Here is a 57,671-nt window from a genome sequence, read left to right on the forward strand (position 1 = left end):
CGCTGTATCGGAGATAAAAGTAAATAATGTCATCCGGGTGACCATCTTGCATCATTTTGAAAATAATATTTAAGTAATCATCCATAACTGTTTTTCGTTTTTTATAGTTTCTCGGCTGACCCATCTGACAGAGGTCTTCTTCTGTCATTTGAAGATATTTCTTTAGTGTGATTGGATGAATGTTAAATTGATGGGCTAAATGAAAAGGATCCTTTTTCTCTGTTTCTGCCCAATACGTTTGAATGGTACGAATCAACTGTTGTTTTTCTCGGCGACTTTCCGCCTGTTTTTGGTACTGCGGGCTACTTAGATCGCGTTTTTTATTATCAAAAACGATCTCTGAACCATCTGAATTTCTTGGAACAGAATTATCGTAAGACAACTTGGCTAAGTAGACTGAATCCGGTGTTCTTTCAACGTAAACCTTCTTGGGTTCTTGATCTAATAAGCGACCTTCATGGAAGAAAAGTGTCTGGGGGAGCTGGGAGGAAAAAATTTCTTTTAGATGCGTGATCAAATTTTGAAGTAAATGAAAGCGATCAGCCACTTGTACACAATCGGGAAGGATGTCAGTAATGGCTTTAGCGTAGACGTTGGCGCGATCGCGGGCTACGAATTGAATTTTTTTATGGTGGACTAACCATTCTTTTAATGTAGCGGCTGTTCGTCCCTCAAGGAGGGCAAGCAGCTGATGGTCTTGCATATCGTAGATAGCTGTGGCATAGGTCTGCCCTTTTCTTATGGCTACATCATCGATCCCTATTGCTTCGACATTTGGTCGATCTTCGAATATCAATCGATCATACAGTCGTTGAATGGTATCATTGCTCACTGAGACACCTAAGAGAGCCAATACTTTACTAGCACATTCATTGCTCAAAAAGATTGCCACACCTAAAATAAAGGTATTGAGGGCATCGGTTCGAACTTGAGAAGAACGGGCAAAAGGAAGAGCTTCAGTAAAGACCTGTCTGGAGCAGTCGGGATTTGAGCAACTATATTTGTAAAGGTTGGCGTGAAGAAATGTTTGTTTACCATGGATTGGCGTATCTTGAAGTGTTCGTTGATATGTCGCAGTTAAGGTTCGACACAACGTGCCACAAGTAGGACAGGAACATTCATGAGGTTTTGACTTAATGAACAAATGGACTGTTTCAGAATCTTCCGAGGTATCATAGATAAAATGGTCTTCATCCAACAAAAAAGAGCACTGGGTTAATTCGGTGTAGTTCATTCTAAAGCCCCTCTTTCTAACTATAGTATAAGACGGGAAATATCAAAATAGTACAAATAGCCACAAAAAAGCAGGTACGAATGTACTTGCTTTTTTGTGGCTATAACCAAACCTGAGAAAGAACCAAAAATCCTGTCGCAGCTCCGTTTTCTATCCATTTACTTCCACGTACCAATTTCTTCTCCATCGACTACCTCGATGCCCGTTTGAAAATCAAACTGATAGTCCTTTGGATTCGTAACGATCAGCATCACTACATCATCCAATCCCGCAGAAGAGATCACCTTTCGATCAAAGCGCATCAGCAGTTCGCCAGCCTTCACCTTTTGACCTTCAGTTACGAGTAATTCAAAGCCTTCATTTGCGAGACTGACTGTATCCAGCCCTACATGGATCAATAATTCAATCCCCTCTTGTGTTTCCAGTCCAATAGCGTGCTGCATTTGCGGATTCGCCGCCTTTATTACTCCATCAACAGGCGAAACGATCCGTCCAGCAGCTGGGTAAATAGCCAGGCCCTCACCCATCATTCCCGTTGAAAAAACCTCATCCTTTACTTCAGTTAAAGGGGCAACCTTACCAGTTACAAAAGCATCTAGCTTTTTCTTCTTCTTAAAAAACATCACTACACTTCCTTATACGAAATCAGTTCAATCTTTAATTGCTCTAAACGATCCTTAACCGCTGGATCAGTGAGAAACGCCACCTCGGCAGTTCGTGGAATCAATAATGAAGAATTCTTTAGAATATAATCATCTAAATAGCCTGGATGGAAAATCATCATATCCACACCATCGTCATGTAAATTGGCAAGCAGCTTTTCCAATGTACGATAAGGATCATAATCAGCCTGCATCGATTCCATATACAGATAGACCTTCGTTCCATTCACATCGATAAAGGCATCCTCCGTCAAAGAATTCGGCCCTTGACCTTGAGGCAATCCAGAATATTTCAATCCATGCTCCGCCGCGAATTGCTCCATCGCTTTAAAATAATTGGCACTGGTTACCGCATGCCCTTCAAAATAATCCGGTTTTCTGCCAAACAGCTCTAAAAATCGTTGATATTGTGCTTCAATCTCTAACATGACCTCCGAAAAAACAACGAAATCTTCAGTCGCCTCTCGATACATTTTAGAGGATTTAAAATTGCCTTCCTCATCAACCAAAGAAGGGATCTGTTCAGGATCAGCCAATGGTTTTCCAACACAGATATTGGTGTGTTGGCTAAAGGCGATCGGTTCATTTTTCAGCAAATCAACTCCATGAGCTGTGGTCGGCATGTTTACCATGACCCCCACGCTCCGGATCAAGCCTTCCTTTACCGCTTTTTCAATCCCATAATTGACCGCTTCCGAATAACCGAGGTCATCGGCTCTAAACAAGACTTTCTTCGAGTACTTCGTCATTTTCTTTTACGTCCTCCTTGATACTTAAAACATAAGTCACTGCCGCAGATACGATAAAGCCGATCCCGCAAGCAATGAAGCCGTTGATCATATTGGCATTGGTCCCGCCTACAAATGAAATCAAACAGGCGAAATTCGCCACTGGAATTAATGTATAGGCAGTCACCCCTGTCAATCCAGCATAAAGACCACCAGCTAGACCTCCTGCCATCAGTCCAATGAATGGTTTTCTGTAACGCACACCTAAGCCATAAACACCTGGCTCAGTCACACCGCCAACTAAACAAGCAGCTAGAAAACTAAAGGCCAGCGCCTTTTCATTTTTATTGCGTAAGCGTAAGAAGGAGCCTAGACACATTCCCGCCACACACATGCTGGAAATGATCGCCGCAGGTGTTACCAGTGAATCCTGTCCGTTTTGGGCAAAGAGTGTAATCATCGTTGAGATCATCAGCAAGTGCATGCCTGTCATTACCAAGAATTGCCATAACGCCGCAATCACTGCTACAGCCTAGAATCCACCAATCGCATCTAGTGACAATAAGAATTTACTAATGTGTTCCCCCGCAACAAATCCAGCAGGTCCTAAGACAATTAACGTGATTGGCAGCATGACCACCATCGTCAATGTTGGCGTAAAGATTGTTCCTAAAGTAGACGGAATCACCTTCTTAAAGAATTTTTCTACATACGACATGATCCAAATCGAGAGAATCATTGGAAGCACTGTGCTGGCATAATTCTGTGTAGCAACGGGAATCCCGAGAATATCAAAAGCTGCTCCATCTGCCGTGATTTGCGTAAACGTCGGATGAAGCAGAACGCCCCCTAAAAACATCCCTAAAACTGGCGTAACGCCAAATTTTTTCGCAGCAGTATACCCCAAGAAAACCGGGAAGAAATAAAATCCCGCATCGCCGACAAATGTCAATAACGTAGCTAAAGAGCTGCCTTCATGAATCCAGTTCAACATGGATGGTCCGAAAACGGCCATGACCATTTTGAACATTGAGGCCGCAATCAGCACAGGAATTAACGGTGTTAGACTTCCTGCCAAATAATCCAAAACCTTATTTCCTAATCCCTTTAAAGTAAAGGGCTCTTTTTCTTCCTTCGCTTCTACTTCTTCCTGCTCCTGTGCTCTGTCAGTCAGATCCAGCAAAACATTGTAGACCTTATTTACGGTTTGTCCAATGATGATCTGATATTGTCCGCCAGATTGGACAACGCCTAAGACACCAGTCGTTGACTTTAAGCTCTCTTCATTTACTTTGCTTTGATCCTTCAGATTAAAACGCAGACGCGTCATGCAGTGGGTCATATTTGAAATGTTCTCTTTGCCGCCAACATTTTCTAAGATCGTTTGTGCTAATTCATTAAATTTAGTCATCTTTTTTTCTCCTTACATTTTTTTCGTATAATCGGTTCATATGAATCATTAAATAGACCAGTTCATCTTCATTTGATTCAATGCCATAAAATTGCGCAATCAATGTGCCAACCTTTTGTGCCAGCTGATAGATCTCCGGATGCTGCTCCTTGATCGAATCCAGCATCTCCATTCCAGGACCAATCAGCTCTTCACCGCTGCGCATCCGCTTCAAGTAATAAAACATGTGCATACAAAAACGATTGTAGTTAAACTCATCACGATCGATCACAATGTGCAGATCCTGCTCGATTAAATAAGTTGTCTGCTGAATAATTTCTTCAATCAATACTTCTTCCTGGGAAATTTTATATTCCGATTGACTATTAACAAAGTGCATGGTGATACTCGTCAATTCCCCTTTCGGCAAGACGATATGTGTCTGCTCCTGAATCATTTTGACGGCCTTTTCCGCCAGAAAGCTCTCCTTTGGATACATCTGCGCAATCTCATAGGAATAATTCATTCGAACATTTTTATAGGTCGTCAAACGCTGAATGGAAAACTGAATGTGATCAGCCAAACTAAAGACCAACGTCGGATTCAGCTGCCCATTCAATTCCTCTTGTGCCATGCTGACAATCTCCGCACTCAAATTCAAAATCTCCTCCGGTATTTCCTTCAATAGTCCTTCAAAATATTCGCTTAGCTTGTAAAATGTCATGGTAATCTTGTTCAAATCCGTTAACTCATAAGGCGTTTTGGGAAATCCTAATCCTTTGCCAAAAGCAATCAAATGGTTGCCATTGCCATCAATCGCTTCAGCGACATTATTATTAATTTTCTTAATAATCTTCATTAACTCTTCCGCCTTTCCAATAAAAAAACTCTTTGAGCGCGCACTACACCCTCCTTTTTCAAAGAGAATGGTAATGCCTCAAAGAGTAACAATCCATTTTTATTTAATTTTCACTATAAATCATAGTTGATTAGTAAAACGTTGTCAATATATGACTCAATTTTATTTATTCAAAATCTTTACGTGTTCTAAAAAAAGAGAACAGGTTATAGTTCCTCATGCGCCGCAAGCCACTGCTTTACTTCAGCTACTAGCTCATCAGGGTAAGGATAGTGATAATGCTCCGCCAACTTACGTGATAGCCCTTCATACAGCATAATCGTTTTCTGCAACGCACGCCAGCTGTCTGCCGCATCAAAATGACCAAATACACCATTCAACTGCTGGAAGATCTCTTCATCTACCCATTCGTAGATAAAGCGACCAGCATGCCATGTATCATAATTTTCGCCATGGACCATTTTCTCGTACCATTCGATCGTCTGCAGCAGCACCTGTTTACATTCGGTATCCCGCAGCTTAACAGTCCATAATTCATTCCGTAAAATCTGTTTGCCCAAATACAAGGCAAGAAACCAAAAAGTGTTCACTGTATAATCGAAGGCCTCTGCCGTGATTGGCGAAGCTTTTGGCCATTCAAATTTTTCAGGAATCAGCCGTTGAGCCTCTCCTGTCTTATCCAGCAGCACTCGTGCGCCACGACGAAACCAGTCAAACGGCTCATTCTTAGCTAACTCGGCTTGATAGTTCGCGTACGAGGTAATCACAAAATCCACTTGAAAGCCGCCTTCAAATAAGGACAGCCACTCCAAACCAGCACCACTTTCGAATGGGATTGCTATGTTCAACTTACCAAGATTTCCGATCCAATCCTTCGAATTAAGATACCGCTTCGGATCATCCACATACATTTGGATATCCATATCGGAATACTCATCGGCCCCATGATCAATCCGTGCTCTCGAACCGGCCACATAAGCTACACGAACATCCGACTGCTCTTGCGCCCATTTGACAAAACGCTGTTCGACTTTCTTATAGAACGCTGCACTTTCCATCCCACACCCTCTTTTCTATCGATCATTTTTCGTTAAATCCAGCCAAACTTCAGACAAGCATTATAGATTCCATCGTCAACATTGCGATCGGTCACATAATCCGCCTGCACTTTCAGTTCATCCACTGCATTGCCCATCGCAATACTCGTCCAGCGCTTATCAAACATCACCAGATCATTCACGTCATCGCCAAAGACCACCACATCCTGCACTGGTCTGTCAAAATAATCCAAGACATCGAGAATGCCCTGCTTTTTGTTATCATGCTGACACATCGTATATTCCGGCACGAAACGCAGCTTCGAAAAATTTATCGGTTCAGGAATTAAGTGATCCTGCTCCATCGGTAACGCCAAATAGAACTTAAAAATATCCGCCGCTTCATCCACGTTGAAGGCTGGATCAATAAAATAGTCTGTCGGCTCCTGTCTTGGCCCCACCTGTTCTCTAAAAAGATCATTTTTCGCATAGACCTTCTCCGAGTCATCCGTCGCGATCAATACACCGATGCCTTGTTCCTCTGCCTGGTGAATCACTGCCAACGCTTCTTTTTTATCTAACGGTGTATTCTTCACCAATTTATTTTTAATCACCACACCCATGCCGCCTGAGCACACCATGTTTTCCAGGCCTAGCTCCTCCAATAAGCCGCGACACTTATAGTGCGCGCGTCCAGTGGCGATCGAAACAAAATGCCCATTTTCCTCTAAAAGCTCCAGTGCCCGCTTCGCACTAGGCACCACCTGTCCTGTACTACGGTCCGTCAATGTCCCATCAATATCAAAGAAAAACAACTTCTTTTCCATTCCTTCACCCGCTCCTTCAGCTTCATTCCATTCGGTTTCAATTGTATCATAGAGAGTGAGGAAATCGCTTAAATTCTCAAATAGCCAAGAAGGATGTTTCTGTTCTGTCCAACTAAAATTTGTTGTTCACAACCAATCAAAATTTTTATCCTATGTACTCCTTTTAAAAATAAAGCTAGTCGTGACTAATTTTTTTCAAAGTATCCCTCGACTTTATTATTTTGATTTTTCTATGGTAAATCGCAAACGAGCTAAGAGACCTACCAATCACATCGGTTATCTAAAGAATTTTTAATCCACGAAATCCCGCAAATATGTTAAACTCAGACAAAAGCAAAAAAAAGAGGAGAATTCTTGTGACTGAATATACTGGCTTCGACAAAATTTACCGCGACATCGTCATGGATATTATTGAAAACGGCACGGATCAAGACCCTGCCTTGGTTCGGGCAAAATATGCCGATGGCAGCCCTGCTCCTACTCGTTTTATTCAAGGCGTCAACTTTAAGATCACCCCAGCAGATGGCATTCCGATCTTAAAATCAAAACGTGTCTTCCAAAAAACACCCTTGATTGAATTGGAATGGATCTGGCAAGAATTATCCAACGACGTAACTTGGCTGCAGGAGCATAACTGTAAAGTCTGGAATGAATGGGTTGACGACAACAATACCATCGGCAAAGCATACGGCTACCAATTAGCCAAAAAATGCCGCAAGCTGCCAGACCATGAAGAAAAGCTTAATCAGGTCGAATACGTGTTGCATCAATTAGAAAACAATCCCGGCTCTCGACGTATTATGACTAGCCTGTGGGATGTCGATGATCTAGACGAAATGACCCTAGAACCCTGTGTCTGGGCAACCAATTGGAAGGTCAATAATGGTGTTCTTGATCTGCATGTCAAACAGCGCTCCGCTGACATGGCATTAGGCCAACCCTTCAACACCTACCAATACGCGGTCCTGCATCGCCTAATTGCTGACCAGCTCGGCTTTGAGCTTGGTACGATGCACTGGTGTATCGATGATGCTCACGTTTACGATCGCCATATCGATGCTTTGAAGGAACAATTGTCTCAGCCAATCCCTGATAGCGAACCAACACTTGTCTTACCAGATAAGTTCGATGAGAATGGCAACCAACGCTCCTTCTTTGAACGCCGCTTATCTGATGTGAAGCTGGAAGACTACGAGCATAACGGCGTGATTAAATATGAAATAGCGGAATAGAAAATAGAGCAGCAGACGATTATCGGTCGTTTGCTGCTCTATTTGTATTGCTCTACATTTTGTTTTTTTAGCTAATCCCGACTGCTCGACCGTCCCATTCCTTCGCAAAATCGGTAATCGAGACCCAAGCCATCGCACCGCGATCATAGGTTTTATTCGGACCGCCTGATCCGGCCTTTGCGCTTGAGCTATAGTACAACGGATCATACACTAAGAATTTATTATCCTTATATCCGGCAATGACCTTGCAATGGTTGCGAATCGTATTTGTTTGGTAAGAAGAATAGCCATAATACAAAACAGGATTTCCATTGATAATCCGATCAACAATGTTTTGTGTACTAACGTTACTGATGTTTGAAACATTTTTATACCACTTCTTCGCATAATTCGCTAACGACCCTGGGGTAATTACCCAACCGAAACCAGCACCGGTATACACATCTCCCTTTTGACCACCTTTATCATTAGGATACATCGGCAAATGATCTTGAACATATTTCAGATCAACATTCTTCCCTTTATATCTCAACAGCATCGTCATGGATGCGCCAGCACAGCCCCAAGGACTGAATACAGGAACATATTGGCTCACATAAGGCACGTTCAAGGTTCGCTGAACAGGTGCAATCGGTTGTGCACCACCTAGTGTGTACCACGAGATCCCTTCGTTTCTCCAGCCAGCCTTCAGCAGCATGTTACGCTCACTCAGCAGCATCGTGTAATGATGAGAGCCTGCACCTCTTGAATTTGGATTGAATACGCGATACATCGGCATGCCAGCCCAAGGTGTGTGCCACGCAATTCCTTCGTAGCGCCAGCCAGCTCGTTTTAAATTGTCTCTTTCCTTACCATCAAGGGTATAAAAATGCTCACCAGAATTTGGATTATAAATTCTAAACAGTTGTCGACCTGTCAAAGGGACCCGCATGCTGATTCCTTCATAACGCCAGCCTAATTTGACTAAGTAATTTTTCTCATGCAAATTCATGGTGTGAAGATGTTCCCCAGAATTCGGGTTGTATACTCGATAAATCGCAATCGTAGCAACAGGAGCAGCTTTCGTTTGGGCTTTTGGCGCAGCAGCAGCTGTGTCTTTAGCCGCTTGCGTTGTTGTCGCTACTGGCTTTTTTTTCGCCGGCTCCTCTTTCAGTATTTCTTGTTTCTGAGTGTTATCTAAAACCGGTGCTTCAACTGTTTCAGTAGAATCAGGAACCGTTGTTTCCTCTGTTTGCTCATCATCGACTTTAGCAGGATCAGTTGCTTCTTCCTCATCAGTTGGTTTCGTCTCTTCCTGATCTTCAGTCGGAGTTTCTTGTTCAATCGTATCCTTCGTTCCTTCCGATTCAGTAGGATTACTTGGTTCTGCAGGTTCTCTGGCATCTGTTGAAGGTGTTGTTTCAACGATTTCATCTTGCATATCATTTGCTTGATTCTCAGTTGTCGGAGCGCTGTCTCCTGCCGCAATCGGCTGCTCGGGTTCGACCACTTGAACAATTTGCTCCTTGTTCACCTCATCTGCATAAGCAACCTGATCATTTGTCGCAAATGCAGAAGCACCTAATAATCCCAAAAAGATAATTGGTGCAACAACCCATGTTTTTTTCTTCTTATACATTTTGAATCGCTTCTTTTCCATTTTTTCCCTCCTATAAAATAATAATTATCATTATTATTAAAACACGAATTATTTATTAATGAAAGCCTTTCCAGGATTTTTCGTTACTTTCGCTGTGTTTTATCAATCCAAATCAATATAAAATGATATTTACATTGGCTTCAAAAAGAAGCAGACGAATTTTCAGATCGTTTGCTGCTCTCCTCTTAAGATTCCCTAATCCTTCACCTTATTCAAGCAACATAGTAAGCCTTTCCGACAATCGATTGTACAATTAACTTTTATACAAAAAATCAGAAAGGTTTGATTTCCCTCATGCCCAAAATAAAACGCAAGGCCCATGAAGTAGAAGCCACTCTTGAAGAAGATATTGAAATACAAGGAAGACGTTTCCGTGTCTACTTTCAAAATAGATATACGATTCTCTCACTCGCTGTTGATTTGCTGACAGGTTTCTTTTACATCCTCGGCAGTGTAGCCGCCCTGACCCCCATCCCCGATCGAATCGGCATGTACTTTTACCTCGCAGGCTCGATCTTTCTAACCATCCGTCCTATTTTACGAATTATCAAAAATATTTTTATCTACGACGATCTGAAGGTAGAAAAAAAGAAGAAAAAATAGTACGATCACTCTATTTTGCAGAATGAGAATATTATGCTTCTAAGTAAAAGCTGAAGAACTAGCGCACTACTTTGAAGAACGGTTTCTGTGATGAACAGATCGCCAAATGTCGACATTCCCATATTTATTTGCTAAAAACTTGCGGGAGACAATCACAAAATAAAAAATGGCTACAGCGAAATTCACTAAGCCGCTGTAGCCTATTTTCTAGTTTGGAACGTACATATGATAAACGATCGTTTGATTTTCCTCGGTATAGTTCAAAGGTACCTGTTCGTTGAAGGAAACTCTAGTACCTGGAATCTCTGCTACTTGCTTCACTCCCTCTGAATCAAGATAAACAATGCCCAATGGATGATATTCAGAAACTTCCAGATTTAATCCACTTGGACCTACCACTTTGGTACCCACTTCTCCATCAAGTTCAAGCTTTCCATTATCTGGTATAGAGTAATTCGTGTCATAAAGGAAGAATCCTTCCGCCTTCACGCTGGTCCATATAGGTACCCCCTCTTCGTCTATATAGACATAGAAGTTTCTACCAATATTTGAAGTTATTTCGCTGAAATCAACGATTACGCGTCCTAACTGTTTTTCTTTTTCATACACATAGGTGACTTCCTGTTGCTGCTCAGTAAATTTGCCGGTTGCGTTTCCTTGAACTTCTTTGAAAAGGTAGCCTTCGATTGCTTTTTCCTCTGACGTATATTGTTCGCCGATACTTCCTGTTAACATCACATCTGGAGCGATTATGTTGCCTTCTTCGTCAACATAATGAACAATAACATCTGCTCCTTTGACGGGTTCCTTAGCATACACATAAGTGACTTCTTGTTGTTGATCAGTGAATTTTCCGGTTGCGTTTCCTTGAACTTCTTTTAAAATATAGCCGGTAATCGTCTTTGCTTCTGACTTATATTGCTCGCCAACATTTCCTGTTAACGTCTCAGCTTGGGCGAGTGTGTTGCCCTCTTCGTCCACAAAATGTACCAACACTGTGCCTTCTTTTTTCTCAGGAATAACTGATGAATTGTGATCATTGGTTGAGTGAATATATCCTAGATAATCATAACCTGAAACGGAAGTATCGGGTTTAAACGCACTGCCCTTGTCTAGTTTTTCTGTTTTCGCTGCGGGTAATTCAAGGGTTGCTGCTGCCGAAATACTTGTAAACCCGGTTCCTCCAACAAGCACTAATACTAGCAGTGCTTTTTTAGCTTGACGGCGTTTCCAAATCAAGAGCAGGCTACCCGCAGCTAGAAAAATTATTCCGAAATAGGTAATCATGTTATTTTGCATCTGCTCCCCTGTTTTCGGCAGTGTTTTATAGGTACTTTGCAGGACCTGATGTGTACTTGTTTGCCGGGTGGTTTGCTGCAAGGTTGCTTCAGTAGTTTTATTCGCTTGATTTACTGGCTCTGCGGCTTTTTTCTGATAAATTAAGCGGAAGTTTTCCTCGTCATGCGTAATTGTTGCTTCTGGCTGCTCAGTAATCAGATTCTTTTGTTCTGCCGGCGACAAGGAATCATATAAAGCGTATTCTGTCGTAACCGTTGCCGATAATTCCTCCGCATAACCTTCTGCTGCCCCAAATTGACACACCCCAACAATCATTGAAAGTACTGCCAAACAGCGAATATAATGCCTTTTCATTCCATTCTCTCCTTCACCTATGTTTTTTAATTACAGAAGCTGCTTATGCAGTCTGTATGGTGCCCTTATTTTTTCTTTTTCTGCTTTTTCTTACGGAAAGCTACCCAACGAGTATAATAAAGAACCCACAACCCTAACGCTACTACGACAATAGCCAATCCAATGATTTCTAAAAATTTCAAAGTGACCTCTCCTATTTGCAGCATGTAATGATTGGTAGATGAATCGATTCTCATTTCCTTTGTATTTCGGATAGAACCGATTTTCTACACTTTTGGGATGAAAAGACTTGCGTTGTTGTTTACTCGTTCGTTCTAGTTTCTAAATATCCATAAACTGTTTCATGTGAACCCTAGTTCTTTGCAATAGTACAATGAACGCAACCTGTCTGCTTCGATAGATTATTTCCGCATGAATAAAGGAAAAACAGACAAATAAAAAGCCCACTCGCTCCACTGAGTAACCCTTTTATTATCTGAAAAGAAGCATTCTTAATTCGAACGATCTTCATCAACTCGAAGCTTTTAGTGAAGCCATTGTGTAGCAAAAAATAAATTTACTTATCTTAAGAACGATTAATTTTATCTTTAATTTACGAGAGTATAAGTTTACAAATAACGCTGGTTTTCATTAGATTCTTAGATTATACCAAAATTAACTTAAAAATACATCATTATTTATTAATAATAATTATTTATTGAAAAGAGCACTTGTTGAGTGACAGACAGCGCTAATTTCAAACTGTTAATTGCTTATTTCCAGTGTTCCATTTCTTTCCTCATGCTATACTGAACACATCGAAAAAAGGAAAGCGCCTACTATTGGAGGGATGATGAATGAAAACCAAGAAGCAAAAAGAGCTGATCGATTCATTTTTACTCACACTAACGAATGAAGACAGATCAGTGTACCGAGACATTGTTCTTTACCTATCTGAACTCGGTTATAACCCGAAAAAAGAACGTTCGCATATCTCATTCAAGCATAGCTTGCACAATAAGCAGATCGCGAAAATTGGCATTCGAAAGAAAAAAGAAGCCTCACCCTTTTTCGCACTACGATATTCAGCTTGCAACAACTACTCAGAGAAATTCGCTGAAATCGTTCGTGCCAACATTGAAAAATATCCCAGCAAAACCCCTGGCTGTATCGAAAATACTTGCGACTATTGCGCCGGTGAACCCGAGACACATATTTACAGCTATATCTACCCAGGCGGAGAGAAAAAAGCCCATTGCGGAGCCACTGCACTGGAAATACCGAATATTTGCGCCGACGATTCCAATGAGATCAAACAGCTGATTAAAGAAGAACATGAGTATTTGTTGAAGTATGAGGCGACGCTATAAATGAAATAAACAAGAGGGGCAAACGATTTAATTCGCTTGCGATTCTTGTTTCTGATGGTCAAAAATTTGAAGTTTCGTGCAAATTTTGACAAAAACGGGTTTGTCAACTAAACTGTGGAAGTTAAATAGTTAAGAGTTTTTAACAACCTAAATTCTCTTGGCTATTTTTAAAGTCAGATGAATTTTGATTGGACACATAGTTAAATAAACCTATCGTTGTTATGGAAGGTAAATCGCATATTTTTCAATTCTAGAGGAGAAGGTCTCGTTGATCATTAACTGATTAAGCACCATAGCCCAGTTTTGAATTTGACCACCCGACCACTTCGCGTGTAATTCTTTCGTGCGTAAATAAAGTAGTTTTAGGAGTGCATTCTCATTAGAGAATGCTCCTTTTTTCGTGACTTTTCTGAAGCTAGAGTGAACACTTTCAACCGCATTGGTAGTGGACATAATTTTTCGAATGGCACTACCATAATCAAATAATTGTTCAATATGTGCAAAATTCCGTTTCCAGACATCTACAGCACCAGAATAATGGGACCACCGATTTTGAAAACTGTCAAAAGCAGCATGTGCAGTGTTTAGAGACGAAGTACCGTAGAACTTTTTCATATCTCGGCAGACTTCCTTATAGTCCCTACTTGGAATATAACGCAATGCATTTCGAACAAGATGAACAATACAACGCTGAACAATTACCGATGGAAAGATCGCTTTTGCGCCTTCTTCAAGACTAGAAACCCCATCCATAGAAATGAAAAGGACCTCTTCGACATCACCTGCTTTCAATTCATCGAACACTTGCATCCAGCGATTTTTAGATTCTGTTTGATTTAACCATAAACTTAAAATTTCCTTATTTCCTTTGAGATCATAGTCAAGAATGGTGAATACAGCATATTCTTTGGCTTCATAAAATTCTTGTAAAGTAACATGCATACAATCAATGAATAGAAAGGCATAGCATTTGGCTAGGGGGCGGCGGGCTTGCCATTCTTCCAATTCAGGAAGAATAGCGTCAGTGATATCTGAAATCATTTCATGGGAAATATCAAAGTCATAAATATCTTCGACGGTTGCGGCAATATCTCGTTGACTCATTCCTCGTGCATGCATGGAAAGAACCTTCCCTTCGATGTCGGAAACATCTCGTTTTCGCTTATGAATTAACTCTGATTCAAAGGAAGCCATCAATAGCTACTTCACTAAAACTGGTTTTAAGCGTTTTATTTCCATAGCCATTTCGACGGTTATCGTGTTCCTTAGGCTCTTTAGAATGGGCATCATAACCTAAATGGTTATTCAATTCTCCTTGAAGCTTTTTTTCAAATAAGGGACCAAAACACATCTTTCAAAGCATCTTGCATGTCATCGACAGATTCAGGTTGATAGGCATTCAGAATGGATTCAGCTAACTTTTCGGCATCAATATTTCTTTTCTTTCTAGCCATCGTGTACTCACCTCTTGATCTTATTGTAGAAAAAGAAAAACCGCGAAGCAACCACCTGCCTAGGATTAATGGTTACTTACACGGTTTATATTACATTCTCCAAAGATCTACATTGATTTAATTTTATTATCAATGTGTTTGGCTTCATCCTTATCTATTCCATACTTTTTAACAAGTTGGGCATCTAAATCTGACACAGGTTTAGTCCAATCAATATCTGATTTAATAGAAAAATCTTGAAGAGGAACGAAGCGATAAGTTTTGGCTGTTGCGTCCTGACTTCCTTTCGATAGACCATGTAAATAACGGACAAACTTAGTTTTTAGATACTTTGTCAAATTAGTAGCCGATCCTTCGTCTAACTTGAGCTCTGCCCCAAGTACGATATAGGTTTCGGTACATATCGAGCTTGGTTCTCCAACAAATGAATTTAAATTATCGTCGTTAAGCTCTGTTCCAATATTGTTTGCCCGAGCGGTGTATACCTTCCAATCATTAATCCACTCTTGTCGAGTTGTTATTTCATCCCGCTCAACATAACCAATCACACCTTTACCATAGCATTTTATTGGTTCATTTAGCCCGTCTACGTCAGCATGAAACCTAGGATCTTTAATAAAGTATCCGCGGAAACCAAATGGCTTCAATGGCGAAGTAAATTTAGAAAGCCAATTATCATTTAACAATTCTCCGTTTAAAGTAATTATTTTCTTTAAAATACTCACTGCCTTACTGTCGCGGACAAATACATCCACTCCTTCAATCTTCATAGATCTCATTACATCTTCAATTACTTTGTTATCCTCATACGTTACTACACGTGTCAGATTTTTTGTATTGTCATACTTTTTGTCCCATAAGAAATAGCATATTCCTCCACGGATATTTGTTTTAGGAAAAATATCCTCTGGAGTCAACCAGTCGTGTAACTCACGTAAATGTGGATCATTTAACATCTCATCACGATAATCATCCAGACCTTTCCCACCCACATACCAACGACTAGGTGTGATTTGAGTCATATAACTTGGATTTAATTCTTTTCCTGCCTTAACAAAATTTTGGTAAATAGGACTTGCACTTGCTTGTGCGCCCCCATCCATCTCCTGATAAGGTGGATTTGAAATTATTACATCGAATTTCACTCCGTGAAACGCCTCCTTGATCAAATTAACTCCTTCATCAACTGAATCTTTCAGTTGTTTTGTTAAGTCTTCCACATATTCGATATTTGTAGAATAATCTTTGAATCCTGCTAAAGTTCGTTTAGTAATAGTTTTTGCCATCGGTGTTTTAGCAACAGCATAAACATTATTTTTCAAAACTTTTTTCCATAATTCTACAAGCTCAACTCCATTAACTCGTCCAGCTTTTTGATTATTAATTTCCTCAAATAGTTTTTGGTATAAACTAGTTGCAACAAATAATGGATACAGGCCAGTTTTAGAATTCATATCAAGGAAAGTGGTTTCTTCGGTATAAATTTTCTTTGTATTAAAATTGTTAACCCATCTATAAACTAATTGACCATCAATTGTATTGTTTTGGAAGTCATTATCAAAGAAAGACAAGCCACCAAGTGTGTTAATGCTGTGCATATTCACAACACGCCAAGGAGTTAGTACTGTTTCTTTATCCGGATTTTTAAATGAACTGAATAATTTAGCAATCTTTTCCGTACGGGGAATAACATCTAACTCATCATATGACTTTGCCTTCTGACGAATAATACGCCCCGCCTCTACAAAGACTTCACCATCGTAATACTTGGTAAAGTCTTTGAATTTTTCTTTAGTCAGACCCATAGGCATAAATTCATTCCAAGATTTTTCATCTACCAAATTTATGAACATATCTAATGTGATTTCATCTTTTATATCGACATCCATCCCGTAAATCATCATTGGAATTCGGATAGATACTCCTCGAAGTACCGAAATCATCTTCGTACGTTGCTCTCTTAACTTTTTAATCTTTTCAACTGCAGCTTGTTCCTCTGGTGTACGATCTTTTTTCTCTTTTCGTTCTCCTTTAGAACCCTTTTCGTATTCTTCAATATCCATACCATTTTCAGAAACTATGAAGTCTTTGTGTTTTGTTGGTTTACTTGAACCAACAATTTTCTTCAACTCTTCAAATTTTGTAAGATCAACTTGATCAAGATTCAAAAGGTTATCGTTATAAAGTGAAGTGTCCTCAAAACCAGTATTGACTGCCTTTTCTGCGTAAGCTTTCTTTAAAGCAGTGAGCATTCTATCAACACTAAACTCCTTCATTGTATTACCTTGCTGTCCCAATATAGGGAAGAAATTGAGCATGTTTTCAAGTTTTTTCTTTTGCTCTAAACTATTAACTTTACCTTTCTTACTAGTAAGCCCAACACTTTCACTCATAATCTTTAAAGCACGGTCTGGTGCAAAATCAAAAATATAACAATTTTTCTTCACTCCGAGCTCAGCATGATTAAATGGGGTCTGTGCACGGAATGCAGCTTGCAAGTATGAGGTTGGACTTTCTGTATTGGAAAGAAAAAATACACCTGTCCACTCTGGCACATTTACTCCTGTGGTAAGTTTACGTACTGTTAACGTAATTGTTTTAGACTTAGCAGGATTCTCGCCAATTGCATTGCGCACTAACTGCAAATCTGAATCACTAGCATGTTCGCTATCACCAGTTTTTACCACGTTTGCAATGTTGTATTCCTTAAATACAGGGTGAGTGGCAAGTACACGTTCAAAAGCATTTGCTTCTTTAACCCCTGGCATTAACCACAATGTATGACGAAGATTTTCTCTAAATTCTTGTTTGGAAAAAGGAAAATTGGTTTTAGCATCGTTTGTTGTAATATAATCAAGAAATTTGCGAACATCATCTTCATGAATGAGCTTTGTTTCATCATCTTCTTTAACCCTAAAGAACTCACGAAAGTTAAAAGCCTTATTTTCATCAAAATAATCAAACTTATTAGGAATTTCAAAGGTGTACATCGATACTTTAGGTAACCCTTCATACGGATTTGGTTCATTAGGATGCTCTACAGACCACCGTTCTTTTGCTTCTTGCTCCATTGTATAATCCCAAGTGAAGATATTATCATCATCGTATTTATCAAAAAGATTAAAAGGAGTTCCTGAAAGTTCTAACACCTTGGTATGTTCCTCACGCAACTTAGCTTTTACATTATTTGCCAATTCCGTTTCGTTGCCTTCATGAGCCTCATCAATAATAATAAGATCCCAACCTATTGCAAGAAACTCATGGTTTTTATCACCTTGTTTTCCACCTGCCCATTCAGAACCACGTAGGTCTTGAATACTAGCGAAGTAAACAAAGGGTTTGTCAGTATCTACAAGATTTTTAATCCTTTCGCCTTGCTGTCTTGAACCATAAATATACGAATCGTCAGTAAATATTTTCTTGAAATCATTGAACCAACCATCGCTAACCACTGGTCTATGAGTCATAATCAAAACTTTCTTGTATCCGCTCTCTTTGATTACTTGCAAAGCAGATAAAGTCTTGCCAAAACGCATTTTTGCATTCCAAAGCATTTCATCCTTAGTTTTGAAAACTTTCTTTGTTTGATTAATCGCATCTTTTTGTTCTGGTCTAAAATTAATTTGAAATTCATCAAAATCATCTGTTTTTGATTTGAGACTGCCCTTGCCATCTTTCACCGCTTGAATAGCTTCTTTAGCAATATCAACCGTGACATTAAACCACTCATTCGGCTTACCTACATCATCTTCTCCAATGGTCTGAGGGTTGTACCCTGAACGTTTTAAAACTTCATGAACATCATGATCTCGGAAAAATTGATTTTTGTTATTTACTGCTAACTGAGCCCAGTGAACGACAAAAGGTACTCCAGCAGTAGTCATATATTGCTTAATTCGTTTAGTAGCATGTTTTCGAAGATACTCACTGTTAGGAGTAAAGTCCGCCTCGTAATCTTCTGGGACTGATGCATCTCCAATCTTTTCCAGTCCTTGATACATTTTCCATGTACCATCAGTATCTCTCGCGCTTTGTATATAGATAAGTTTACGATCAAAGGTATTATAAGTAACCACAAACATTTCATCATTAATTTCAACCCCTGGGTCGAATGACTTATTACTTGATAGATTATATGCAAATACCCTAAGTAATTTATCAAGAGTAATTAACGATTCTACCGCCTCAGAAACAGGAATGATTCCATTTTCATGAGCAGCAATGTTACCATTTTTTCGTAACTTATGAAATAAATCAGCTATAGTCGTTGTGATACTATCTCTTCTTTTGAGTTCTCTAAGTACATTTACATAATTCATATTAGACTGATTAATCCCGACATTTAAAGCAATTTTTCTTGCTGCAATTTCAGAATAACGCCTTGTTCCAATAGCAACTTCATTAGGAATTTGATTAACCATCGCACGATACGTGTTTATCGCATCAACTAAATTGGGAATACCAAGAAAACTTTCTAGCTTAGCTCCATATTTTGGTAGAAAATCGAAGTATTTTGCTTTAGATTTAGTTACTGTTGTCATCAACTTCCTCCATCTCTTCCTTATAAACTTCTGTAATAGGAACTGCCACGTAACGTAACACAGGAACACTTATCTTCTCTTCAATGATATCATCGTCGAATGAGAACAAATTTAATTGTTCCGCAATGACAGGAGTAGAGTAGGCTTCTCCAGGATCACGTTTCAGACCTATATAAATATCATCCAATGAATACTCCGTCCGATTAATAGTGATTTTCTTTTGACCTTTTCTCAAAAATTTAGGTGTCCATTCACTAAAAACTATTGGCTTGCCATCTGGTGTTTTTCTTGTTAAAAAATCACCCTGATTAATATTTTTTGAAATCAAAGTCTTCGCACTATCTTGAACTTTCTTCTTTATTGGCTCACCATGCTTTCGAGCTTGCTCAAGATAAAAGTCGTTAAATACTTGGAACATATTCATTACGCAAGTTTGAGCGTTATCTTCTAGTAACTCTACTCCATATAAAGTAGAAAGTGCCAACAAAGAAAAATTTTCATATTGTTCCATTGATTTACTGTATTCATGAGCAACCATAGCCATTTTCCTAGCCAAAACTTCTACTAAGAAAGCACCTTCACCCGCTGAAGGCTCAAAAAAAGTTTTTTGTAGCTCTTCGCAAGCCTCTTTTACCCCTGGCAAATTCAGCATATCTTTGACAGTTCGTTGCGGCGTAAAAACCTCACCATGTTTTTGAACACGTTTCTTGCTTTTTACAAGTCGCTCTGCCTCTCCTTTAATCATCATTACTTCATCACTCACACAAAATCACCTGTCTCACTAATACAAAAAACCAACACAGTAGTACTATCTTGGGTTGGCTTATTATATATGAAATTCTGAATATAGAAATTAATTTACTTACTTGCTTACTAAGCATTCTACTCCTTTCCTCCATTTCAAGTTGAACTTTACACTCCGGAAAAACTTATCATAATTTTTCTTTTATATCTTATCACATTTTGGCTAATCTTTAGTTAAGGTTACAATATATTGTGCGCTTCACAAAGGTAAAAAATTGCCATTTCAAATTACTAATAAAATGCAAAAAATAGGCTTGCTTGGTTAAAAACTTGTTTAAAATTTTATTGAGTCATATACATACAACTATTATATCTTTAATAATCCCAAACATCCAACTTGTCAAAATAATATAAGAACACTCATTAACTCAATAATATCTACAAAAATCGCTTATTATTTTTGTGACAACCTAAAAAGTCTAAATTCTTTCTGTTAGATCAATTTTACTATACATAGATAAAATAATTATTGCTTTTATTTAAGAAAAGAAAAATGAATTTCAATTGTACTAAATTAATCCAACTACCATAATGATAAGTTTGTAAAACGGCAATTTCAATCATTATTAATATATTTCAATAATAACTTTGGATTTTAAAAATCTTCACCACTTAAAATTGCACAGTTTAATTGGTAATCCCTTCATAATCTTATAAACCTCTTGGTATCTTCGTATAAAAATAAAGCTTTTATCCTTAAAATAAATAAGGCGTCCTTTAAAAACTAATAAACCTTTTCATAGTTTACTTACATAGAAAAAAACAATCTACGTGAAACCTAATACACATTCATATTTTTCGATTTCAGTAATTACTTTTCGTCTAATTTCTTCACGATCTTTTTGTGATGAAAAGAAATCAATTTGTTTCAAAATGAGTTCTTGTTTTCTCCTTTGAGTATCATCTTCAATACTCTTCAAAGCATCCTCAAAAGAATTAGAAAATTGATCACTATCTTTAATTCTAAATGAGGAAAAAACTGTTTCATTACTAACATCGCTATCTTTGAAACTAACTACCTTAATTAATTTATATCTGTAAACTATTTCCGATAAAATCTGATCGTTGGTAGCAAAGATTACCTTATTCCCCTTTTTAATTAAATCTTGTTGATAGATATTTACCAAAAATAAATCCATTGCAGCATTAAGCATACTTTTCTTTCCTTTTTTATTAACACCATGATAAATTCTCTTAAAGGATTTCCCATCGCTTGTTTTGAAATTACCCCACAGAAGTATGGAATAAATTAGATGTGTCTGATAAAAAATCTCTACATTATTTCTCATATAGTCATAAAAAGTTTTTAACTTTTCTTCTCTTGAAATATTAGACTTTTCAAGTTCAAATATTTTTAGACAATACAAATATGAAGTATTGAATGCAAGAGAATCTTCTTTTTTTTGTCTGGATTTGAACTCCTCATCGTTTACCATATAATTTACAGCAGCTTCTGAATTTTTAGTTAAATACTTTTCAAATGAGCCTTTGGGGTTAATGACTTCTGATAAAGATAGTTCTTCAAGTAAAATCAACATTTTGTCTATCCTACTGAACATTTTTTTTGCATCCAAACTTCTAGTTACTGAATCTCTACATGTCTCATCCATTGCTGCACTGAAATCGACTGTCAAATTTTCATTAGTCTTTATTTCTGTTAAAAATTCAATCAATGAGTATGCAACTTCTTTACCTTTATCATTACTCAAAAATCTATTCATCATTGACGATGGTTGATCAAAATATGATTCTAAGTAGACACAAATATTTGAGTCTATTACTATAGAATACTTTTCACCTTTCAAACTCTGTATATCTTTGAATCCTTCAAAAGGACAAATATATTTAAACATTTTACACCTCATCTCAATAAAAACCTTACGAACATTTATATTCTATTACTTCGGTCTATTTCTCTTCACAAATTCCCTGCAATTCGCTAAATATGAACCCAATTCTTCAGGATTAGGGACTCCTTCACCTAATCCGCCGGCTCTATCATGAACCCAGTTTGAACAACTTACCATACCAGCTTCTAACTCTTCATAAAGTTCTCTAGTAAATGGGGCGTCTCTCAAACGTTGTGTTTGTATCGCTGGACTAAACCTTTGAAGTGAATTATTGAAGAGAATCTCTTCTACAGTCCGTTCCCATGTCTCCCTCAATTCTTCGCACCAAAGTTTTACTTGCCTTTCATAATCTTCTACCTTATCAACATTTGATGGAACAATTTCTTTATACAGTTTTTCAATACCTTGTAATTTATTCTGCAAACTTCCAAGTCGTTTCTTTACTGGCATGCTGAGCCACGGAAGTGAATTTTGTAATATTCCAGAATTTTGTTGAATCTTCCTAATTGTTGTTGTGCAATAATCTATTTCTTGCTTCTGACAAAGGTCTTGAACTAGTAACAAAAATGTGATGTCATGTGTAAGTATGACCACCTGTTTCTCTTTTGCCTCTTCGACCAGTCTTTTAGCGATTAATTCTCTTCGTTTATAATCCAATGAGCATACCGGATCATCTAGTATGATACAATCGTTATCATCATTAAGTGCTGTTTCAGCGAGAAAATTTGCTAAAGATATTGATCTTTGTTCTCCTTCGCTTAGTATCTCAACAGGTTTTCTCCCTTTAACTGTGAGTTTTTTTAACGTAGTACCTTTTCTACCTCTTTGTTTAACCGTAGCAGAAAAATCAGCATTTAATTTTTGACATTCCTCAGAAAATCTTTCTATATATTCATTAGTCACAAATTGTTTGAATAACCTATTCTGAAACATAGTTATTCTACCTGTCGACATATTGATAAGATTTGCAGAAAATACCCATTTGACATCTTTCAAAAATTTTTCGATTTTAGGAAAAAGTTTCTCAAACTGTAATTTGTCTTGATACCAGTCTAAGTATTTATCAATTTCAACCAATTCCTTTTCAACTTTTTCGGCATTTAAAACTTCAATATTTTTCTTGAGTGCTTCAAACGCAACATCAAAACAATCTGTACTAACTCTATATTCATTCACTAGTGATTTCCATTCCAGAGATACCAAGTTATCAATAAGCTGCTTATTAATTTGATCAGACTCTACCTCGGCATCAATCAAAACTTTACGAAGCTCAGGCTCATTTTTCTTTAACCAATCATCAAACTTGGATTCTTGCACTAGTAGTTGAAAGTTTTGTTTAGCAAAATCTTGGGCAACTCTTTTAATATCCAATTCTGCTTTCTTTAGATTTTGCTCAGCCACACTTTTCAAATATCTCCAGTATTTATCTATGACTTCTGTGTTTTTAATATCCTGCCCACAAAAAATACAGTGATCAATTTCTTCATTAACAGACTCATAATATGTTTTGGCTGAAAGAATAAATTCCTTCCATTCAGTTGTACCTAAATTATAGATATGTTCTCCCTTTAGCTGCTCTATACCTTCTTCAGCTGAAAGATCTTTCAGGCGGTTTCTTTCGTTAATTAATTCTTTTGTCTTTTCTATTCTTGTATTAGAGAATTTATTGTTCAACTCTGAAATTCTTTGTTTTAAAAGATTCAAATTTTTTTCGAACTTTAAACACTCTTGCATTTTTTCATTTATATTTAAGCCCAGAAGAAAAACTTTCCTCTTTTGTTTACTTTTATACTCTTCTTCGTCTTTTTCAGTAACTTTTGCAAACTCACTTAACTGCTTAATATCAGTCTGATGATCTAATTTTTCGATAATCTTTTTTATCGCCGTCTCCTTACTAAAATATTCGATAAAATTGTTATCAATACTCTTTGATTCAATCTCCGTTCTCAATCTGGATTTAATTTCGGTAAAATAATGGATATAGCTATCAAAAAAACTAAACTCTATTGGTGCAAAAGATAGCTCTGTTTCTTTGGTTAAATCATTCATTGCACTAACCGTATCGAAAACTGATACTTTTTTGAAATTATCATGTCCTAAATCATTTGGAAAAAACAAATCCGTACAAATACCCTCTTTATTTTCAAAACTAAAAGTTGCTCCAATTTCATTGTTGTTTCGAACAAATACATTAGGTAAAATACTCTTATCGCCTCTTGAAATGAAAGCATTATTAAATAAACGAGTATATCCTGATTTACCACTCCCGTTCTCCCCGTATATTAATGTGAGTTGATTCCCAATTTTTAAAGTTTCATTTGGACTCAAGGCGTTTACTCCTGTTATACTTGATATACTTTTCAATTTAACTTGTTGCTTACTATTAGTTTGATTTACAGTTCCTAATAATTCCAAATGATTTCTTTCCAACCTCTGTCCGATTAAACCGTTTTCACTTTTAAACAACAGATAAATTTCATCCAAGTCTCGTTCGCTAAGCTCAGTTCCCTTGAGTATCGCATTACCTATACGTTGTTCCCAGTAGGGTTGTCTCTTAACCCAATCACAAATATTCGTATTTATCATAACTTAATCTCCTTTATCACATTACTATTCTATAATAACAGATATTATTATAAATAATTTATCATTTCATTGAAATTCAAAAAAAAGAGACGCACACATCCAGCAGTCTCTCACACAAAATTATTTAGTTATGCATTTCTCCAAAGTATTGTTAATCTAATTTCATAACCCTCTTCCCAACCCATAAACCACCCAATCCCGCTCCCGTTCCACCTGCACCAACCGCAACCCAACATCATCCAAATACTCCCCAAACACATCCGGCTCCTTCAACTTAGGCAAAACGTATTTAACCTTAGAATACTCACAGCCAATGAGCAGAATACCATCATCAGTCAGTATTCTTCTTATCTCTAAAAGACTCCCTCGCAAATTGCTCCAATGAAAATGATTTTGAAAGGCACAAATTAGGTCAAAGCTATTTGAAGGGTAATCTGTTTTCTCGATATTTACTTTTTCGAACGTAATCGTGCTATTCGAGTTTAATCTTTTTGCTTGTTCGATAGCTTTTTCTGAAATATCTATTCCAATGATTGTCTCGGCCTTAAATCTTTGACTGAGGTAGTACGTGGTTGCACCATTGCCAACGCTTATATCTAAAATGCGGTGAAATTGTTTTGCAGGTAAGAATGACAGGCACCATTTTGCCATGGGCAAGTAAACTTTATTCCATAATTTCATCATGATACTCCCTACCCAACCGGTTGGCGCTTTCGATTGGTTTAGAAGGTATTTGTAAATGAAAGCTAGTCCCACTACTATTATTAATAGGATAAAGAAACGATTCATGTCTTGTCCTTTCTGACGCAATCTAAAGTAATAATGTTTCTTAGATTCTAAGTCTGAAATAATATCCTTACAAATCCAATACAACCTTATCTACGATCTTTTAACTTCACATTTCTCTCATTACTTACATTGTACTTCACTTCAACATCCACTAAATAATAAACGACATGCTGCAAGTCCTCTTCTGTCACATCTGCCTCAGTGGCACTTGTTGTTTGTTTATACCTAAGTTTGACAACGTTCCCTTTTTTGAAACTTTCCGGCTCTTCTGTTTCAAACAATGCTTGATCTAAATAGCTGTCAACCAGCACCACATAAGACTTCTCTCCTATGGTTCGAACACTCGTAACAAAGAAATAGTCGGTCCGTGTTTGAACAGGATTTCTACCTAGAAGCAAATCCAAGGACTGTACTTTTCTTGGATTTGAGATAGCCACTCTTTCCTCATCCTCATTGAACAAGTCCATAGGTGTTACTTGATCTAATTCATCATAGGTAAAATTGATTATCTCATCTTTTTCGTATTTCAATTTCGTTTTAGTATCCCACTGTAAAAGTGTGCCACTAGAAATATCTTGAAAAATCACACTATGACCATAATAGGCCTTAGATGCGCCCATCGGAACTCTATTATCAATACTAATTACTTTTGCTATTGTATATTTTCTCATCATATCACCTACTATCCAGTATCTATTACACTAATTTTTTCTCGTTAGCTAAGCGGACAATTCCGAAAAGAACTCTCTTTGCGTTCGCTTTCATAAATCTATTATAAAAGAATAAAGACAACAAAAATAGTCACCCCATGAATCTCTTTTTCATAGAATCTCTCCTGCTATTTATTTGAAATTAGTATTTCTACCAGTATATATTTAAATAATCTTGTAGCTAAGACCCCTTGAAACGCGGAAAACGAAATGTTATTCAACCCAAATAACAGTTGAAGAATTTTGAGACGATATTCGCTCGTAAACCCATAGCCATCACAAAAAACCTCCCGCAATTCAACAATCAATTGTCAAATCACGGAAGGAAGTACCCATACTTTTAAGTTTTAGTGATTACTCGTTACTCAAATCCCCCATCAGTCTTCGTCGTATAGTCGTATTCTAGTTCATCATAAGGAAACATTGGACGCTGGATTTGTTTAAAATCCAGCTTTTCTGTTGCTTGTTGTGTTGGGCCGTCGGTTAAAGCCATCACACAATGGGCTCCGTAGGCGTCGAAGTCTGGTGAAATATAGCCTTGTTTTACTATGATCACTTCGTAGTCTTCTATGGAGACATTTGCCCACATAAATTGCGCTAGTTCTGTGAAGCTCACTGATTCGCGTTGCACTAGCACCGTGAGGGGATAGTGCTTTAATTTTACACCGATCACGCATCCTGTGATGGGGTCTTCTTGGTAATCTTGACTGACTACTCCTTTTGAGACGATCGTTCCTTCTAGTGATATTGTTTTAGATCGTTCGTCGAGGTCTTTTCCTAATTTAAACTGCACTGCCTCTCCTAACGCGTGTTGATTTAGCTGAGTGGTTGCTTTTTCGTCAATAATGCCTGCGATCAAGGTGGGCTTCTGCCAATCGGGATGTGTCTTCAATAAGTGTCGCAGGATCACTGTACTGTAGCCATCGCTGCCGGCACCGCAGTTATCTCCTGAATCGGTGATGAAGATTGGTTTCTCCGTCATATTCTCTACCTCGGCTAACACCTGTGCCAGTTCTCCGTAATTGCCGTGATAGTGAAACTCATACCGTCGGCGCAGGATAAAGTCGGATAGTTCATCGGCTTTTTCTTGGGCGTAGCTTCGATAGCGTTGATCAGCTGGTACTATTGTGACGGCACAGCCTAAGCGATCACTGTCATGGCGGACATAGCCTACATGAAAGGAAGCGCAGAGGATTCGTTCGTCTTGTTCTAATTCATCGAGCTTTTGATTGATAGAACGGACTGGTTCGTCTGAAGACACCGAACGTTCGCCGCCTACGATGATCGGCAGCTTGCGACAGACTGGCTGGATTACTCGTGTGCGTTCTTGTAGGATTTCACAGAAAAGGGTCGCTGTTTTGTCGAATGTTTCTTGAATATCTGTATGTGGCGAGTGGCGGTAGCAAGTCACCAGATTGGTCATCTTCGCGAATTCTTCCGTCACATTGCCGTGAGGGTCCATCACCACGGCGATTGGCAGATATGCTCCTACTAATTTACGGATCTCTCGTAAAATCACAAACTCCGCTGATCCTTCCGGCAGATTCATTACCTTGCTGGCACCATGCAGATAGAGATAAATGCCGTCGATCTCACGTATCTGCTGTTTCACCGCAGCTAGAAAATGCTCTAGGATATAGTCGAACGCTTCTCGTTCGATCAAGCCGCCAGGATGACCATTTGCATAGAAACCTGGGATTAGCTGGATACCTTGATTATCAAAGATGGGCTGAATGCCCATCTTTGATATCATGTCGTTGCCTTCTGCAAAGAGAAAATTTTCTTTGTTCATGGTTTTTGGCGTATGCTCATTGCTCTCTGAATTGAAGAATCCTACTAATACCTTCATTTGCGTTTCTCCATTACTGTCATCATATTTTGATAAACGCCTTCTGCATTCATCAAGCCGAAATCGGTGGAGTTGATCACCATGATGGGGATCTCAGCGGGTACTTCTTTGCGGACATTTGGTACTGCGTAGCGGACTTGAGGTGCCAGCATCACCAGCTGTTTTTCGTGGGATTTGGGACCGACCTTTTCCAGACCTACTGCTTCGATGTGGAGGGACTGTCCGGCTTTTTCTGCTACTTCACTGATTTTTTTGCATAAGATCGCGGTACTCATCCCCGCTTGGCAAACTAATAATACGTTCATGTTCATTCTTCCTTTCTTTCTAGTAAACTTCGATTGCGTCTTCTGGGTTTTGTTCTGAAGGCAGCTGTTCTTCTGCCAGCTTCTCTTTTTCAAACAATTTGTAAAACGGATAGTACACCAGCATATTGGCGGCGATACATACCACCGTCAGGATCACTGCCCGATAATCAAGGCTGGATAACCATTGCCCCACGCCCACCGGCACTGTGGAGCTGACATTGATCAGTGTACGATTGACCAAGCCTACCGCCATCGCTCCGTAACACAAGAAAATATTCACCACTTGGGTCAATAGAAACGGGATCAAGAAAATCGGGTTCAAAACGATCGGCAGTCCAAACAACACCGGTTCGTTGATCCCAAAGATTCCGGGAATGATCGCCAGCTTGCCCACCGTACGAATCTGAATGGATTTGCTTCGCAGCATCAACAACACCAGTCCCAATGTCGCACCGCCACCACCGACAAGATGGCACTGCTATGGATGCCAAACCACCAGCCGAGTTGCGAGACCACCGAAGCAAGTGAGACCCCGAAGACCGTATCCACCGCCAGATTCAACGGCTGTCCGATCATCATTAATAGTTTTGGTACTGATGTCGCGAAGACCTCCGCAAAGATCATGCGAATCAATACCATCGTCAAAAATACCACCGCTAATGGCACCAACGCTCCGATAGATTCCTTCAACGATGCCGGCACCGTATCTGGAAAGGCGATATACCCCACGCGTTTTCGCACCAGCAGATGGTACAGCTCCACCGCCGCAAAGGTCGTGATGATCGCTGAAAAGAGGCCTGTTCCGCCAAAGTAAGCTGTGTCCCAATTCCATTCCACGTATTGACTATTCACCACTAAAAAGGAGACCAGTGCCACCAGCATAGTTAAAAAGACATTCATCTGACGTTTTTGCGCCAAGTTATAGGCGATCGCCAGTGACAGGTAGACACCCTGACTGCCTAGTGTCACCCCAAACAAGAAGTTCAGGTGCGAGCCGTAGACCTCCGCCGCCTGCGCCCAGCCCTTCATCACGGGATAAAAGACATCCGTTTTGGATAGCAAATGATAATCCACGATTGGCTGTGACAAGATCAACGCAAAAGAGCCAATCAAAATCAACGGCAGGATCGTCATGAAGGATGTGGCGATCACTTGCAAATAAAGATTGCCCGCCAGCTTCGCCGCCAAAGGTGCAAAGAGCTTTTCCAAGACATTGGAGAACTTCTGTAATTGTTTACTCATAGCTTTCCACCTCCTCACGTTCCATCTGTTCAATCAGCAGCTGGCACATCCGACTCCACGAGATCGCATTGGCAAGATGGTCCTGTGCATGGGTCATGACCAGAGAATACGGCACCTCTTCCTCATTGACTTCTGCTTGGATCAGCTTTGTTTGGATATTGTGCACTTCTGCCATGCGCTCCTGTCCACGCTTCATCGCCACCACCGCAGCGGCTAGATTGATTCCTTCAAGATAAGCGTTCATCCCTTGATAAAAATCATCCATCGCATCACCGGCGATGCTGATGATTTGAAACGCCGTCAGTTGTACTTCTTCTTTTGTCATGTTTTTCGTCCTCCTTGTTAGTAGAATGCTGCATAAGTCCAATCACAAATACGATACTTCCCGCCACGACCCAGCTATAGGTCAACAAATCGCTGAGATGCCACGGCTCCCGAAACAAAAACACCGAGACCGCTAACATCAAGGCAGGATTCAAATACTGCAGGATCGCCAATACCGTCTGGGGCAGACGTTTACTGGCAGCCATAAATAAAATCAAGGGCAACGCTGTCGCAGCGCCGCTGGTCATCAATAACAGATTGCCTTCCCACATGGGCAACACCAACGGCATCTTGGTAACCCACACGATCACCAGCGCTACCGGTAATAAGATCACCGTCTCCACCCACATCCGAAACATCGGATCTAATGCCCCCTGCTTTTCCAACACGCCATAATAAGCCACACAAAGTGCCATCAACAGTGGCACGAGGGATAACGACGCACCTGCCACCAGCTTGGTGAAGATACTTCCCATCAATAGCACCACCGCAAATCGCTGCCAGACATTCAGCTGTTCCTTGAAGAAAAAGCGCCCAAAGAACACCGTAAAAAGCGGCGAACAAAAATAAGCAAAGCTTGCACTAGTCGTCTGACCACTGGCGACACAATAGATGAACGCGCCCCAGTTGCCGCCGATCGAAAGCGCCGCTAGACACAGATTCCGCCGCACCTTAGCATCTCGCCACACCACCAATAATTGCTGGACCAGCCTCTCTTTTTTGAAAGAACAAAGACACGTCAATGTCATCACTATAAATGACCAAATGATGCGGTATGCCAACAACTCCAGCGAGTCGATGCCTTCTAGAAGCTTCCAAAAAATCGGCAGAAAGCCCCAGATCGTGTAGGTAATCACTCCATAAATAAGTCCTTTTTTGATAGAACCAACTCCTTTTCATCAACCAATCGGAGAAAGCAAAAAAAGCAGGCCCGACACATCTCACACTTTTTGTGAAATGGATCAAGCCTGCCTAACAGTCACCCTCCAAATGGTTGAACTATTCAATTTTTCGGTATTTCTTTTCAAGATTCGTTGCAACGACCGTGTCTCCCTTCTTCTTGCCAAACCCGATGCCCTTTTTCACTAAGACCCACTCTCCTTTCCCTTCACGAGCCACCACGACATTATGCGTCAACACCTGAAGAACCACCATATTCCCACCCTTTCTGATAAGTAATGATTTCAAATAAAACGTCAGCGATTTCACTAAGAGGCCGGCTCACTTCTATTGCGAGCCAAAGCAACACAAAAAAAGGTATCGGGCGTGGTCTGCCCAATACCTTTGACATAGCGAAATAAACGTATACCGCACCTCGAAATTTCCCCACAAAAAAGACTAGAAAAAAAGCTTAAATTTGGTACAATAATGAGGTCGGTGTGATACACTGACTATGGCAACTTGATTGGTCAGTTGGCGCTGACTTTTCAAGGCTCTATATTCTGGTCGCCGCCAGAATGTAGAGTGCCTTTTTTATTTGATTAATTAAATATCTGAGTCCATTTTATTGAAAGCGGATTAGCCTGTCAAGCGAACAAAAGATTTTTTTTGAGATTATGTTGAGGATTTTCTGAACATCTAGTTGTACCTGACTTAATGCGGACCGTTTTAAATCAATATCTTATTTTAAATAAAAAGTTGGTAATTGTTATTAATACTTGTTCGAGAAGGTCCAAATATTCGTCAGTGTAGCGATTTTTAGAGAACAAAATGCTTTATCCATACAAACATCACTCCCAAAAAAACCTTTTAATTCAATATTTTTTGTTTTAGTTATACACTAAAGTTGATGGAAGAGAACTACTATATATGGCATTTGAATCCTGACAGATGCTAGTTGAATAAGATTTTAAAAGGTTTCTACTATGCTATCTTTTCAATAATTCCTTTTTTCCATTACTTAATTCTTATCTTATACCTGAAAAATTCATACTTACTCGAAGGTCCTTTGGAAAGCTAGAACTGCCAATGGTTCTTCGAGTTTTTTCTTTTCACCTTTTTGATGCACAAAAAAGAGCCCTCCTGTGTTATTGTTAAGTCGACAAAAACATCACAATAAAAAGTGCTCTATATGTCAACTTTACGCCAAAATAAATTACAATTCAATCCCTAACTCACTATTTCTAATACTGGCGGTCAATTATCTTCTGATTCTGGCCTTCTGCTTGTGCAAGAATTTCTCCATCGAATCGATTTTGATTCACGTATCGAAGAAACCTGTCTTTTTTCTGATCCTAGAAAATATGCGACCCACACAACAAAAGACCTATTTAAGCAACTGTTGTTTCAAGTGATCGCAGGGTACAAGTCTGAATCTGCCAGCGATCACCTGATTAACGATCCGATTTTTACTTTAGCACTGGGAAAAGACGCCTTAGCTTCACAACCTACCCTTTCTCGTTTTATCCAATGGTGGGATACCAATACTGTCCAGAGTTTTCATGCGCTGAATGCGCAGTTAGGCGAAACATTTATTGAGCAATTAAATCGTCACGAAATGGTCATTGATTTAGGTTCCACTCATGCGGATATACTTTTGGTCACCAAGAGCAGACAGCTTATAACGGTCATTACGGGTCAACGGGTTATCATCCGTTGTTGGCTTTTGATGGATTGACTCGCTTGTTTCTTGTTGCACAATTGCGGCCGGAAAATGTCTATACCTCCAATGGAGCCGCGGATTTTCTGCGCCCGATCCTTGAGCGTCATCATGGGGCTTCCTGCTAGCGCCAGTTACTGGTTCACGGGGTGACACCAGAAATTTACCAGCTCTGTGACGAATCCCAAGCAAAGTTTCTGATCCGAATGAAGGCAAGTCAAAAGTCACGACGTCTGGCAGAAGGATGTGCTTTATTCCGATAAGACCGATTTTACTAAGCAGGAAGTCCAATGGAATGAACTGACTTATCAAGCTGACTCTTGGAAACGTCCCATCGAGTGATTGTAAAACCGATGCATCCGGCAGGTGCGTACCTTTTTCGTCATGAATTTCTTGTGACGAATTTGGAAGACCTGTTTCCGAGAACGATTTTTCCCATATACCAACATCGAGGTATCATGGAAAATGACATTAAGGAGATCAAGGAAGGATTCTTCTTTGATAAAACCGATCACATCACGTTTGTTCAAAATGAGGGCCGCATGGTATTAAGTGGAATTGCCTATAATCTTTTCCAGTTGATGAAGCAATTGACGTTCCCTGAAGCAGAACGCTAAGAAACGATCACCACGATCCGCTTCAAACTGTTTCATATTGCCGGGAAAGTGACGACCCATGCGCGGAACATTCGTGTACTGCTCGCCAGCTCCAATGTCTTCGATGACTTGTTTTGGCAGATACTTCATCGCCTCCAGACCTTTCCGCTTTATTGAATTGATTAAAAATTACCCAAAAAAAAATCCATTTTATCCATCATGGGATTCGTGCGCCCTTTTTTCCTCAAAGTCATTCATTTCCAGCGATTTTTTCGAGAAACAATCCATTTGATAAAAATTGAAGCAATAATCAAACTTTTGCTCGCTATTTTCGGGTGAGCGTGTTATAGCTTAAAAAGTATGAATCATTCAGGTTTACAATACTATCGATTATTTATGAATAACTGCAAAAAGTTGGACTGAAAGCTACCTCATTTGAATGAAATCATTTTTCCAAGCCTTTGAAAAATGATTCAGATTTTCAGCACGCATACTATTTTGCTAAGCAGCACAATCATTTTTTCTTACTAATCAGTTAATTAGCTCTTGATTCACTTAGATTGCCAAACAAATCTAGCAAGTCATCTCTTATTTAAGGGAATAAATTCGCTGACATATCATCCAACTACACTTTACTAAAGTACTTTTATATAAAACTTGAATCAAACTCTACAGATTGATATTATGATACTAGTATTAAGTTGAAAGAAGGGAGAATTATGAATTCATTCGAGCTTTATGAAGTAAACCAGATGAAAGCTTTCAATTCAAAATTTTCTGAATACCTATCATTATTAAAGAAATATATTAGTCAAACTGATTTGAATGAAGAAAAAATGGAAATCAATAAGATGTATTTAAAATCTATCGAGGAGAGTTTTGAAAATAAAGATTTTAATTGCGATCAGTATCTTCAATTAAAATCTGTTTTAAAAGATGCTACTTTTACAAGATATAAAAAACAAGAAATTGAAGCAATAATTCAGGTTTTCATGAGAAAAATAAACTTTGAAAGTTCTACTTTGGAAGATCGTGATGTAGAAAAAACTTTAGATATAACGAATGAGATTTATACATCTTTATCGAAAAATATTATTAGGTTAAACAAAAACTATAGTAAAAAATGGAGTAATATTTCTATTTCATTTCCAGAATCAAATACTTATTCATATTTTTCTACATTAGAAAAAAATAAGGAGAATAATGATGCTAAAAGAGATTACGAATATCAGTCTGAAGCAATTTTCGATAGAAGATAAAGAAGTTAGTAACGATTCGGATAATATCAAGCTAGCGATTATTGGTGAATGCAATTTGAATAATCTTGTTCAATTTACTGAAGAAGATAATGTTTATTCTACAAATGTGTCGTTCAAGTTGGCTGTTGTGGAACAAAAAATTGACAGCGAGGAATTGAAGAATTTGAACGACAGTGATCCAAGAATATATATATCATTGAACTGTATTTTTAAGTTAGATTTCGTTTATGATGACTTGGATACAAATGACGAAATTAGCAAAAACAACTTAGCTAAAGAAGTTGGAAGATATACTGGCCCGTATATAAGAGAAGTCGTGACAAATATGTTTAGCCGTACTGTTTTTCCTGTCCCCCCTATTCCATTGGATTTTTTTGATGAGTTAGAGGTTATTGAGTAAATGGAGTTGAAAAATATCAGATTTGAAGAAATAGAAAGAGATAAATTTTATGTATCTGTTCTTCAAAATGCTCATAACATAAATCTAAAAAAAATTTTATTAAGCAAAGACGCAGATTTAATTGAAACTGTGCTTTCTTTCTTTCAAAGGAATAAGGATAACGGTGAAAGATTACGAAATGAATTAATTCGAATGGATGAAGAGTTGGAATTACGAAAAATAATTTATGGCGATGATTCTGACGCATATTTGCGAATGGTTAAACTTAAGAGGACTTTAAGTTTAATCTATCAGTTCAATTATGAGGAATTTAAAAGATTTAGAAGTAATTTTGTTGAATATGTTGCTTTTGTGTATTTTTCTGTAGTTGCACCGTTTGTAAAAAATAAATTAAGTAAAAGAAGACGCTTCTTTCATGAACCCAAAATTTATTATAAGACTAGCAAAGATTTAGGGAAATCTATCAGTGTAAATGCGCAAGAAGATGAAAAAGTGCTAATTGGTAATGGTGATAATTTAGTGGATTTGATTCATGTAAATAAAGAAGAGTTATCTATTGATATTTGTGAATGTAAGGCTGATTTAAACCATTTTTTATTGCACCTAAAAAATATAGATTCAGATAATCCAGATTGTAAAAAGAGTTTAAAAAAATGGTTTTACATGAACAATGTTCAAAATTTTTTTAATGAAAATGTATCTGGATGTAGCGCTAAGCTTTATTTCTTCACATTTGCCGATACCATCAACAACGCAGAACAAGTAAAAGATGAAGCTACTATTATTACTTCAACTAAAATATGTTCAGCATTTTGTATTTAATAGTTTATTACCTGAAAAATTCATACTTACTCGAAGATCCGTTGGAAAGATTAAACTGCCAATGATTCTTCGATTTTTTTGGCTCTAAGTCAAATCGTGTTGTTTTCGTTAAATCACTGAAAAGAAATGCTTCGGCGTTTCCTTTTTTTCTTTTTGTTTTTTTGTTCAAATAATGGGCTCTTCGTCAATGAGTGTTGGTGAAGAGCCTGGACAGTTTGATCCCAAATTAACAGTTATTTTGGAAACTCACTAACTAATCCTACAAATTGAAACCTGTTGTATCCTAAATCGGTTTTATTTTCTTAATATTATGATTCATCCCCCAGAAGTCATCTCTAAAAGAAACAAGGATAAACAACTGGGACTCATTAGCAAATTTTAGCTTATATCAGAGGTTAAATCTCCATTTCTCACAACTTGGCAAAATTATTTTGGGATTGGGAAACCGACTATTTACTTTTTTGCTTTTTGGGAGTGAATCATATTATGCCACTTTAATAGTATTTGATTTCATACTCCCAATCCACCCAAATTTTTATCTATTCAGTAAAGGATATTTATGCTCATGTTAGCACTCGTCAGATAAAAGAAACCAACAATAGCTTCGCGAATTTCATGACAATATCTGATCAAAAAAGCAGATTCCCTCTATTAAATGGTCTGCTAAACATTGGCTTAACATTGTTTTCATTTTCCCTCAGAGTTGGTGTTTTTAAGATCATTTTGAGGATTCAGTGTTTCCTAATATTGCTTAATTGTACTTGCAGCAAGAGATTGATGCTTTGGTATAATCAGAAAAATCACTAATTTTTCTACAGTTGGTAATTGTGAGCGGAACTCTTAATGACTATTTTCTACCCTAAAAAGCAATAATCGGGATAGAATAAAGCAAAGTGGGGTAAAAAAAGAGACTGTTCAATCATTCGCTGACGCCTCTTTCTAAAGCTGATATCGTTATTTTAGCACCTGAGCTAAGCCAGAAAACAATCGAAAGAAGATTGACTGATTTGGTAAAAGCAGCACGTATCCAGAAAATTGGCGCTGGTCGCTCTACCGCATACATCAGTAAAAGTAATGCCTCAACAAAAATATCTACCCCAACTCAGTTGTTTTGGGGTAGATATTTTTATTCTGAGTCAGATAAAGTCTTTAGTCGTTCTAACAAGGTGTTACTTTTCGAATTAAATACGTTTGCATCATGTGTAGACGGATAAAAAATATTTTTCTCTGTAATTCATCCTCGAAAGAATGATTCAGCCCAACAGCCATAACCTATTGAACATAATAATACTAGGCTTGCTATAACTAATCTTAAATTAAAATTCAAACTCCCCTTAACACTAGAAACTAAGATAATTGCTAAGAACGTAAAAAAAAGAAAGAAAGCCCCCATAAAGCAAGTAAAAATATACCCCTTTTTCTTCCACTGATTTTTAGCATGAAGTTTTTTATATAAAAATATCCCTATTACACCAAAACGCCAAAATATTGCAGAATCACTCGGTTTATTTTTCATTTTACCGCTCCTTTCCAAATCCTTAATCTTCTAAGGACTAATTTCCCGCGGGTCTTCTACATTAAAACTAGTAGTAGCTTCGCGTGATTCTATAGAATGGACTATTAGATTACATTAATGCCAACCATGTTGAGGTTTTTTATTATATCCCCATTTAACACATGAGCCTAAAAATCCTACGACACCTCCGTCAAAGCCGCCGGTTACTGCTCCACCTACTGTGTTAATAGCACAATTTACATCAGCATTGCCACCACCGATAATTTTTTGCATTTCTTGAACATTCATTTCTTTAATATTTTGCATGTTATAACACGCTCCTTCTAATTATTTTTAATACGAAATGAATGTATCATAGTATTTTTATCTATAGGGAAAACCTTCCTGAACCTTAGGTATTTCATCTTGAACGAGTTATTTCGTTGGACCAAACGAGGACTAAAAGCCTATTTGTTCGATATTCCCAACTGAAAACAAAATAGTCATTCAGAAATAAGAAGCCTTCACCCAAAAATTTCACTCATCCCGCTCTTCAAACTCCAACAGATAATGATCAATCTGACCGTTTTCTATGATCTTCATTTCGATCATATCCCATTCCTTATGGTTCAGGAGTTTTTGAACGAGCTCGTTTTCGATCTCCGCTTTCGTTATCGTACCGACATCATAATAATCTATCTCAAATAGGTCATCGATTTTATTTCCTTCTTCATCTTCTTCATAGCTTGAGAAAATGACGTAATTGACCACAATCTCATTGTCCCTTCGTGCATGTCTCACTAATTCATCTAAGAGCACGATTTCACAGCCAAAATACCTCAATACCTCTTCTATTTCTTCGTCACACCAATTGTAGTGGGGTTCATTTTTTTCAAGAATTTGTTGAATTTCTTCTTTTTGTTCTTCAGTTAGTGATTCGTAAGTAATCTTACTATCGATCGTTCCATCTGCATCGCTTTTTTGTTCAACTCTATATAAAACGTTTCTATTTCGGTCTAGTATATTGAACTTTAATGCCCTTTGACCGTTCAACAGCGTGATCCAAATTGCGCGTTCTGATCGATACCCGCCATAAGTTAATTGTGTTTTTTGATATTCTACTGTCACCTTTTCATCCTCCTTAACAACAGTTTTCCCGTCATTATTATACAATGAGACAATCGATAAGGACTAGCTGATTTCACGATATAAAAACCCCAATTACGATTTATTTTTAAACAAAATGACTTCGTTTCTAAGAATTGAACTAAAAAATATGCGGCGCACAGAACGCGCCGCATATCGGACTAAGTTTTATTCGAATTCCTCTTCACCAACACGATTTTATACGAAAGCTTCCTTGAATAATAGTGATCATTTTCGCCATATTACACAATTGATAAAATCAGCGTCTCGATTTCCTGACTAATTGGTAAAATTTCTGTTTGCTGCTAATGTAACGGTTGCTATAGAATTCCCGTCAGGTATAATACGTAAATCTAGATCTTTCATTAAACGGGCAACTAGCACGACATTGTTTATCATGATTACCGCTCTATTTTATTAAAATGATGTTATCTTTTTCGCTGGTCTGAGATTTTTTCTTGTTCGATACATTCGTTTAGAATCTGTTTGATTGAATCCACTGTTTCATCATAGGAAATATCTTTAGCGAACGGATTTTCTTTTTTATATTTATCCCATCGATCTTTTAATTCTGTACTATTAGCAATAGATTCCATGGATCTATCGTAGTATGATTCTAATTTCTCTAAGTTTCCTCTTTTCGAAAAAGTATTTCTCACACTTTTGTATAATGATTTTTGATCAATCTCTTCTAACTTAGGAATCGTATATAAATCATAAAAATCTTTAGCTCGTGAATTATCCACTCCAAAACTTAGTGTTGCGCTCAATTTTTCTGCGATTATTTGTTCGATTGGATATGCTGGGATTTCTATTATTTTGTCTTCAAACATCAACTTATGTTTATGCTTTGTTACTTCAGGTAAAATGGAGTCTCCTGTTGTTAAATCCATTTTAAAGGGAACACGTGTATTTTCTAAATAGCCAAATAATTTCACTTGGAAGCCAGGATAATAATCTGCCTCTCTTGTTTCTGAAATACTCTTAATCTCAAATTTTATTCCTTCCTTTGTCGACTGTTTAACTAAATCATTAAACACTTTTAAAATATTTTCTTCAGTAGCTTTGAATCTTCGAATAGTCGTATCAATATCAATTGTGGATCTTGTATTGATTCCATACTTCGAACCCAATAAGAAACCACCTTTTAGAATAAAATCGTCTTGATAAGAAGACTCTGCGATTTTCTCTAAAAATTTATCCATCATGTAGTGACGCTGCACAAGTTGTGGATTCAATCCTGTTTCTCTCGCAACATTTCTGGTTTTAGCTGAAAACTGAGTTGGTGTCATAATCATTATCCTTTCATCAATATAGAGCTTCCATATAATTAGCTAATCTCGGATCTACATTCAATTTCTCCCTGTATTCTCTCAATTTCATTGGATCGCGATCCTTTTCACGCATATAGTCTTTTAAGGCATCTAGCTTGGTTTCAAACGTGGCATTATATCGAGGGTTCCACATATCACAAATTGTTCTTTCTTTATTGTATACTCGAATCGGATTCCCTTGATATGAGTTAATTTCAATTACTCCTAAATCAAAAACTTTGTCCTTAACTTTATGGATACGTACAAATTCTTCCTCTAAATATTTTCTCTGAATATGATAATTTGAAGGGACTGACAAATGAATTTTTTTAGGAATATTTGTAGAAAGAGAATACAAATCTAAGGCTGTTTCATGTGAGAATACCCCCTTTGAAAACCTACACTGAATCATATACAGTTCATCTACTCCATGTCCGTCAAGTACATAATACCCTCTAGTAATTCGTACAAGTTTTCCCGTCTCTACTAAACGCTGGACTGTTGCCCCTGCAATTCCTTCAGTTCTTGCCTCTCTCATTGAAAGATTCCCGTCTCTCTTTTCTAATAGCTGAAATAGTTTATCTTTCAAAGATATCCCCCCTTATACATTACATTTAAACCCTCTAAATTATATCATGAGGGTTTAAATGTAACAATAGGTCTTATCTGTCTAAATCTATCTCTCTTCATAATTGTTGTTGACACTTTAATCCTGAAGCTTCTGTTTAATTTTTTGCTTCATTAATCTTTGATTTTTCTGCTTGTAAATCAACTTCTAATAAATGTACAATGAATGTTTTTATATTCATCAAGAAAGATTCATGTGTTCCTTGTTTACTACCGATTCTTTTCAGATAAGATTCTCAGTTATAGGAACTTTGAAAACATAATAAAAAAGACCGAACACCATGATTCGTGTTCGATCCTTTAAACTCAACCAAGCCGCTCCAAAACGCTCGCTATCTCAGTCAGGGCTTCTGGGTCGGTTTCAGTGGTCCCCCCTTAATCCACTCCCGTATAGATAGGTAAGGAATGCCTAAACAAATGCCTTATTAGCGCTAAGCACTCTGATATTCAGGCTGCTTCCAAAGTTATCCGATAACACTTTAGTTCACCATTTTCTACTATCTTCAGCTTGATTACATCCGAATCCTCTTTTGCCAACAGCTTCGGCATTAAATAGGTCCCGATGATTTCTTGCTCTGAAGTTCCTTCTTCAAAAAACTCTAGTTTGTTTGAAACTGCTCCTGTTTGCTCCGTGCTTGAATAGAAGGAGTAGCTGATCACCGTGTCATTGTCGCTTTTTCCATATTTCAGCATTTCAGAATTATCCACTAGCTCCAATCCGAAAATACCTAACGTGTCCTCTAAACTACACTCTCCCCACTCAGTCTCATTGTTGCTAAAAATCTGCTGAATGTCTTCTATATCATTCGAGGATAGCGCTTCGGCAATCACTTCAAAATTATCTGCCGCCATATTTTGTCTAAACTTATACAAAATGTCTCCAGACTTGTTCAGGACATTGAATTTAAGTGTCGTTTCACCCTTCAAAGTAGTAACCATAATGATACGCCCAACCTGATACTCACCATAATGCAGCAATTCCTTCTGAGCCCATATTTTCATGGAACATCCCCCTAGAGTAGCCCTTTTTTTAAGTATAATTCATTTTGAATATCCAGCCTAGATGTTTCATCTATAACAAAAATTGTTTTTTTTGAAACATTTTAAAAAATTGGGTAGTTGAGTTTGTTGGAGTGATTTGATGTATATTAAGTCCTTATCGAAAAAAAAAGAGACGCCAATATAATTAGCAATCTCAAAAAATCGTTCAGTTTATACTTGGACCATCTGCTTTTCATAAACCTATCCTACAAAACTGGCTGCTAGTTGGAATAATGTCCACCGCACGATCCCACCAAGCCGTAATCAGTGCATCAGAGACCTCTGAGACGGGTAGCCCACCAATAACTCGTGTTCAATCTTTTTTTACTTAACTTAGCCTTTCCAAAACATTTGCTATCTCGGTCAAAACCTCTGAATCAGTCTCCGTATCTTTCAATTTCTGCAACAAACCAATCGTTTCCTCCGGCGCTTTCTTGCTCAACTGCCCCAATGCCCAAACAGCTGTACCTCGAATAACTGGTCGCTGATCCTGTAGACAGGCTTGGATTTCTGGCAGTGCTTCTTTACCGCCAAGATTAGCTAAGGCGATCAGTGCATTGCGCTGCAACGGTTTTTTTCCGCGCCAAGAGCCGGCTAGGTGTCCGAATTGTTCTTTGAATTCGCGATTTGAGATAGAGAGGAGCGGTGCTAGTTTTGGATGAACCTCATCGATTTTGGGTTCCATCTCTTCGTGAAAATGAAAATCTTTGCCGCGGTTATACGGACAGACAAGCTGACAAATATCGCAACCGTAGATCACGTTACGCATTTTCTTTCGATATTCCTCCGGCATCATGCCTTTGGTTTGGGTCTGATAGGAAAGACATTTTTTGGCGTTCATCCGACCGTCTCCCAATAAGGCACCGGTTGGACAGCCAGTAATACAACGTGTGCAATCGCCGCAGCCGTTTGGCACTGGCTGGTCGGGTTCAAATTGGATATTCGTGATGATCTCCCCAAGATAGACGAAGGAGCCATATTCTTCCGTGATCAGTAAACCGTTGCGACCGATAAACCCCAGACCCGCTCGTTGCGCAACTGCTACATCCACTAACTCACCTGTATCGACCTGCGGAGCAAATCGCCATTCCGCTTGAATCTGTTCCGTCTCCGCCTGTTCTTTGATAAAGGCAATCAACTTCGTCAATCGTTCTTCTAATATATTGTGATAATCCGTTCCCCACGAAGCACGGGCAAATTGTCCGCGTTTTTCATCACGGGGAACCTTTTCATGAATTTTTGTCGGATACGCCAAGGCAATCGCGATGATGCTTTTGGGATCTTCAAAGGTTTCTTCTAGATACAGCCGTTCTTTGATGTTTTGATGTTCAAAGCCGGATGTATGCCCCAGCGCGCGCTGCTCCAGCAAGGATTCCTCCATATAATCAAAAGGATCAGCTGTTGTAAAGCCGATTTTATCAATCCCAAGCTGCTTACTTTCAGCGATGATCCGTTCTTTTAAGGTTTTCATCGTTCCACTCCTAGTTCGTATTAAGGAATTCATTTTTCTAAAAACCGAAAAATGAAGTTGATTCTCACCACGTATGTCATTCTACTAGACCTGCTAAAGCAGGAAGTAAAACTGAGATCCTAGTTCGTATTAAGGGATTCATTTTTCAAAAACCGAAAAATGAGTCTGTTTCTCTCCACGTATGTCATTCTACTAGACCTGACAAAGCAGGAAGTAGAGCTGAGATTCTGACACGAATTTACAGGCCCTACTATATCACATGTTCCTTGCTAGCAAAAGAAATCCTCCCTGTTCCTTGTCCATTTCCTCAGCAAACGAAGTCAACGCTTCTTAAGGATCATCCGCTATTTAACCGCACCTTGCGAATTAGGAATATTGATTCTGCGTGAGGAGCAGCGTTCCATTTATGACAGCAGTACGTTAGATACGTTGAAGACGTTCCATCAGACTCATCGTTTTTTCGATTATTCAATAACTCGGTGCTGTTTCAAAGCAATTGACGGTTTCTCTACCTATTCAAAAACATAGTTTCATGGATCAAGTCGAAAAGACAATCTATCCCATATGTTACTTACAACGTGAATGGAGTACTTAAGTAAGTTATTTGCTGAAACAGCAAGAGAGTGACGCTCAATCATAAACCAGTAGACCCACTGTAAAGTTCATTTGTGAGATTCCTAGTGGGTTATTTGTGTGTTTACTGTTAGACAAAATGTACAAAAAGCCCCGCTATTTTGCCTATTTTCACAGAACATCCTGCTTACTAGTTATTAAGGAAATATTAAGTCAAACGAGCAATCAATAAGTTTTTTAAAACTTTTTTTGTAAGAGTTTTTGAGTATAAAAGCTGGCAAACCAATATTCCTGTTCCATGCATAAAACATAAAATGTGTCAAAGTGGGCAAAATTGCATTCGCCCCTGAAAATTGCACGTTTTTTGAGGTGCTTTTTTAACGAAATCTCTTTCCTATGCGATTCCTCTCAAAAAAAGAACAAAAATTCGTGCAATTTTGACCCCAAAATGTATTTTTGCCGGTTTTGACCAAGTTTGTGTTTCCCCTTTATCGTTAAGTCACCGGCCGGAACAAAAAAATAGAAATACTATAACGGAGGAATAAAACATGAAACAAAAAATTGGCAACAAATTACAAGTACAGATCGACGCAGGAGAAGACAAATTAAGAAAGGTGAACTTCCAAAACGTCATCGATGAATCAACCGAACAAGCGGTGCTAGAACTGGGGGCTATCCTGACAGAACTTTCACCAGAGAACAGCAACCTAGACGGCGTGATCCTAACTAGTCGATCACGCTATACCAAATAAGAAAGGAGGAAATTAAATGTTAAAACTTGTCGCAACCTTTAGAACCAGCTTGGGAAAAAGCCAAACCTAGAGTTTGAACAATCCAGACCCTAACAAGGCCCCAAGCGAAGTCAAAAGTCTTTTACAACGGCTAACAGGGATCAAACTTTTCCATAAAGATGGCGCAGATCTCTTCGATACAGTCGAAAGCGCGAAGTATGTGGAAACAAACGAAACAATTATTTTCGATAACACACAGGAACAACCGTAGCATCATCACTTGACTAAAATTTGAGAAGTCGCGGTAGACGTGCCGCTCTTCTCTATTAAGAAGGATGTCAATTCTTGCTTTAGCAAGTTAAAAAAATTATCAACGGCATTCGAATCGAACGATTTTTTGCAAAAAAACTTTAAAACGAATTAGGAGGATAAAATCCATGAATGAACTAACTTTAACGCACCAACAAATTTTTTCACTAAAACCCGAGACACTTGAGGCACGAATTATGACCTATTACCAAGAAACCCAAAACAGCAGCTTGACGATCAAATATATTATGGCTTTACGCGTCCGCTTTAAGCTTGGTGCGCAGGAGTTTGCGAACATTCTCAGCGATCTTGTCCGCTATTTGTTTATGAACACCAAAGCAACACGCACCATGAAACGCTTTTTCTATTTTTTTCAGGATTATTTTGAAGCTCCGAAATGGAAACGACTAACGATGAGGGTCTTCCCTTTACGAAATTTTGTGAAGAAAGTTTTGTCTGTCGCTCGTTCACTGGTTTCACTTGTACACCCTGAAGAAAATACAGAGACTTGATAAGAAAAAAACTACACAGAAAAATAAATGAGAGGAAAGAAGAAGAATGATTACTGAGTCTACAAAACTGGTCACGACCTTTTTAAAGAGTGACCAAAAGAAGCACAACTGGACCTATCAAGATGTGGATACAAGCTTGTCGGCACAAGAGATCAAAGAAGCTTGCGAATTACTAACGACCTTAGACCTTTTTGAACAAGATGGCGTAAAACTATTTGATTCTGTTGTTATGGCAAAGTTCGTTTCTACCAAAGTAACGACGCTGTTTGACCTGAAAAATGAAATCGATGTGGATCAAACACAACCATTTTATGAAGCAACCTGTGAAGAGGTTCGCTGTTTTGAAGTACCAGAAAAAAACAAGGAATCCGAACACGTTCAGCTCCAGCTGCCTGTGGCGGTTATTCCTTTTAGTAAAACCCAATTACCATTAGAAGTGAATGAACCTGTCACCCATCCAGTAACTGTAACTGCACCTGCACCTGCCAAACGATTGACTGAACAGCCAACGAGGAAAGAAGCAAATGACAAAAAAGGCCTACTTCAACGAATGTTCAGGCGAAAACAGCGGAATAAAGATGACCAAGCAAATCATGAATCTAGCACTTAAACGCTACTCTCCATTCTATCTCGCGTAGGATACTGACACCTGCGATTGAAACTGCAGGTGTTGATTAAATCAATTGAAAGAAGGTATTTGAAATGACTCTTTTAGCAATGTTATCAGGAGGAACCCTCGTTAACTATTTATTTGGCGGAAGTGTCCCTATCATGGGCGTCTTCTTGACAATGGTTGGTTTGGACCTTTTTACCGGCTATGCCAAAGCACTGAAAAGCCACACGTGGGTCTCCTCTATCAATCTTTACGGACTATTTACCAAGTTCATTACGTTTTCAACGATCATCTGCGCCGCAGCTTTAGACAAACTGGCTCCTGTTGTTGGCATCGCACTGCCTATCAATGTCGCCCTAATTTGGACTCCCCCCTTGATTCTGTACGAGATCGGGTCGATTTTAGAGAACGCGCATGTTTTCGGTCTAAAGATCGCGTGGCTGCAGTTTTTGAACGGGATGTCGGAGAGTTGCCTGATAAGGATGACCAAGAGAACAATGTGCAATAAAAAAAGCGTCCATACTGAAAGCCTGAAGCGGCTTTGCAGTATGGATTGACTTTGCGTGGAAAATAGCCGAACAATCAAGCCCTATCGTTATTGATAGGGGCAAGATCGTTCGGCTCTGATTTAATGATTGGTCATTCTTAAGACTTTTTCTTCAGTCTCAACTTGAATCAAGCTATTTATTTTTTTCGATTAGTCGTTGAGCTTCTTCAATAATATGATCGACTGTAAAATTGTAGTCCTTCAACAAATCTCCAGCAGGAGCGGACTTTCCGAATTGCTCTAAGCCGATCGATGATCCATTGACGCCTACATATTTGGACCAGCCAATTGTTGAACCCAACTCAATTGATAACTTGTTATCAACGTTTGTTGGTAACACGGATTCTTTGTATTCTTCGCTTTGTGCATTAAATAGCTCCCAGCTAGGCAATGAAACAACGTTTACTTTATACTGTTTAAGCTGTTCTTTTGCTAACAATGCCATTTCAACTTCAGAACCACTTGCAATTAGAATTAAATCTGGATTTTCTGAGTCTTTAGATAGGACGTATCCGCCTTTTTCAGCATTTTCGTAATTGACATTTTCAATTACCGGTACATCGTGTCTTCCGAGAGCGATTAGGAATGGACGATCTTTAGATTGAGCTGCCAGTTTCCATGCAACGATTGTTTCGTTAGCATCCGCTGGTCGGTAAACAACTAGATTAGGCATCGCTCTTAAAGATACTAAGTGTTCTACTGGCTGATGAGTTGGTCCATCTTGCCCGACTTGTATACTGTCATGGGTCATGATATAAGTCACAGGAACACCCATCAACGCAGAATGACGAATGGCAGAGCGCATATAGTCAGAAAATACTAAGAAAGTTCCGCAATACCCTCTTAACCCACCATGCAATGTCAATCCGTTACAAATTGAAGCCATGGCAAATTCGCGAACACCAAAATAGATATTGGGACCTTCATGATTTTCTTCATCCATAAATGGTAGTCCCTCTATTGTTGTCTTGTTTGAAGAGGCTAGATCGGCAGAGCCTCCGACTAAAATTGGTAAATCTTTGTAAATTCGGTTCAACATTTTTCCACTAGCAGTTCTTGTTGCCATTTTTTCTTCTGTAAATGGTGTCAAAGCAGTTTCCGTTACTTCAAATTCCTCCTGAATCACTTTTTTCAATTCTGCTGCCAATTCAGGATACTCATTTGAATATTCGTTCATTAATTCATTCCATTGCATTTCTAGGTTTTCACCATTAATAGCAATTTCATCAAAATTCGTTTTTACATCCGTAGGTACAAAGAAATCGTCATATTCCCAGCCGATTGCTTCTTTGATTTTCTTGGCTTCTTCGGCACCGACAGGGTTGCTGTGGATCTTCTCAGTCCCCTGCAAGGTTGAGCCGAATCCAATGATTGTTTTTACTTCAATTAGCGTAGGTTTCGTCGTTTCAGCTTGAGCTTCTTCGATTGCTGCGGAAATTTCATCTAAATTATTCCCATCAGTAACGTAGAGCGTTTGCCAGTTCATTGCTCTGAATTTTTCTTGAATATCTTCATGGGCTGATTGCGTTAATGGCCCATCTGACGTAATGTCATTTGAATCATAAAGAACAATTAATTTTCCAAGTCCTAATTTTCCAGCAATAGCGGCCGCTTCTAATGCCACCCCTTCTTCTAAATCGCCATCTCCACATACGGTATAAGTGAAGTGATTTACTACATCAAAGTCCTCTTTATTAAACCGATCTCTTAAATGTGCTTCAGCAATAGCCATTCCTACTGTCATTGAAAAACCTTGCCCTAATGGTCCTGTTGTTGCTTCAACCCCTGGCGTGTGGAAGACTTCTGGATGTCCAGGCGTCTTACTGTCTAGTTTTCTAAACTGTTTAATATCATCCATTGATAAATCATAACCGGATAAATGCAGCAACGAATACAACAGCATCGAACCATGACCCGAAGTTAAAACAAAGCGATCTCGATTAAACCACTTAGGATTTTTAGGATTGTGGTTCATATGATGCCTAAATAGTTCATACCCCATAGGTGCTGAACCAAGGGGTGCACCCATGTGACCATGATTGGCATTTTCAACGCTGTCAACAACCAGATTTCTCATAGTAGCAACCGATTTTAGATCAATTTTATTCATTAGATTTCCTCCATTAAATTCGCGATAGTTGAAATTTAAAATACACTTTGTAATAATTGTCCGATATAATAGACTAGTAGTCCGACAATGTTAAAGTCTGTTTCTGGGAAAGATGTCCCAGTCAATCCAATATTTTCCATAATTGGGTAAATTAATGTTGGGCCAACAGCAATTAAAATCCCGACAACAAAGGAGCCTACCACGCATCCTTTCCATCCGCCGGTAGCATTACCGAAGACACCTGCGGTTGCGCCAATGAAAAAGTATGGAACTGCTACTGGAATGATTACGATTGTTCCAATTAGCCCCATGATAACCATGGTGACTAATCCACCAGCATAGGCTGCTAAAAAACCAATTACAGTCGCTGTTGGAGCAAATGGAAAGACCACAGGACAATCTAAAGCCGGGCGTGCGTTAGGAATGAGCTTTTCAGAGATCCCAACAAACGCGCTGACGATTTCTCCCAGAAACAGTCGAACTCCGGTGATAATTACATAAAGTGCCGCCGAGAAGCCTAATCCCTGAAATAATGGATAGACTAACCAGTTCACTCCACCAGATAATTCCTCTACTGCTCCTTTTCCCGCAGCAATCGCCGCAATGTAGAAGAAAATAATCATCGTAATTGAGACACCTACCACATAATCCTTAAACATCGTTAACCAGCCGGGTAAGTTTAAATTTTCAGTACTATCTTCCGGTTTTCCGACCTTTGAACCAATCCATCCAGAGAGGGCATAACCGACTGTTACGTAGTGTCCCATCGCCAGTTCATCATCACCAGTGACTTTTCGCATGTATGGTTGGGCAATGGCTGGAAATACCCCTGCACAAATCCCTAAAATGATTCCTCCCAATACGATAGTCAACGAATTGCTCATTCCTAGTGCTTTGAACATAATTGTCAATAAAGCGGCTAAATAAAGATTGTGCTGTCCTGTTAAAAAGATATATTTTAATGGTGTAAACTTAGCAACTAGTAAATTGCACAAAAACCCAATCAACATGACTAATGAAACCGTAGTACCGAACTTATCTTGGGCTAAAGCAGTTACCGCCTCAGCTAATGGCAGAACTCCCTTCAACCCAAAACCTTCCGCAAACAACGCTTGAAAGCTATCTAAGGAAGTTACTGCTGCTGCCGATCCAACGCCAAAAACTAAGAATCCAACAATTGTTTTTAATGTGCCTGAAATGACCTTATCGGCAGGTTGCTTTTGCAATAACAGCCCGGTTAAGGCAATAATACCAACTAAAATTGGTGCCGAAGCGAGTAAGTCAAACACCACTACCTTTAATACTTCCATTGTTTTTCCCCCTTTTATGACTTCTGACTATCAAAAAATGCCTGCAATTTCGTCTCGATTTCCTTTTTGTCCATCAAATTATTGATCCCGATAATATATGGAACCTGCCCTTTTAATTCATCTGCTACATCAGCCATTGTGATCAATACGTCTCCTTTAAAGCTTTTCACATCATCTAAAGTGCTGTGCTGTACCTCTAATGGAAACGACTTGGCTCTCACCACTTGATCCACTTTGATTTTCAGCATCATACTTGACCCCATTCCTGTTCTACAGGCAATCAATGCTTTTTTTATCATTCCTACATCCTCTCTTTCTCAAAACGTTTGATATACGCGATAATCTCTTCCGGATCTGTAGCATTATCCAATACCTGATAGAAGCTTTCCTGATCCAGCAATTCTGCTAGCTCCGACATGGCTGTTAAATGAGTCTGATTATCCAAGGCACTTAAACCAAAAACATATTTCACTGGATCATTTTCCTTGTTACCAAAAACTACAGGGGTCTTTAAGGTAGAAATACTAATCCCGATTCTTCTCGCCCCTTCTTCAGGTCGGGCATGTGGTAGAGCTACGTGTTTAGTAATGACAATGTAGGGGCCGGTTTCTTTCGTTGTCTGAATCATTCCATCAATATAGCTAGGCGTGGCAACCCCTGTACTGACTAAAACATCTGTAGACTTACGGATTGCTTCCTCCCAGTTCGTAGCCTCTACCTGTAGTTTTACAAGATCCTTATTGGTAATTTCACTTAACAACGGATACTCACCTCCTTCTTCGATGATGATTCTAGAATGATTGACATCTGCTTGAATAAGCAGCTCATTTTCAATTTTTTCATATTGTTCTCTCGTCACATACTTTTTCACTACCTTAAGTGTCTCCGCAAGTTTTGAGTCTAGTAACGATTCATCGTCTAGAATCTCATACACACGTCCAATCAACTCAAATTTTTCTTTTGATGTCATAATTGGATTTACGACAATAAATGGAATTTTCATACTCAACATGTCCGTGGTGATCGTCGTCGTAAAAACAATATCAAAACTTTCAAAAGCTATTTTTCTGCGAAAATCTCGCACGATAAACTCTATGCTAGGAAATAAGGACTCTAATTCTTTTTGTAAAATGATTGATGTGCCAATGCCGTTTGGACACAAAATCAATCCCCGATTTCTCTTTACGTGCTCTTCCTGTTCGTCAAAAGCCGATGCAGCAAAATGAACAGTTAAAAAAGCAATTTCATCTGTTGGCAATTCTCTATCAAATAACGGTTGTAAAGGCCGGATTGCTTCGTTAACTAGGGCATACATTTCTGGATACTCTTCTTGTATTTTGTTCGCTAAAGGATTAACGATAGGTAAGTGATAAAAGATCCGATAATAGCTAGGTCTAAAATGCTCATACAACCTGCGAGTAACAGCATCCTTATCTAAGAAACGAATACCTGACAAGCTTTCAAATCGTGCAATTAGTCGTTGAATGATTTTTACAATCATGGCTTGATCTGATGTTCTATTATCGATATTTCCAGCTGACAATCCTAAAATCCAGGCAGAAATATAGAGAATATTCTCTGGTAATTCTATTTGGAAAAAATTACAGACATGAAGACTAAACTGATACTCGTTCGATTGATGATCGATAAAATCACTAACCATCTTCTGAGGTCGTTCATATTTAAATCGCTGACTCAAAAGAATGAAGCAATAGGTAAATTCTTTGAGTTTGTTTTCAAAAAAAGAAATATTATTTTTTTCGCTCGCTTCTAAGATTTTGTCTTCAATTTCCGAGTAATCAATATCTAATTGTTTTTTTAAGAAACTTTCTAGAAAAAGTTCTCCATTGTCCTGATGCAGAAAGTTAATTACCGTGTTCATTACCAAATACCTTATATCTGCTTCATCGCCCTGTATAAAATACCCTTTTGTTCGAGTGTATCCAACGTTGATATCATTTTTTTGGAGCCTTCGTTTCACCTCCTTCAGATCATTTACAACAGTTGATCGACTACTATCCAACATTAAAATTAAGTGGTCCAACGACAAATAGTCCAATGAACAAGAAAGCGTTAGTAAGATCATTAATTGTCGATTTCCCTTCGAATGATACACATCTGAAAAAAATTCCATTTTCAGTAAATAATTTTGTAAGAATTTTTGAACGGTATGATTTAAAATGAGTTCACTGCTCGATACCTTGACCAACTCTTGATTGTCTTCAGCCAGCAGCTCGTTTATCTTTTTTATAGAATAAGTAATCTGCCTCCTTGTTAGTAAAAATTTTCTTTCTAATTCTGCTGTACTTCTTTGATTTCTAAAAGCAATCTCATGAAGAATAGATAAATCTTGACTATCAATCATTTCCCTCAGCTCCTACCTAGAATATAATGGCTGCGTTTACATCCTTTAATCGCTATTCAATTCATCTTTTGTTCTCCCCCTTAACAAAAATTAATCCGTTCAAGAAAACATATAGCTTATTAAGCGTGTATTAAATAACAAAAATAGCTTGTAATTAGTTGTAATTTTATTGTGTTGTTTTGCCATCACTCTATAAAATACTCTTGATCTGTTGATAAACTATTAGAATAAATAAAATTAAAATAAGTAACGACTCCCTCCTCTGCCAATTCCGAAAAAATTCACTAGTACTTTGATAATTCAGTAATGATATTTTTAATACAGTTCGAGTTCTTCTGCTTTCAGATTTACTATAGAGAACTCTGAGATTCAAAATTACATGAAAAAAATAAGACCAACCACCGATTATGATGATTGGTCTTTAAAGTTTAATCTATTCGAGTTGTATACACTATGCGCTAATTTCTACTACAAATTACTTCTTTACTAAAATCTGAAATTTCATCGTCTTCAATCTAAAGTTAAAATAACTACTACTAATTTTGGAATTCAGTTGTATCAATCGAACCATTTGTTTGAATGACTTGTTACGGCTAATACATTGAGGCATTGACTGGATAAGTCAACAAGAGGCGCTAAACTCGAAAAACCGAGCTTAACACCTCTTGTTTTATAGAATAAGCCACCTCATACAACAATACAAGGGATTTCGTTTGCATAAGAAATCACTACAAATAATTAACGTAATTCTGGCCATAAACCTCGGTTTGCTTCATACAACTCATCCAATACTTTTTTTCCAACGGTATAGTTCGGAATTGTTTTATTGAGCATGACCGCTTCTAAAGCGATTTGATAAGAGCCTGATAACGCTGCATCCACCGTCATTTTCTCGTAAGCTTTTTGCATCTCCATTAATCCCTTTTGAAAAGTAGGAATCTCTCCAATATTAATCGTTTCTGCACCCATTGAGCCAACATATGCTGGAGTCTCTACTACCGCTTCTGAATCAAAATTAGCAATCGCCCCATGATTCTTTTTGTTTACCGTGAAACGCTCTCTCGTGTTATGAATAATCGCATAGGCAATATCAACAATATAATTCCCATGTACTCCTGCATGAAGGGATGAATCTTTGGCTGATCCTGCCGCAATCACGCGTCGACATTCATCATAAATCCTTTTTTCACGACCTTGCATGACATAATCTCCACGTGTAAAACTTGGATCATCATGAGCGATCATCTCATCTGGTGTTAAATAATATTGTAAATAGCAATTAGGAAAATATTCCGGGAAACGTTTAAACAGACTGATCATTTGTCTATAGGTGTCAATCCAATATTGATCTCCTTCGGTCTCTTCATTCGACATAAGTAACGTCGTAATTTTTCCAGACAAAACATCTTCACGAAGCTCCGGAAGTAAATCTTTTCCATTTTCATCAATAATATTGGTCCACCAGCCAAAATGATTCAACCCAAAATATTTAAACGTTAAATCTCTCAAGTTTTTATTAAAATATTTTGCAATCGCTCCTTCAATCGAAATCGGCATATCACAAATACATAGTACATTAGCGTCTGGAAATTCACGATAGATAGCTTCAGACAGTATAGCTTCGGGGTTTGTATAATTTAAAATCCAAGCATTCGGACAAATTTCTTTTACTTTGCGAATAATTTCCAACACTGCTGGAATTACTCGCATTGCAAACGAGAAGCCTCCAAGTCCGCAGGTTTCCTGCCCAACCACGCCATTTCTTAAACAAATCTTCTCATCAATTGCTCTTTGCTTGTTTAAGCCTGGACGTATTTGCATAAATAAGAAATCAGCTCCTTGCAGCGCCTCATCGATATCCGTTGTATAAGATACATTCACCCTTGAACCAGTTTCACTGTAATACATTTTTGTATACTGACCCAGAAGATCTACTCGTTCCTTGTCATTATCATATAGAACAAGATCCGTTAAATGTAATTCTTCTGCACGCTTACGCAAGACTTCTAAAATTCCAGGTGATTGAGTTGAACCTCCACCGATCATTACAAATTTGTTTCCCATCTTTATTTCCTCCAATTAATCCATTTTCTCCTATATTTTTACAGCCTTTTCATGAGCCATATAGGCCTCTACCTTTTCCCTTTCTTCTTCGACACCGACACCAATAATTATTTGAATGTGTTTGCCTTTATCTACAATTCCAGATGCTTGAACTTTTTCTTTCAAGATTTGCATATTTACTTTATCGGCATCTTTCACATCTACGCGAAGTCTTGTGTAACAGTTGATAATGCTATCGATATTATCTGTGCCACCAAGGCCGGCTACGATATTTTTAATTTGTGGTTCGAATTCTGAATCGCTATCAATTGAACTGGTGGATGCTGCATTTTCATCAATTACTACAGCTTCCATTGATGTATCTTTCTTTTCTCTTCCCAAAGTAGGAATATCTAATTTAACAATTAAGGTCTTAAATACAAAGTATTCCAGTACAGCAGTTAGTACAAAAACAATTGGAATCAAATATTGATGGCCTAATCGACTTGGAAAGGCAAAGCTATTGATAATCATATTGATACCGGTATCGAATTGAATATTAATTCCCACTAAATTCGTTATTAGCATACTTAATCCATAAACGATTGAATGTGCTAACCATAAAATTGGTGATAAGAATAAGAAGAGGAATTCTAAAGGTTCGGTTACCCCTGCTAAAAATGCTGTAGTCACCGTCGGAATCAAGATCGCTGCTACCTTTTTTCGATTTTCAATACGTGCGGTTTTCCAAAGGGCAAAGGCAATCCCTATTGGTAAAGAAATTGATCCGAAGTTTGCTAGATAGCCGATAGATGGATGCATCGCTGTAATAGACCCTGCATTCCCTAACTCCGCTAACCAGATATTAAATGCACCGTTATAAGCATGCCCTGCAATTTCTGCAGTTCCTCCAAGCGGTGTATAAAAGATCGGCATCCACAAGAAGTGATGTAATCCCAACGGTAATAGCAAGCGATTCAAAAATCCATAGAAAAAGAATCCTACAGAACCTGCAGTAGTGGTGGTTTTAACGGTTGCTTCAACCGCTGAGTTCACTGCTGGCCAAATATAAGTAATCCCCATTGAAAATAGAATCGTTGCAAAAACAATCAAAATATAAGCAGATTTTGTTCCTGAATAGGGAGACAAATATTTGTGAAGTTTGATTTCTCCAAATTTGTTAACCATCAATCCAACAAAAACACCTAGTAAGATTCCTAAAAAGACACCCATATCTGTGACTTGAATTCCAAATACCATCCCTTGACCAGTTCCATACAGCCCTTGTTCTCCAGCTTTTGCTAATCTATTAGTTATTGTTAACCAAGCATTATTCCCGTATAAGAAAACCAGATACGTAATAATCCCAAGTATGGCAGCATCTGTTTTATATTTAGGCTTTGCTAACGCTGCGGCAATTCCCACACAAAAAATGGCGCTTAACTGACCAATCATCCCACTAGACATAATATTGAAAACAAAATTCCCAATATCTTTTGAAAAAGTCGGCATCATGTCTAATTTAAGAATCGCACAAACAGATAAAATGATCCCCGTCACCGCCATAAACATAACCGGTTGAATGATTGCTTTAGAAAAAGTACTTGCAGACCTCATAAATTTTTCTTTCATCTCATATGTCTCCTTTTAATTTGCTTTCAACACAAAGGCTTCCACTTACTCCGCTAAAGTAAGAAAATCTCCATAGTGACAACACGCTATTTTTTGTTCTTCTAAAATCTCACGAAACATTGGATCACATAATAAAGTAACTTCTTTGATACGTTGAACATTGAAGGAAGAGTTGAAATACAATGTTTCATCCACAAACGCCGGGTGAACCATTAATTCTGTGACTTCATCTTCCTGAACTAAATCTAAAATGGACTGGATTTCTTCAAAGCATTCCGCATGTCGTTCCTTCACTGTAAATTTAAGATCACGAATCTCTGGGTGATCCATTAAATCTAAGAAACCGTGGATTCCTTTTTGATAAGGAAGAGATAGCTTTTCCTCAAGTCCGTATGAATTTCGAAAACACATATGGTATTTTTCGGCTATCTTCTTAGTAATCTCATGATTTTCGGGAAATGTATGCACATGATGATGACTATCAAGATGAGTTAATGGAACACCCTTTTCCTTCAGATAATCAATCTGTCTGCACCATTCATTGAAAATCTCATCAGCATCCATCCTGTTACGATGACGTCTATATTCTGCTAGATTAAAAAAATTTCCATCTTCTCTGGTTAAGGTTCTATTTACTGTCATTGGTGTACCGCAGGTCAACACTAAATGCCCCCCTACTCCTAGATCAGGATTTTCTTTTGCTAGTTCGATAGCCTCATCACACCCTGGCATGTTAGCCATTAATGTGGTAGATGTTAATACGCCATTCTTATAAGCTTCAACAATACCTAGATTTACCGCAGTCGAGTAGCCAAAATCATCAGCATTGATAATTATTTTTTTCATAACTTTACCTCTTTCATAAAAGAAATTACTTTCATACAATTGTATTTGCTTTCTTTATGAGTGTAGTATAAACTTCGTAGAGAACGCATACAACACTTTGAAAAAAGGATGGTTGTTCTTTCGATTATTGAAAGTAATTTCACTAGGAGAGTAATTATGAAGAAAATTTACTATTTTAATCGATTACTACCGAATAGTAATCTTAGAGATGATGATGAAAAAATCATCGAGAATATTATTGTTGATATTGAGGAAAAAAGACCCATAGCGATAAAGCAAGTGGCAGAACAGAATTTCACTTCGCAATCCTCCATTAGTCGTCTAGCAAGACGCGCTGGTTTTAAAAATTTCAAAGAATTTATCTTTTTCCTGGAAACAGAATTTTCTGTCAAATCTAACGAACAAATCGATAATCTTCCCTTTGCTAGTTCTTCACACAGTTGGGAAACTATCGATGAGTGTTTTTCAAATGCATTTTCTTCGAAAAAAATATACCTTTTTGGCGAAGGTTTTTGCCAATTTCTGGTAGATTACACATACCGAAAACTTCTTCTCAAAAAAATATATGCAATTGATCTCGAAGGAGTTGAAATCAGTTTAGTGTCAGATGAAACACCTCACACTTTGATTACTTTTTCTCAATCAGGTGAAAATAGACATGGCTTAATCAAAATGAAGGAATGTAAAAATTATGGAGGAAAAGTTATTGCCATAACCGCAACCGATAAGTCTAGTTATGTAAAGCAAAGTGATCTTTCGTTTATTGTTGATAGAGGAACTACAGGTGTTGATCACGAAAACCAGCATTTAAATTACTTTTTTGGGAATTCTCTAAACTTAATAGAATACTTAATTGGAATATATACTAAATAATTTCACGCTTTATCTTTATGATCAATAGGTTTAGCAAGTAGACTTTTTAGCGCACTAACTATTTTACTCTTTATCTATAATATGTAATCTGTTATTTTCGACTTTCTAATTCTCCTCAATTTTCTTTGTTCTTGCCAAAAACTCCTTTAGTCTGATAATCAGACTAAAGGAGTTTTTCATGAATGCCATCCCTTATATTTAGTAGATCAAAAACTACTATTACCAAGTTGTTTACCTTTGTATCTAAAAATGATCATCCTTATTCAAGTGACCATTGACTACGCCAAGCTCCGGGATGTATTTTCCCCACTTCCAAATATCCAAGATTATTTTCGGTATGAATAATTTGATCGTTTTTCCATCGATTTACAAAACGTTGATAACCATCAACCGTTTCAATTTTCCATTGTCCACTCCAAGCAGTCTCTTGTAGAGCACTATGTTCTATATACCCTTTTTGATTTTCAATATTCAAGATTTCACCATTGTGAATATTTTTTATCAAATAATATTCTCCTTTAGGTACCAATTGCCATTTCGACTTCTCATCTTCTTTGTCTATTAAAACAACTTTATCACTAGTTGCATCTAATGCCATAAGTTGATTAGTATCACGATTTTTTATTGATTGAGTTGGAAGTTCATAGCCGCCATTTTTCTTATATACTCGTACATAATCAATTGCCCACTCTTTCGGAAAATTATCATCGTGTTTACCTGAACCGGAGTCTGTATATATATTTAAAATCATTCCCATGGGATAATCAGGAG

46 protein-coding genes and 7 pseudogenes (1 of these 53 running past the window's edge) are annotated in these 57,671 nt (G+C 38.1%); 15 read left to right on the forward strand and 38 right to left on the reverse strand.

The features are described 5' to 3' along the window. The 7 genes and pseudogenes from KQI58_RS11005 to KQI58_RS11035 all read right to left on the reverse strand — a co-directional run. Positions 1–1,234 (reverse strand): ISL3 family transposase (locus KQI58_RS11005; protein ID WP_216409049.1); only part of this gene is annotated, 1,234 nt, incomplete at its 3' end. Between the two features lie 158 nt (positions 1,235–1,392). After that, a complete protein-coding gene (locus KQI58_RS11010; RefSeq protein ID WP_216409050.1) occupies positions 1,393–1,857 on the reverse strand; it encodes a PTS sugar transporter subunit IIA in 465 nt (154 codons plus the stop codon). 2 nt (positions 1,858–1,859) lie between these two features. Further along, complete coding sequence (locus KQI58_RS11015) at positions 1,860–2,645, reverse strand: ChbG/HpnK family deacetylase (protein WP_216409051.1); 786 nt, start codon at positions 2,643–2,645, stop codon at positions 1,860–1,862. Further along, positions 2,614–4,035, reverse strand: a pseudogene (locus tag KQI58_RS23145) (PTS transporter subunit EIIC). Before KQI58_RS23145 ends, KQI58_RS11015 begins: the two are co-directional and overlap by 32 nt. Then, entirely contained in the window at positions 4,028–4,873 is an 846-nt protein-coding gene (locus KQI58_RS11025; protein ID WP_216409052.1) for a PRD domain-containing protein, read from the reverse strand. The pseudogene KQI58_RS23145 and the gene KQI58_RS11025 overlap by 8 nt, the downstream one beginning before the upstream one ends. Before the next feature lie 206 nt (positions 4,874–5,079). Further along, a complete protein-coding gene (locus KQI58_RS11030; protein ID WP_216409053.1) occupies positions 5,080–5,931 on the reverse strand; it encodes an aminoglycoside 6-adenylyltransferase in 852 nt (283 codons plus the stop codon). Between the two features lie 32 nt (positions 5,932–5,963). Beyond that, positions 5,964–6,737 carry an HAD hydrolase family protein gene (locus KQI58_RS11035; protein ID WP_216409054.1) on the reverse strand — a complete coding sequence of 258 codons (774 nt, stop codon included), beginning with the start codon at positions 6,735–6,737 and terminating at the stop codon, positions 5,964–5,966. A 356-nt stretch (positions 6,738–7,093) separates the two neighbouring features. Here KQI58_RS11035 and thyA point away from each other — a divergent pair, with 356 nt between their 5' ends. Continuing rightward, positions 7,094–7,969 (forward strand): thymidylate synthase, encoded by an 876-nt coding sequence (thyA, locus tag KQI58_RS11040; RefSeq protein ID WP_216409055.1) that lies wholly within the window; start codon positions 7,094–7,096, stop codon positions 7,967–7,969. Positions 7,970–8,036: 67 nt separating this feature from the next. Here thyA and KQI58_RS11045 read toward each other — a convergent pair whose 3' ends face one another. Continuing rightward, positions 8,037–9,608 (reverse strand): C39 family peptidase, encoded by a 1,572-nt coding sequence (locus KQI58_RS11045; protein WP_216409056.1) that lies wholly within the window; start codon positions 9,606–9,608, stop codon positions 8,037–8,039. Positions 9,609–9,902: 294 nt separating this feature from the next. Between KQI58_RS11045 and KQI58_RS11050 the strand changes: the two genes are divergently transcribed. Continuing rightward, on the forward strand, positions 9,903–10,211 hold the full coding sequence (locus KQI58_RS11050) for a YrhK family protein (protein WP_216409057.1): 309 nt from the start codon (positions 9,903–9,905) through the stop codon (positions 10,209–10,211). A 207-nt stretch (positions 10,212–10,418) separates the two neighbouring features. Here the strand turns inward: KQI58_RS11050 and KQI58_RS11055 are convergent, their stop codons facing one another. Further along, entirely contained in the window at positions 10,419–11,864 is a 1,446-nt protein-coding gene (locus KQI58_RS11055) for a MucBP domain-containing protein (RefSeq protein ID WP_216409058.1), read from the reverse strand. Between the two features lie 836 nt (positions 11,865–12,700). Between KQI58_RS11055 and KQI58_RS11065 the strand changes: the two genes are divergently transcribed. Then, entirely contained in the window at positions 12,701–13,213 is a 513-nt protein-coding gene (locus KQI58_RS11065) for a hypothetical protein (protein WP_216409059.1), read from the forward strand. Positions 13,214–13,432: 219 nt separating this feature from the next. On the opposite strand, the pseudogene KQI58_RS11070 reads toward KQI58_RS11065, so the two are convergent. The 13 genes and pseudogenes from KQI58_RS11070 to KQI58_RS11130 form a co-directional block, all read right to left on the reverse strand. Next, a pseudogene (locus tag KQI58_RS11070) lies at positions 13,433–14,667 on the reverse strand (IS256 family transposase). A gap of 107 nt (positions 14,668–14,774) precedes the next feature. Beyond that, positions 14,775–19,208 carry an Eco57I restriction-modification methylase domain-containing protein gene (locus tag KQI58_RS11075; protein ID WP_216409061.1) on the reverse strand — a complete coding sequence of 1,478 codons (4,434 nt, stop codon included), beginning with the start codon at positions 19,206–19,208 and terminating at the stop codon, positions 14,775–14,777. Next, entirely contained in the window at positions 19,192–19,971 is a 780-nt protein-coding gene (locus KQI58_RS11080) for a methylase (RefSeq protein WP_367397931.1), read from the reverse strand. Before KQI58_RS11080 ends, KQI58_RS11075 begins: the two co-directional genes overlap by 17 nt. Positions 19,972–20,779: 808 nt before the next feature. Beyond that, positions 20,780–21,865, reverse strand: a complete 1,086-nt coding sequence (locus KQI58_RS11085) for a hypothetical protein (RefSeq protein ID WP_216409063.1) — start codon at positions 21,863–21,865, stop codon at positions 20,780–20,782. Positions 21,866–21,910: 45 nt separating this feature from the next. Next, the gene (locus tag KQI58_RS11090) at positions 21,911–24,448 is read right to left on the reverse strand and encodes an AAA family ATPase (RefSeq protein ID WP_216409065.1); all 2,538 of its coding nucleotides are present in this window, start codon (positions 24,446–24,448) and stop codon (positions 21,911–21,913) included. A gap of 162 nt (positions 24,449–24,610) precedes the next feature. Next, positions 24,611–25,129 carry a class I SAM-dependent methyltransferase gene (locus tag KQI58_RS11095; RefSeq protein ID WP_253295899.1) on the reverse strand — a complete coding sequence of 173 codons (519 nt, stop codon included), beginning with the start codon at positions 25,127–25,129 and terminating at the stop codon, positions 24,611–24,613. Positions 25,130–25,323: 194 nt separating this feature from the next. Further along, positions 25,324–25,908, reverse strand: coding sequence for a hypothetical protein (locus tag KQI58_RS11100; RefSeq protein ID WP_102873223.1), 585 nt, complete (start codon positions 25,906–25,908; stop codon positions 25,324–25,326). Positions 25,909–26,308: 400 nt separating this feature from the next. Continuing rightward, the gene (locus tag KQI58_RS11105) at positions 26,309–27,796 is read right to left on the reverse strand and encodes a M81 family metallopeptidase (RefSeq protein WP_216409069.1); all 1,488 of its coding nucleotides are present in this window, start codon (positions 27,794–27,796) and stop codon (positions 26,309–26,311) included. Next, the gene (locus KQI58_RS11110) at positions 27,793–28,101 is read right to left on the reverse strand and encodes a hypothetical protein (protein ID WP_016177972.1); all 309 of its coding nucleotides are present in this window, start codon (positions 28,099–28,101) and stop codon (positions 27,793–27,795) included. The genes KQI58_RS11105 and KQI58_RS11110 overlap by 4 nt, the downstream gene beginning before the upstream one ends. A 19-nt stretch (positions 28,102–28,120) precedes the next feature. Continuing rightward, positions 28,121–29,343: pseudogene (locus tag KQI58_RS11115) on the reverse strand (PTS sugar transporter subunit IIC). Continuing rightward, positions 29,336–29,668: a PTS lactose/cellobiose transporter subunit IIA gene (locus KQI58_RS11120; RefSeq protein WP_070504969.1), complete on the reverse strand. Its 333-nt coding sequence runs from the start codon at positions 29,666–29,668 to the stop codon at positions 29,336–29,338. The pseudogene KQI58_RS11115 and the gene KQI58_RS11120 overlap by 8 nt, the downstream one beginning before the upstream one ends. Further along, positions 29,613–30,548, reverse strand: a complete 936-nt coding sequence (rarD, locus tag KQI58_RS11125; RefSeq protein ID WP_367397935.1) for an EamA family transporter RarD — start codon at positions 30,546–30,548, stop codon at positions 29,613–29,615. Before rarD ends, KQI58_RS11120 begins: the two co-directional genes overlap by 56 nt. A 118-nt stretch (positions 30,549–30,666) precedes the next feature. Then, a complete protein-coding gene (locus KQI58_RS11130; protein ID WP_083291850.1) occupies positions 30,667–30,822 on the reverse strand; it encodes a CAT RNA binding domain-containing protein in 156 nt (51 codons plus the stop codon). A gap of 964 nt (positions 30,823–31,786) precedes the next feature. On the opposite strand from KQI58_RS11130, the gene KQI58_RS22700 reads away from it, so the two are divergent. The 6 genes and pseudogenes from KQI58_RS22700 to KQI58_RS11150 all read left to right on the forward strand — a co-directional run bounded on the left by KQI58_RS22700 (position 31,787) and on the right by KQI58_RS11150 (position 35,343). Next, a complete protein-coding gene (locus KQI58_RS22700; protein ID WP_437177523.1) occupies positions 31,787–32,284 on the forward strand; it encodes a transposase in 498 nt (165 codons plus the stop codon). Further along, a pseudogene (locus KQI58_RS22705) lies at positions 32,251–32,394 on the forward strand (transposase); the annotation flags it as partial. The gene KQI58_RS22700 and the pseudogene KQI58_RS22705, both read left to right, overlap by 34 nt. 210 nt (positions 32,395–32,604) lie before the next feature. Then, positions 32,605–33,039 (forward strand): annotated as a pseudogene (locus KQI58_RS22710) (transposase). Positions 33,040–33,581: 542 nt separating this feature from the next. Continuing rightward, positions 33,582–34,121, forward strand: a complete 540-nt coding sequence (locus tag KQI58_RS11140) for a hypothetical protein (RefSeq protein ID WP_216409072.1) — start codon at positions 33,582–33,584, stop codon at positions 34,119–34,121. Continuing rightward, on the forward strand, positions 34,069–34,521 hold the full coding sequence (locus KQI58_RS11145; RefSeq protein WP_216409074.1) for a hypothetical protein: 453 nt from the start codon (positions 34,069–34,071) through the stop codon (positions 34,519–34,521). The genes KQI58_RS11140 and KQI58_RS11145 overlap by 53 nt, the downstream gene beginning before the upstream one ends. Continuing rightward, a complete protein-coding gene (locus KQI58_RS11150) occupies positions 34,522–35,343 on the forward strand; it encodes a hypothetical protein (RefSeq protein WP_216409075.1) in 822 nt (273 codons plus the stop codon). Positions 35,344–36,577: 1,234 nt separating this feature from the next. On the opposite strand, the gene KQI58_RS11155 is transcribed toward KQI58_RS11150, so the two are convergent. The 8 genes and pseudogenes from KQI58_RS11155 to queG form a co-directional block, all read right to left on the reverse strand. Next, positions 36,578–36,859: a hypothetical protein gene (locus tag KQI58_RS11155; RefSeq protein WP_216409076.1), complete on the reverse strand. Its 282-nt coding sequence runs from the start codon at positions 36,857–36,859 to the stop codon at positions 36,578–36,580. Between the two features lie 114 nt (positions 36,860–36,973). Continuing rightward, positions 36,974–37,165: a Blp family class II bacteriocin gene (locus KQI58_RS11160; protein WP_216409077.1), complete on the reverse strand. Its 192-nt coding sequence runs from the start codon at positions 37,163–37,165 to the stop codon at positions 36,974–36,976. 210 nt (positions 37,166–37,375) lie between these two features. Next, positions 37,376–37,966 (reverse strand): hypothetical protein, encoded by a 591-nt coding sequence (locus KQI58_RS22715; RefSeq protein WP_253295902.1) that lies wholly within the window; start codon positions 37,964–37,966, stop codon positions 37,376–37,378. A gap of 300 nt (positions 37,967–38,266) precedes the next feature. After that, a pseudogene (locus KQI58_RS11175) lies at positions 38,267–38,383 on the reverse strand (single-stranded DNA-binding protein); the annotation flags it as partial. A gap of 29 nt (positions 38,384–38,412) precedes the next feature. Next, positions 38,413–39,276 (reverse strand): nucleotidyl transferase AbiEii/AbiGii toxin family protein, encoded by an 864-nt coding sequence (locus KQI58_RS11180; protein WP_216409079.1) that lies wholly within the window; start codon positions 39,274–39,276, stop codon positions 38,413–38,415. A gap of 16 nt (positions 39,277–39,292) precedes the next feature. Continuing rightward, positions 39,293–39,886, reverse strand: a complete 594-nt coding sequence (locus KQI58_RS11185) for a type IV toxin-antitoxin system AbiEi family antitoxin domain-containing protein (RefSeq protein ID WP_070504966.1) — start codon at positions 39,884–39,886, stop codon at positions 39,293–39,295. 485 nt (positions 39,887–40,371) lie between these two features. Next, a complete protein-coding gene (locus tag KQI58_RS11190) occupies positions 40,372–40,926 on the reverse strand; it encodes a hypothetical protein (protein WP_216409080.1) in 555 nt (184 codons plus the stop codon). Positions 40,927–41,293: 367 nt separating this feature from the next. Continuing rightward, positions 41,294–42,436: a tRNA epoxyqueuosine(34) reductase QueG gene (gene queG, locus KQI58_RS11195; protein WP_216409081.1), complete on the reverse strand. Its 1,143-nt coding sequence runs from the start codon at positions 42,434–42,436 to the stop codon at positions 41,294–41,296. Between the two features lie 1,121 nt (positions 42,437–43,557). On the opposite strand from queG, the gene KQI58_RS11200 reads away from it, so the two are divergent. From KQI58_RS11200 to KQI58_RS11215, 5 genes and pseudogenes are all read left to right on the forward strand, one after another. Continuing rightward, on the forward strand, positions 43,558–43,761 hold the full coding sequence (locus KQI58_RS11200; RefSeq protein ID WP_216409082.1) for a hypothetical protein: 204 nt from the start codon (positions 43,558–43,560) through the stop codon (positions 43,759–43,761). A 73-nt stretch (positions 43,762–43,834) separates the two neighbouring features. Next, positions 43,835–44,011: a hypothetical protein gene (locus KQI58_RS23285; RefSeq protein WP_437177520.1), complete on the forward strand. Its 177-nt coding sequence runs from the start codon at positions 43,835–43,837 to the stop codon at positions 44,009–44,011. A 166-nt stretch (positions 44,012–44,177) separates the two neighbouring features. Further along, positions 44,178–44,561, forward strand: a complete 384-nt coding sequence (locus tag KQI58_RS11205) for a hypothetical protein (protein WP_216409084.1) — start codon at positions 44,178–44,180, stop codon at positions 44,559–44,561. Between the two features lie 46 nt (positions 44,562–44,607). Then, positions 44,608–45,171 (forward strand): DUF2922 family protein, encoded by a 564-nt coding sequence (locus tag KQI58_RS11210; protein ID WP_216409086.1) that lies wholly within the window; start codon positions 44,608–44,610, stop codon positions 45,169–45,171. A 92-nt stretch (positions 45,172–45,263) separates the two neighbouring features. After that, a pseudogene (locus KQI58_RS11215) lies at positions 45,264–45,682 on the forward strand (phage holin family protein). A 172-nt stretch (positions 45,683–45,854) separates the two neighbouring features. Here KQI58_RS11215 and tkt read toward each other — a convergent pair. The 7 genes from tkt to KQI58_RS11250 all read right to left on the reverse strand — a co-directional run bounded on the left by tkt (position 45,855) and on the right by KQI58_RS11250 (position 56,027). Next, a complete protein-coding gene (tkt, locus tag KQI58_RS11220) occupies positions 45,855–47,831 on the reverse strand; it encodes a transketolase (RefSeq protein WP_216409089.1) in 1,977 nt (658 codons plus the stop codon). Between the two features lie 35 nt (positions 47,832–47,866). Continuing rightward, positions 47,867–49,141: a PTS ascorbate transporter subunit IIC gene (locus KQI58_RS11225; protein WP_216409091.1), complete on the reverse strand. Its 1,275-nt coding sequence runs from the start codon at positions 49,139–49,141 to the stop codon at positions 47,867–47,869. A 14-nt stretch (positions 49,142–49,155) separates the two neighbouring features. After that, positions 49,156–49,440 (reverse strand): PTS sugar transporter subunit IIB, encoded by a 285-nt coding sequence (locus KQI58_RS11230; RefSeq protein WP_216409093.1) that lies wholly within the window; start codon positions 49,438–49,440, stop codon positions 49,156–49,158. Positions 49,441–49,442: 2 nt separating this feature from the next. Beyond that, entirely contained in the window at positions 49,443–51,506 is a 2,064-nt protein-coding gene (locus KQI58_RS11235) for a BglG family transcription antiterminator (protein WP_216409095.1), read from the reverse strand. A gap of 738 nt (positions 51,507–52,244) precedes the next feature. Then, on the reverse strand, positions 52,245–53,570 hold the full coding sequence (locus tag KQI58_RS11240; RefSeq protein ID WP_216409097.1) for a 6-phospho-alpha-glucosidase: 1,326 nt from the start codon (positions 53,568–53,570) through the stop codon (positions 52,245–52,247). Positions 53,571–53,600: 30 nt separating this feature from the next. Beyond that, positions 53,601–55,181 carry a PTS transporter subunit EIIC gene (locus KQI58_RS11245; RefSeq protein WP_216409099.1) on the reverse strand — a complete coding sequence of 527 codons (1,581 nt, stop codon included), beginning with the start codon at positions 55,179–55,181 and terminating at the stop codon, positions 53,601–53,603. Between the two features lie 45 nt (positions 55,182–55,226). Continuing rightward, the gene (locus KQI58_RS11250; RefSeq protein ID WP_216409101.1) at positions 55,227–56,027 is read right to left on the reverse strand and encodes a carbohydrate deacetylase; all 801 of its coding nucleotides are present in this window, start codon (positions 56,025–56,027) and stop codon (positions 55,227–55,229) included. 156 nt (positions 56,028–56,183) lie between these two features. Here KQI58_RS11250 and KQI58_RS11255 point away from each other — a divergent pair, with 156 nt between their 5' ends. Then, entirely contained in the window at positions 56,184–56,900 is a 717-nt protein-coding gene (locus KQI58_RS11255) for a MurR/RpiR family transcriptional regulator (RefSeq protein WP_216409110.1), read from the forward strand. 259 nt (positions 56,901–57,159) lie between these two features. On the opposite strand, the gene KQI58_RS11260 is transcribed toward KQI58_RS11255, so the two are convergent. Continuing rightward, positions 57,160–57,671, reverse strand: the 3' portion of a protein-coding gene (locus tag KQI58_RS11260) for a family 16 glycosylhydrolase (protein ID WP_216409111.1). The gene runs 877 nt beyond the window's last position; 512 of the gene's 1,389 nt are visible here — the last part of the coding sequence; its start codon lies off the right edge, out of view; its stop codon occupies positions 57,160–57,162.

The sequence above is a fragment of the Enterococcus raffinosus genome (genome assembly GCF_018917525.1).
Classification (GTDB): Bacteria; Bacillota; Bacilli; order Lactobacillales; family Enterococcaceae; genus Enterococcus_A; species Enterococcus_A raffinosus_A.

Excerpts from the sequence above, each read along its gene's own strand:
- tkt (WP_216409089.1), bottom strand. The coding sequence starts at position 47,831 with ATGAATAAAATTGATCTAAAATCGGTTGCTACTATGAGAAATCTGGTT.
- KQI58_RS11105 (WP_216409069.1), bottom strand. The coding sequence starts at position 27,796 with ATGAAGGTATTAGTAGGATTCTTCAATTCAGAGAGCAATGAGCATACG.
- KQI58_RS11205 (WP_216409084.1), top strand. The coding sequence starts at position 44,178 with ATGAATGAACTAACTTTAACGCACCAACAAATTTTTTCACTAAAACCC.
- KQI58_RS11200 (WP_216409082.1), top strand. The coding sequence starts at position 43,558 with ATGAAACAAAAAATTGGCAACAAATTACAAGTACAGATCGACGCAGGA.
- KQI58_RS11230 (WP_216409093.1), bottom strand. The coding sequence starts at position 49,440 with ATGATAAAAAAAGCATTGATTGCCTGTAGAACAGGAATGGGGTCAAGT.
- KQI58_RS11255 (WP_216409110.1), top strand. The coding sequence starts at position 56,184 with ATGAAGAAAATTTACTATTTTAATCGATTACTACCGAATAGTAATCTT.
- KQI58_RS11015 (WP_216409051.1), bottom strand. The coding sequence starts at position 2,645 with ATGACGAAGTACTCGAAGAAAGTCTTGTTTAGAGCCGATGACCTCGGT.
- KQI58_RS11225 (WP_216409091.1), bottom strand. The coding sequence starts at position 49,141 with ATGGAAGTATTAAAGGTAGTGGTGTTTGACTTACTCGCTTCGGCACCA.
- KQI58_RS11235 (WP_216409095.1), bottom strand. The coding sequence starts at position 51,506 with ATGATTGATAGTCAAGATTTATCTATTCTTCATGAGATTGCTTTTAGA.
- KQI58_RS11050 (WP_216409057.1), top strand. The coding sequence starts at position 9,903 with ATGCCCAAAATAAAACGCAAGGCCCATGAAGTAGAAGCCACTCTTGAA.
- KQI58_RS11240 (WP_216409097.1), bottom strand. The coding sequence starts at position 53,570 with ATGGGAAACAAATTTGTAATGATCGGTGGAGGTTCAACTCAATCACCT.
- KQI58_RS11160 (WP_216409077.1), bottom strand. The coding sequence starts at position 37,165 with ATGCAAAATATTAAAGAAATGAATGTTCAAGAAATGCAAAAAATTATC.
- KQI58_RS11010 (WP_216409050.1), bottom strand. The coding sequence starts at position 1,857 with ATGTTTTTTAAGAAGAAGAAAAAGCTAGATGCTTTTGTAACTGGTAAG.
- KQI58_RS11245 (WP_216409099.1), bottom strand. The coding sequence starts at position 55,181 with ATGAAAGAAAAATTTATGAGGTCTGCAAGTACTTTTTCTAAAGCAATC.
- KQI58_RS11035 (WP_216409054.1), bottom strand. The coding sequence starts at position 6,737 with ATGGAAAAGAAGTTGTTTTTCTTTGATATTGATGGGACATTGACGGAC.
- KQI58_RS11210 (WP_216409086.1), top strand. The coding sequence starts at position 44,608 with ATGATTACTGAGTCTACAAAACTGGTCACGACCTTTTTAAAGAGTGAC.
- KQI58_RS11150 (WP_216409075.1), top strand. The coding sequence starts at position 34,522 with ATGGAGTTGAAAAATATCAGATTTGAAGAAATAGAAAGAGATAAATTT.
- KQI58_RS11190 (WP_216409080.1), bottom strand. The coding sequence starts at position 40,926 with ATGAAAATATGGGCTCAGAAGGAATTGCTGCATTATGGTGAGTATCAG.
- KQI58_RS11090 (WP_216409065.1), bottom strand. The coding sequence starts at position 24,448 with ATGATAAATACGAATATTTGTGATTGGGTTAAGAGACAACCCTACTGG.
- KQI58_RS11120 (WP_070504969.1), bottom strand. The coding sequence starts at position 29,668 with ATGACAAAAGAAGAAGTACAACTGACGGCGTTTCAAATCATCAGCATC.
- KQI58_RS11140 (WP_216409072.1), top strand. The coding sequence starts at position 33,582 with ATGAATTCATTCGAGCTTTATGAAGTAAACCAGATGAAAGCTTTCAAT.
- KQI58_RS11180 (WP_216409079.1), bottom strand. The coding sequence starts at position 39,276 with ATGACACCAACTCAGTTTTCAGCTAAAACCAGAAATGTTGCGAGAGAA.
- KQI58_RS11250 (WP_216409101.1), bottom strand. The coding sequence starts at position 56,027 with ATGAAAAAAATAATTATCAATGCTGATGATTTTGGCTACTCGACTGCG.
- KQI58_RS11095 (WP_253295899.1), bottom strand. The coding sequence starts at position 25,129 with ATGAAATTATGGAATAAAGTTTACTTGCCCATGGCAAAATGGTGCCTG.
- queG (WP_216409081.1), bottom strand. The coding sequence starts at position 42,436 with ATGAAAACCTTAAAAGAACGGATCATCGCTGAAAGTAAGCAGCTTGGG.
- KQI58_RS11130 (WP_083291850.1), bottom strand. The coding sequence starts at position 30,822 with ATGGTGGTTCTTCAGGTGTTGACGCATAATGTCGTGGTGGCTCGTGAA.
- KQI58_RS11145 (WP_216409074.1), top strand. The coding sequence starts at position 34,069 with ATGCTAAAAGAGATTACGAATATCAGTCTGAAGCAATTTTCGATAGAA.
- KQI58_RS11075 (WP_216409061.1), bottom strand. The coding sequence starts at position 19,208 with ATGACAACAGTAACTAAATCTAAAGCAAAATACTTCGATTTTCTACCA.
- KQI58_RS11100 (WP_102873223.1), bottom strand. The coding sequence starts at position 25,908 with ATGAGAAAATATACAATAGCAAAAGTAATTAGTATTGATAATAGAGTT.
- KQI58_RS11155 (WP_216409076.1), bottom strand. The coding sequence starts at position 36,859 with ATGAAAAATAAACCGAGTGATTCTGCAATATTTTGGCGTTTTGGTGTA.
- KQI58_RS11025 (WP_216409052.1), bottom strand. The coding sequence starts at position 4,873 with ATGAAGATTATTAAGAAAATTAATAATAATGTCGCTGAAGCGATTGAT.
- KQI58_RS11030 (WP_216409053.1), bottom strand. The coding sequence starts at position 5,931 with ATGGAAAGTGCAGCGTTCTATAAGAAAGTCGAACAGCGTTTTGTCAAA.
- KQI58_RS11055 (WP_216409058.1), bottom strand. The coding sequence starts at position 11,864 with ATGAAAAGGCATTATATTCGCTGTTTGGCAGTACTTTCAATGATTGTT.
- KQI58_RS11065 (WP_216409059.1), top strand. The coding sequence starts at position 12,701 with ATGAAAACCAAGAAGCAAAAAGAGCTGATCGATTCATTTTTACTCACA.
- KQI58_RS11045 (WP_216409056.1), bottom strand. The coding sequence starts at position 9,608 with ATGGAAAAGAAGCGATTCAAAATGTATAAGAAGAAAAAAACATGGGTT.
- KQI58_RS11085 (WP_216409063.1), bottom strand. The coding sequence starts at position 21,865 with ATGTTTAAATATATTTGTCCTTTTGAAGGATTCAAAGATATACAGAGT.
- KQI58_RS11110 (WP_016177972.1), bottom strand. The coding sequence starts at position 28,101 with ATGAACGTATTATTAGTTTGCCAAGCGGGGATGAGTACCGCGATCTTA.